Below are 53,578 nucleotides of genomic sequence, written 5' to 3'. Positions count from 1 at the left end.
AGACGAAACGGCGATGACGAAGTTTCGTTTGGCGATGTCGATACCTGCACAGTTGTATTGGGTACTCATCATAAACCTGCCTTGCATTCGGTTGTATTGTCTGGCAACTGTCCGGTTGTGTCGATGGGTTGCCCTGCCCTCCCTGTGCTACGCAACGGTTGTCTGCCTTGGGTGGGCGCGGGTGGCGGCCGGGCGGTTTGTTGCTATGATACGGTGATTCCAATATACAAGCGGTGGGCTTCAGCCCGCCAACTCCCACCATCTTCATCCTAAAATCCCGTCATTTCCGCGAAAGTGGGAATCCGATTTGTTCGGTTTCAGTTTTTTTGAGATTTTGGGTAACTTTTAAACCGTCCTTACCGCCTACGCGGGAATGACGAGATTTCAGGTTTCTGTTTTTGATTTTCTGTTTTTGCGGGAATAATGAGATTTAAAGATTAAACCCTGTTACTAATAGACAAAGTGGCAATTCATCTATAAAAAATATTGTTATAAGTAATGGACATTTAGATATTAAGGATTAACTATGAAAATGATATTAAAAAAATATATTCATTAGATATAGATGGACCTTTGAACACATATTCGCCTAATGAACCAAATAACTTTTTTCTATCTGTGAAATTATTAGTTGGAGATGATTATGGCAGTGGGGCGGCTGATTTATTCGATATGAATATTTGCACACCAAAATGGTTATTAGAGAACTGTTCAGGCAATTTATTTCCTAGAGGTTTTTTAATTATGGAAAGTTATAATTTTAATATTTTATTAGATTGCATAAATAAATTATTATCCGAAATTGAAGCCGATAATTGGGAGGTTCTAGCTGAAAAATTTAATAAATTTGCAATTTGGGAATTTGATAATTATATGATTAAAGAGCAAGATAATTAGTGTAGCCACAATATAGAGACAATACATTAAATGAGTTAGATAAAGGATTCAATGCCAGACAAAGTGCAGGAGGAAATTTATAGATTTCTGTTTTTGATTTTATAGATTTCTGTTTTTGATTTTCTGTTTTTGCGGGAATAACGAATTTCAAAGTTACGGTGTTATTAAAAGGTTGTGTTTTAGTAATCTGTTGATTTCAATTATTTACAAGGGAAAAAACAATTATTTTTTCGGTTAGGAAGAAACCTATCCTGTTGAATACATTGAAACCAAATACGCCTATCAACAATATATTAAAATACAGCCTATTAAAAAACAGAAATCTCTCCACCACCATTCCTACCTTCGCAAAATAGCGCAAAATGCCGTCTGAAACCCGTGTTCCCGGGTTTCAGACGGCATTGCGCCATGCGGATTATTTTTTCAGTTCGGACAGGATGTCATCCACGGTTTTCTTCGCGTCGCCGAAACACATCACGCTGTTTTCGTTGAAGAACAGCGGGTTTTGTACGCCTGCGTAGCCGGTGTTCATCGAGCGTTTGAAGACGACGACTTCTTTTGCCTTCCATACTTCCAAAACCGGCATACCCGCAATCGGGCTGTTCGGGTCGGTTTGGGCGGCGGGGTTGACGGTGTCGTTTGCGCCGATGACTAAAACCACATCGGTTTCGGGGAAGTCGTCGTTGATTTCGTCCATTTCCAAAACGATGTCGTAGGGGACTTTGGCTTCGGCGAGCAGTACGTTCATATGACCGGGCAGGCGGCCGGCGACGGGGTGGATGCCGAAGCGTACTTCGGTGCCGTTTTTACGCAAAAGCTCGGTGATTTCGGCAACGGGGTATTGCGCCTGTGCGACTGCCATACCGTAGCCCGGGGTGATGATGACGCTGTTTGCGCCTTTCAGCATTTCGGCAACATCGGCAGCTTTGACTTCTCGGTATTCGCCGACTTCTTGACTGGCAGAAGATGCCGCGCCGCTGTCGCTGCCGAAACCGCCGGCAATCACGGAAACAAACGACCGATTCATGGCTTTGCACATAATGTAGGATAGAATTGCGCCGCTTGAGCCGACCAGTGCGCCGGTGACGATGAGCAGGTCGTTGGAGAGCATGAAGCCTGCCGCTGCGGCCGCCCAGCCGGAGTAGGAGTTGAGCATAGATACGACCACGGGCATATCCGCGCCGCCGATGGAGGCGACCAAGTGCCAGCCGAATGCGAGGGCAATCAGGGTCATTATCAGTAGGATGAAGCCGCTGCCGCCAATGCCGACAAATACGAGCAGCAACACAAACGATACGCCAAGTGCCAGTGCGTTGAGCTTGTGTTTGGCGGGCAGTTGCAGCGGGCTGCTGCTGATTTTGCCGTTGAGCTTGCCGAATGCGACCAGCGAGCCGGTAAAGGTTACCGCGCCGATGAAAATGCCCAAATACACTTCGACCAAGTGGATGGTGTGCATATCGTGTGCAACGTTGCCCGGCTCGATATAGCTGTTGAAGCCGACCAAAACGGCTGCCAAGCCGACGAAGCTGTGCAAGAGCGCAATCAGTTCGGGCATTTCGGTCATTTCTACTTTTTTGGCTTTGTAGATGCCGATTGCCGCACCGATGAGCATGGCGATGATGATCCAGCCCAAGCCGTGGGTATTGTCGGAAAAGACCGTTACGAAGAGGGCGACCGCCATACCGGCGATGCCGGAATAACAGCCCTGTTTGGCGGTTTCCTGTTTGGACAGCCCCGCCAGTGAGAAGATGAATAAAATTGCGGCAACGATATACGCCGCTGTTACGAGTCCTGAAGACATAGAAATTCTCCGATTTTCGATAATTTGTTTCCGATGCCGTCTGAACTGTTCAGACGGCATCTGTTTCAAGCAGCCGCGACAAACAGCCCGACGGTGCAGACAAATCCGCCCGTCCACATCAGTGAGCGCAAGGTTGCTTTGTCTGCGATGTAGCACCAGATAAAGGCGAGGCGGAACAGGATGAACAGGCCGGCAAGCGTGTTGACGGCCGATTGCGCCGCATTGCCGGTTGCGTGTGCCGTCAAAACGGCGGCGGCAAACGGTGCAAAGGCTTCAAAACCGTTTTGCTGCGCGGCGTGGGCACGGGCGGCTGCGCCTTGCGTGTGCGCCAGAAAACCGCGAGGATTGTGGTTGTCTTTAAACCGGAATCCGCCCGCTTTTTTGGCATACGCCGCACAAAAAAGCGGCAATAGGCAGGCAATCAGAATGCACCAATAGGCGAAAGTCATGGCTTACCCTTTCTTAAACATATTCAACATCCGGCGCGTTACGAAGAAGCCGCCGAAGATGTTGATGCTGGCAATTAGGATGGCGATGAACGCAAGCAGGGTCACGAAACCGTTGCCTTGACTGATTTGCAGTAGCGCGCCGACGACGATGATGCCGGAAATGGCGTTGGTTACCGACATCAGCGGGGTATGCAGCGAGTGGCTGACGTTCCAAACGACGTAGTAGCCGATGACGCAGGCGAGGACGAACACGATAAAGTGGTTCAAAAATGCTGCGGGCGCGACCGCGCCGACCCACAGTACCAATACGGCGGCGATGACGGCGGGCGCAAGTTTTTTCCACAGGGGAACGGGTTTCGGCTCGGGCTTGGCGGCAGGCGCGGCTTTTTCAGACGACGTTTGCTGCGGCTGGGCGGAAACCTGAATCGGCGGAGGCGGGAAGGTGATTTCGCCGTCGCGGGTAACAGTCATATTTCGGATAATCACGTCTTCAAAATCCAGCGTGATTTCGCCGTCTTTGTTCGGGCTTAACAGCTTGGTCAGGTTGACCAAGTTGGTGGCGTAAAGCTGGGAAGACTGTCCGGCAAGGCGGTTTGCCATGTCGGTGTAGCCGATGATTTTCACGCCGTTGTCGGTTACGAACAATTCGCCCGGTTTGGTCAGTTCGCAGTTGCCGCCCGTCGCCGCCGCCAAATCGACGATGACGGAGCCGGATTTCATGCTTTCCACCATTTCTTTGGTAATCAGCTTGGGCGCAGGTTTGCCCGGAATGGCGGCGGTGGTGATGATGATGTCCACCTCTTTCGCCTGCTCGGCAAAGAGCTTCATCTCGGCGGCGATAAATTCGTCGCTCATCACTTTAGCGTAGCCGTCGCCGCTGCCGCCCGATTCTTGCGGGAAGTCGAGTTTCAGGAATTTACCGCCCATCGATTCAATTTGTTCCGCCACTTCCAAGCGGGTATCGAACGCGCGCACCACTGCGCCGAGCGAGTTTGCCGTACCGATTGCCGCCAAACCCGCCACACCTGCACCGATCACCAAAACCTGCGCGGGCGGCACTTTGCCGGCGGCAGTGATTTGACCGGTGAAGAAACGGCCGAAGGCGTTGGCGGCTTCAATCACGGCGCGGTAGCCGCTGATGTTTGCCATCGAGGACAAAGCGTCCAAAGCCTGCGCGCGGGAAATACGGGGCACCATGTCCATCGCCAGCGCATTCACTTTCTTGGCGCGCAAGGCTTCCACCAAAGCCTCGTTTTGGCGCGGCCACAGGAAGCTGACGATGGTCTGCCCTTCTTTGAGCAGCGGCAGCTCGCCTTCGGACGGCGCGTTGACCTTATAAATCAAAGGGCAGGCCCAAACCGTCGCTTTGTCGGCAACGGTCGCGCCTGCTGTTTGGTAAGCGGCATCGTCCAAACTCGCCGCCAAACCTGCGCCGCTTTCGACAACGGTTTCAAAGCCCAGTTTGCTCAACAGGGCAACGGTGGCAGGCGTACAGGCGACGCGGGTTTCGCCGGATAATGACTCGCGTGGGATACCGATTTTCATCTCTGAATCCTTTTTTAGGTTGTCTGTATATAAATGTTAATATATTCCATATAATCCCCTTATAGCGAATTTTCAGTGGACTGGCAATAGGCAAGCCGACAATTCGGCATTTCCTTCCTGTATTGCCTTACACATACTGCCGTCTGCGTTTGAAATCATTTCCGAAAATACGGCTTGGGTGCCGTAACATTTTTCACTGTTTCACTATATAATCCGCATTTTTTGAGCCACCGCCATGCCGCACGCCCTCGTCCTCCAATTCCCCTCCGCCGAAGCCCTGCCTTCCGCCCTCCTCTCCCGCCTGCCCGAACCTGATTACGCCGATGGAAAACGTATGCGTTTTATCGTTGAAGAAGGGTTTTCTTTAAACGGGGCAGACGCGGCGTTGCTGGACAGCCGTCAAATCGACCATGCCGTATTGCCCGATAGGGCGTTCGGCGAACTCAGGCTGATTGTCAGCGATATGGATTCGACGCTGATTACCATTGAATGCGTCGATGAAATTGCGGCGGGCGTCGGCTTGAAAGACCGCGTGGCGGAAATTACCGAACGCTCGATGCGCGGCGAATTGGATTTCGAGCAGTCTTTGCGCAGCCGCGTCGCCCTGTTGGCGGGATTGGACGAGCGGGTTTTGGCGGAGGTTTATGAAAACGTTTTGCGGCTCTCGCCCGGCGCGGAATTTTTGCTGGACGAATGTAAGGCGCACGGCGTGAAATTCATGCTGGTGTCGGGCGGATTCACGTTTTTCACCGAAAGGCTGCAACAACGCCTCGGCTTCGAATACCAACACGCCAATGTTTTGGAAATTGAAAACGGCAAGCTGACGGGTCGTCTGAAAGGCAGAATCATCGACGCGCAGGCAAAGGCGGATTTATTGCGCGAATACCGCGACCGCCTCGGATTGCAGCCGCATCAGGTGTTGGCGATGGGCGACGGTGCGAACGATATTCCGATGCTCAAAGAAGCGGGCATAGGCGTGGCTTACCGCGCCAAACCGAAAGCGCGGGCAGCCGCCGATGCCTGTATCAACTTCGGCGGTTTGGAGCGTGTACGCGGCCTGTTCGGATAGGCGGATAGGAAACGGATGCCGTCTGAAAGGTTTTCAGACGGCATTTGAACGGCAGGAACGACAGTGGGACGCAGAAAACTTTGGTTTGCCCTGGCAGCAGCGGGCGTTATCGGCGGTTTGGTCGGCATTGTACTGACGGAACTGATGCACTTCATACAACATACAGCATACGGTTATGGCGCGGACGGCGTGTACACTTCGTTCCGCGAAGGCGTGGCACAGGCTTCCGGTATGCGGCGCGTTGCCGTGCTGACGCTGTGCGGCGCGGTCGCAGGCGGCGGCTGGTGGCTGCTCAAACGTTTCGGCAAGCCGCAAATCGGAATCAAGGCGGCATTGAAACAGCCGTTGCAGGGGCTGCCGTTTCTGACGACGGTTTTTCATGTTCTGCTGCAAATCATAACGGTCGGACTCGGTTCGCCGCTCGGACGGGAAGTCGCCCCGCGCGAAATGACCGCCGCGTTTGCTTCGTCAGGCGGCAAACGCTTGGGTTTGGACAAAGGCGAAATGCGCCTCTTGATTGCGTGCGCTTCGGGTGCGGGCTTGGCGGCGGTGTATAACGTGCCGTTCGCCTCCACGCTGTTTATCCTCGAAGCCATGTTGGGCGTGTGGACGCAGCAAGCCGTCGCCGCTGCATTGCTGACTTCCGTCATCGCCACCGCCGTCGCACGCATCGGCTTAGGCGACGTGCAGCAATATCATCCGGCCAACCTTTCCATCAACACATCATTACTTTGGTTTTCCGCCGTCATCGGTCCGATACTGGGCGCAACCGCCGTTTTTTTCCAGCGTACCGCCCAAAAATTCCCCTTCATCAAGCGCGACAATATCAAAATCATTCCCTTGGCAGTCTGCATGTTTGCGCTCATCGGCGTGATTGCCGTTTGGTTTCCCGAAATTTTGGGCAACGGCAAAGCAGGCAACCAACTGACTTTTGGCGGTTTGACCGGCTGGCAATACAGCCTTGAGTTGACCGCCGTCAAATGGCTGGTCATCTTGATGGCACTTGCCGCCGGTGCATACGGCGGACTGATTACGCCGTCTATGATGCTCGGCAGCACCATTTCTTTTGCAGCCGCCGCCGCGTGGAACAGCGTCTTCCCCGAAATACCGTCTGAAAGCGCGGCAGTCGTCGGAGCGGCGGTGTTTCTCGGCGTATCGCTCAAAATGCCGCTGACCGCCATTGTGTTCGTATTGGAACTGACCTACGCGCCGCTGTCCCTGCTGCTGCCTTTGTGCATCGGCATGGCGGGGGCATTGGGAACATCGGGAAAAATGGGCTTCAAATGAATGCCGACAAATGCCGTCTGAAAGGTTTTCAGACGGCATTTGTTTGTAAATTGTCAACAATATCTGCAAAAACCTACTGCCAAAAAACTGAAAATAGCGGATAATACCGCCCCGAAAAAGTTCCCCCTTTCCCCATCCAACTGTCAGAAAAGGAAGCCCCAATGTCCGTCATCAAACGCGCCCTGATCAGCCTGTCCGACAAGGCAGGCGCGGTCGAATTTGCCCAAACCCTGACCAAGCTCGGTGTCGAAATCCTCTCCACCGGTGGCACGGCGAAGCTGCTTGCCGATGCAGGCGTTCCCGTGATTGAAGTTGCCGACTATACCGGTTTTCCCGAAATGCTCGATGGCCGCGTGAAAACCCTGCATCCGAAAATCCACGGCGGTATCCTCGGCCGTCGCGATTTGGACGAACACGTTGCCAAGATGGAAGAACACGGCATCGGCAACATCGACCTTGTGTGCGTCAACCTCTACCCCTTCGCCGCCACCATCGCCAAACCAAACTGCACGTTGGAAGACGCGATTGAAAACATCGACATCGGCGGCCCGACCATGGTGCGTTCCGCCGCGAAAAACTGGAAACACGTCGCCATCGTTACTGACACAGCCGATTTCCCGGCCATCGCCGCCGAACTCGAAGCCAACAACGGCGCATTGAGCGACAAAACCCGTTTCAACCTCTCACGCAAAGCATTCAGCCATACCGCCCAATACGACGGCATGATTTCCAACTACCTGACCTCGCTTTCAGACGATGTCTTGAGCGGCACGCCCGAAATCGGCGAATTTCCAAGCCAGTTCAATCAAAGCTGGATTAAAGTGCAAGATATGCGCTACGGCGAAAATCCGCACCAACGCGCCGCGTTCTACCGCGATATTGACCCCGCCGCAGGCAGCCTTTCCGCCTACAAACAACTGCAAGGCAAAGAATTGTCTTACAACAACATCGCCGATGCCGATGCCGCTTGGGAAGCCGTCAAATCCTTTGACGCGCCCGCCTGCGTGATCGTGAAACACGCCAATCCGTGCGGCGTCGCCATCGCCTCCAATACCTTGGATGCCTACAAACTCGCCTACGCTACCGACACCACCAGCGCGTTCGGCGGCATCATCGCCTTTAACCGCGAAGTGGACGGCGAAACCGTGAAACAAATTACCGACAACCAATTTATGGAAGTCTTGATGGCGCCGAAGTTCACCGCCGAAGCCCTCGAAATCGCCGCCGCCAAGAAAAACGTGCGCGTATTGGAAGTACCGCTTGAGGCAGGCGCAAACCGCTTCGAACTCAAACGCGTCGGCGGCGGACTATTGGTACAAACCCCCGACATCCACCGCCTTAACCGCGCCGATTTGAAAGTCGTTTCCAAACGCCAACCGACCGAGCAGGAATGGAATGATTTGCTGTTTGTGTGGAATGTGGCGAAATTTGTGAAATCGAACGCCATCGTGTTCGGCAAAGGCGGTCAAACCTACGGCATCGGCGCAGGCCAAATGAGCCGCGTGGACAGCACCCGCATCGCCGCCCGCAAAGCGCAAGATGCAGGTTTAGACTTAAACGGCGCGTGTGCCGCCTCCGATGCCTTCTTCCCATTCCGCGACGGCGTAGATGTCATTGCCGAGCAGGGCATCAAAGCCATCATCCATCCGGCAGGTTCGATGCGCGACCAAGAAGTCTTTGACGCAGCGGACGAACACGGCATTGCGATGGTCGTAACCGGCGTGCGCCACTTCCGCCATTAATGCAGATAAACAAGGCAATGCCGTCTGAAGGGCTTTCAGACGGCATTTTGTTTGATGTTCCGAACAGACAATCCGCCTGAAACAAAATGTGCGGCAGCATTTCGAACTTCCGTAAACGGCAAAACACCCGATACGTTCGGACGGTTTATGCTTCAGACGGCATCGGTTTCCCTACAAACCGAACACCGCCGTATCGCCGCAACCTCGGCGCACCAGTTCCGTGCCGTCGGTCATATCGACGACGGTGGTCGGCTCGGTTCCGCACCAGCCGCCATCAATCACCAAATCGACGGCGTGTTCCAAGCGGTCGCGGATTTCATAAGGGTCGGTCAGCGGTTCGCCATCTTCGGGCAACATCAGGGTGCAGCTTAAAAGCGGCTCGCCCAACTCCTCCAACAGGGCTTGTGCAATGGCATTATCGGGAATACGCAGCCCGATGGTTTTGCGTTTCGGGTGCAGCGTGCGCGCCGGCACATCCTTCGTCGCCTGTAAAATAAAAGTATAAGGCCCGGGTGTGGCGGCCTTAAGCTGACGAAACTGTACGTTGTCGATTTTGGCATATGTACCCAACTCGCTCAAATCGGCACAGACCAGTGTCAGATGGTGTTTCTGATCGATTTTGCGGATGGAGAGTATGCGTTCCATCGCCGCCTTATCGCCAAGTTTGCAACCCAAGGCGTAACACGAATCGGTCGGATAAACGACCACGCCGCCTTTATTGACAATTTCGACCGCCTGCTTGATGAGGCGTTCTTGGGGGTTGTCGGGATGAACGGCGAAAAACTGTGCCATGGTTTGTTTCCTTATCGTCATGTTTTCCGTATTGTACGCCCAAACGCCAAACAAAATGCCGTCTGAAAACCTTTCAGACGGCATTTTTGCGGACTCGTCCCCTTTTTTGGCTACAAGATGCCGGCAAGTTCGGCAGTATCGCAGGCAATCATCAGCTCTTCATTGGTTGGCACAACCAAAACAGCCGGGGAAGAACCTGTCGGGCTGATAATGCCCGAATTGCCGTAGCGTTTTTCCATATTGGCTTTGGTGTCGATGTGCAGACCCAAGAAATCAAGATAGGAAACGGTTTTGGCACGGATGTTACGCGAGTTTTCGCCAATACCGCCGGTAAACACGAGCGCGTCAACGCCGCCACAAGCCACAGCCATCGAAGCAATATATTTGGCAAGGCGGTAAGTCATTACTTCCAGAGCCAAACGTGCGCCTTCATGGCCTTCATCCGCAGCGATTTCCAAAGAACGGCAGTCGTTGGAGAGTTCGGAAATACCGAGCAAGCCTGATTTTTTGTTCAGCATTTCATCAACTTGTGCAATATCTAAACCGGCGTGAGAAGTCAGATAGCTGTATACGCCCGGGTCGATGTCGCCGCAACGTGTACCCATTACCAAACCTTCGATCGGCGTGAAGCCCATACTGGTGTCAACGGATTTGCCGTTTTTGATGGCGGTAATGGATGCACCGTTGCCTAAGTGGGCAATAATCATGCGGATGTCTTCCAACGGTTTGCCCAAAATCCGCGCGGCTTCAGGGGCAACGTAACGCATACTGGTACCGTGGAAACCGTAGCGGCGGAAAGCGTATTTTTTACGCAATTCGCGCGGAACGGCATAAGTGTAGGCACGTTCGGGCATAGTTTGGTGGAACGAAGTATCCATCACGCCGACATTGGGCAGACCGGGGAAATGTTCCTGCGCAGCGAGGATGCCGCTGATGTTGGCGGGGTTGTGCAGCGGGGCGAGCGGGATGCAGGCATTGAGTTCGTCCATTACGGCTTGGTCGATGAGGACGGACTCGTGATATTTTTCGCCGCCGTGGGCGATGCGGTGACCGATGGCTTTGATGCGGTCGTGCAGGCCGTGTTTTTCCAGTTCGTTCAACAGCATACCCACCGCACCGGCGTGGCAGTTGCGGCCGGTCAGGGGAACTTGGCGTTTGTTGCCGTCTTTGCTGAAGGTGATGACGGCTTCGGGCGTACCCAAACGTTCGCCGAGACAGCTGAGGACGACGCTGCCGCTTTTGCGGTCGATAACGGCGCCTTTGAGCGAGGAGCTGCCGCAATTCAGGACGAGGATGAGTTGGTCGGACATGATGTTTCTCCTTGTAGTTTGTGGTTGTTTTTTTGGTGTGGGGTCGTCTGAAAAAGGATGGGCGTTGGGCGGGGTGTGTTTCAGACGGCCTCTTTGGGCAAAGCTTATGCCGCATTTTCTATCGTCATTCCCATCCCCGCCTACGCGAGGACAGGCTGTGGCAGGAATCCAAAATGTAGAACCCACGAAACCTGTTTTCCCCTGCCAATCCTCCATATTGACAGGTCTGGATTCCCGCCTGCGCGGGAATGACGGTGATACGGGAAGCTGTCTTTTATCGAATTTTTCGTATTTTTCCTTGTAGTTTGCCGCCTTCCGCCACAGGGCAAGGGAAGGGAATGGTCAGTGATTTGATGTTTACTTTTGTTTTTCAGACGACCTTTTTATGGCTCGCGGGCAAAGCCCGCGCTACATCGGTTCAAAAACAATTATCGGGAACGCACACCCGCCCTTCCATAATCACGCGCGCGCTGCGGCTCATGAGGGCTTTTTTCACCGCCCAAATGCCGTCCGAACACTCTGCCGCCGCGCCGACGCGCAATGTGCCGGAAGGATGACCGAAGCGCACTTCGTTGCGCGTTCCGCCGCCTGCGGCGAGGTTGACCAACGTGCCGGGGACGGCGGCGGCGGCGGCGATGGCGACCGAGGCTGTGCCCATCATGGCATGGTGCAGTTTGCCCATGCTCAGGGCGCGTACCAGCAAATCGATGTCGGCGGCGTTCACGGTTTTGCCGCTGGAGGCGGTGTAATCGGCGGCGGGCGCGACGAAGGCGACTTTCGGCGTGTGCGCGCGGGCGGCGGCTTCGGATACGTCGTTAATCAAGCCCATTTTCAGCGCACCGTAAGCGCGGATTTTCTCAAATTTTTCCAGCGCGGCGGCATCGTTGTTGATGTCGTCCTGCAACTCTTTGCCCGTGTAGCCCAGGTCGGCGGCGTTCAGGAAAACAGTCGGGATACCCGCGTTGATGAGCGTGGCTTTCAAACGACCTATACCCGGAACGTCCAGCTCGTCCACCAAATTACCGGTCGGAAACATACTGCCTTCGCCGTCGGCTGGGTCGAGGAATTCGATTTGCACTTCGGCGGCGGGAAAGGTAACGCCGTCCAGATCGAAATCGCCCGTTTCCAACACTGCGCCGTTTTGCATCGGCACATGGGCAATAATGGTTTTGCCGATGTTTTTCTGCCAGATTTTGACCGTACAGATACCGTCTGAAGGGATTTTGCCTTTATCGACCAAGCCCTGCTCGATGGCGAATGCACCCACGGCGGCGGTGAGGTTGCCGCAGTTGCCGCTCCAATCGACGAAAGGCTTGTCGATGGAAACTTGTCCGAAAAGGTAATCGACATCGTGGTCGGCACGTTCGGACTTGTCCAAAATCACCGCCTTGCTGGTGGACGAACTGGCGTTGCCCAAACCGTCTATCTGCTTGCCGTAGGGGTCGGGGCTGCCGAGTACGCGCAACAGGATTTTGTCGCGCGCGCTGCCCGCTTCCCGCGCCGCCTTGGGCAGGTCGGAACGTTTGAAAAACACGCCTTTTGATGTACCGCCGCGGTAGTAAACGGCGGGAATTTTGATTTGCGGCATTTTTGGGTTCTCCTTATGTAGCGTGGGCTCTGCCCACGATTTTTACCGTGTCAATTTAGCCTTTATCTCGTGGGCAAAGCCCACGCTACACCCACTTCCAGAAGTACATTAGGCTACCACTCCGACCAAAGCCGTTTGATTCCGCAAAATGTCGGGGTTCACCCCAATCTACGGCTGCTGTGTTGTGATACGGCAGACTATTAAACCCCGTCATTCCCGCGCAGGCGGGAATCCAGACTTATCCGCACAGAAACTCATCGGATAAAAAGGTTTCCTCAATTCCACGTTCTGGATTCCCGCCTGCGCGGGAATGACGATTTACAGTAGATGCCTGCTATATCGGGAATTACGTGAATGAGCAAAATGTTGAACCCGACCCACGCTACTTCTGCTTTTCAGACGACCTCTACGCCGCGTTCCCTTCCAAAAAATCCTGTGCAAACCGTTGCAGCACGCCGCCGGCTTCGTACACCAGCACTTCTTCAGCGGTATCGAGGCGGCAGGTCACGGGGACTTCGACGGTTTCGCCGTTTTTGCGGTGGATGACGAGGGTCAGGTCGCCGCGCGGTTTGCGTTCGCCGACCACATCGTAGGTTTCCGTGCCGTCCAGTTGCAGGGTGTGGCGGTTGGTGCCGAGTTTGAATTGCAGCGGCAAGACGCCCATGCCGATGAGGTTGGTGCGGTGGATGCGCTCGAAACCTTCGGCTGCGATGGCTTCCACGCCCGCCAGCCGCACGCCTTTCGCCGCCCAGTCGCGGCTGGAGCCCTGTCCGTAGTCCGCGCCGGCGATGATGATGAGCGGCTGTTTGCGGTTCATATAGGTTTCGATGGCTTCCCACATGCGCATGGTTTCGCCTTCGGGTTCGACGCGGGCGAGCGAGCCTTGGCGCACGCTGCCGTCTTCGTTTTTCACCATCTCGTTAAACAATTTGGGATTGGCGAAGGTGGCGCGTTGGGCGGTGAGGTGGTCGCCGCGGTGGGTGGCGTAGGAATTGAAGTCTTCTTCCGGCAAACCCATTTTTGCCAGATATTCGCCCGCAGCACTCGCCGCCAGAATCGCGTTGGAAGGCGAAATGTGGTCGGTGGTGATGTTGTCGGGCAAAATCGCCAGCGGTCGCATACCTCTTAATGTGCGTTCCCCTGCCAATGCGCCTTCCCAGTAAGGTGGGCGGCGGATATAGGTGGACATCGGACGCCAATCGTACAGTGGGCTTGGGGCTTTTTGCGCTTTACCGGTGTCGAACATCGGTACATACACGTCGCGGAATTGCTGCGGTTTCACATATTCGGCAACGACGGCATCGATTTCTTCATCGGTCGGCCAGATGTCTTTCAGGCGGATTTCGCGGCCGTCTGCAACGCCGAGTACGTCGTTTTCAATATCGAAACGGATGCTGCCTGCCAGCGCGTAGGCAACGACCAACGGGGGCGAAGCGAGGAAAGCCTGTTTCGCATACGGATGGATACGGCCGTCGAAGTTGCGGTTGCCTGACAATACGGCGGTGGCGTACAAATCGCGGTCGATGATTTCTTTCTGGATTTTCGGGTCGAGCGCGCCGCTCATGCCGTTGCAGGTGGTGCAGGCGAAGGCGACGATACCGAAGCCGAGTTTTTCCATTTCAGGCAACAGGCCTGCTTCTTTCAAATAGATTTCCGCCACTTTCGAGCCGGGGGCGAACGAGGTTTTGACCCACGGTTTGCGTTTCAGCCCGAAGCGGTTGGCATTGCGCGCCAAAAGTGCAGCGGCGACGACGTTGCGCGGGTTGGAGGTGTTGGTGCAACTGGTAATCGCGGCGATAATGACCGCGCCGTCGGGCATTTGGCCGTCTGAAGGCTCTTCGTAAGGTTTAGCCAAGCCTTTGCCGGCCAAATCGGCGGTCGCGAAACGGGCATGCGGGTTACTTGGGCCTGCCATGTTGCGTGTTACGCTGCTCAAATCAAATTTCAAAACACGAGGATAAACGGCGGTTTTCAAGGCATCTGCCCACAAGCCTGCGGTTTTGGCATAGTTTTCCACCAATTTCACTTGCGCGTCGTCGCGGCCGGTCAGTTTCAAATAATCAATGGTTTGCTCATCAATAGCGAACATCGCGGCAGTCGCGCCGAACTCAGGGGTCATGTTGGAAATGGTGGCACGGTCGCCGATAGACAGGCTTCTTGCGCCTTCGCCGAAGAATTCGACAAATGCGCCAACCACGCGCTCTTTACGCAAGAATTCGGTCAGCGCCAACACGATGTCGGTGGCAGTAATGCCCGGCTGACGTTTGCCGGTCAGCTCCACGCCGACAATATCGGGTAGGCGCATCATGGACGCGCGTCCCAGCATTACGGTTTCCGCTTCCAATCCGCCCACGCCCACGGAAATCACGCCCAATGAATCGACGTGCGGCGTATGTGAGTCAGTACCGACGCAGGTATCGGGGAAAGCCACGCCGTTTTTGACTTGGACGACGGGCGACATTTTTTCCAGATTGATTTGGTGCATGATGCCGTTGCCCGCCGGAATCACGTCCACATTTTCAAATGCGGTTTTTGTCCAGTTGATAAAGTGGAAACGGTCTTCGTTACGTCTGTCTTCGATTTCGCGGTTTTTGCGGAAGGCATCAGGATCGTAACCGCCGCATTCAACGGCCAAAGAGTGGTCGACAATGAGCTGGGTTTGCACCACCGGATTCACTTTGGCAGGATCGCCGCCCTTCTCCGCAATCGCATCGCGCAGGCCCGCCAAATCCACCAACGCGGTCTGCCCCAGAATATCGTGGCACACCACCCGCGCCGGATACCAAGGAAAGTCGATTTCCTGTTTTCCCTCAATCAGCTGACCCAGCCAGCTTTGCAGCGTCGGCAAATCGACTTTGTCCGCGCGGTTGACCAAATTCTCCGCCAAAATGCGGCTCGTGTAAGGCAGCTTGTCGTAAGAGCCGGGCTTGATGTCCTCACACGCCGCACGCGCGTCGTAGTATTCCAAATCCGTACCGGGCAGCGGTTTGCGGTAACGTTGGTTGGCAGCCATGTCGGTTCTCCTAAATCTATTATTTTTTTGGTTTTGGGGTTTCAGACGACGTTTGTTGAAGAGGTCGTCTGAAATCTTGGGAAATAAAAATTATTCAATTCGCTTCAACAATGGTCGATACAGCCCATTGATAGACACAATACCGGCAATAATCAGAATGGCGCCGACAAAGAAGCGTCCTTCCGGTATTTCATTCAAAAACAACCAAGCCAGTACGGCAGCAAACAATGGCTCGGCCAATTCAGTTACCTGTACCTTCGCAGCACTCAAATAATCCAATGCTTTAGTTGTACAATAAAATCCTAAAATCGTCGGCAATAAAGACAATGCCAAGAGTGGCGGAATAAAAGACCATTGCCAATGTATATCCTCAATACCTTCCAATGAAGGGATAAACAAAAAAATACTTCCAAAAAACATCAATATCCGTGTCAAATAAATACCGCCGTTTAGGCCGAATTTCTTAATCAAAACGGAAAAACAACCGTAGCCCGAGCCCGCCAGTGCGGCATTCAGAATCAACCCTAAACTTCCTTCTCCAGTCCAAGAAATCATTGCGATCCCCAATACTGCCAAACCCACACCGACGACTGAAGAAATGCAAATACGTTCATCTAACAGTATGCTGTCCAATATCAAGGCAGATACGGCAGCCGATGCCATTAATACAACTACTACATTCGCAGCATTGCCATATTGATAAGCTGTGGTTTCAAAGAAAAACAACGTATAAATTCCGAAAAAAGCACAAATTGCTACTTTTAACAGCAACGGCAAAATTGCCTCTTTCTTTCTTGAAATATCCGCAATCTGTCTGGTAAAACCGGTACGGCAAAGCAAAATGCTGATAAACACGAAACCTGTCAAAGTTTTCAAAAATGCAATATGCTGAACAGACAAGCCCTGCTCCATCAATATCTTGCTGAATATGCCGATGGTTGCATTCAGAAGGGCCGCAGAAACTGCCAAGAATATTCCCATCAGTAAATCACGCAGCTTCATATTTACTCCATAATACTTTCCACATAGGTGCATTATTGTTTTTCGAAAAGAAAATCCCTCCAAAATCTTTATTTACCTCTTGATAATCAAAATCTTTCATTAATATCTTATGTGCTTTTTCCAAATTCCAAAATGGAATGGCTGGAAATAAATGATGTATTAGATGATAATTTTCTCCATGTATCCCCGTGAAAAAATGCTCTATTGCATGACTAAACCTATTTCTTGACGCTTCTAAATTATTTTTGGCAGTTTGTATCATTGGATAATGCTCGGACAACTCAATAAACCAAGTTATCATCTGGAATGCAGTTAAATATGGTAATAACCAATAAATTACATAAAATTTATACCCTACAAAATATGTACCGATAACAAATAGAATTAATTGAGAAAGAAGTAGCTTAAACAACTCTGTTCTTGTAATATCCGAAAATAATCTATTTTTAATTAAATATTTAAAATTCCTAAATAATTTCAAACATAAAATTTGAGAGACACAAAATCTCCAGAAAAATTCAATTCTTGAATATGTCTGAAAAATACCTGAGTCTTTATAATACTTATAATCAGGATCCGAATCAGTCCCTAACTTTGGATGATGATTCTTCACATGAGAAACACAATAACTATTCCAACTTTGAAAAATTAAATATCCAGAAAAATATGTACCTAAAATTTGTCCAAACTTCTTATTTTTAGTTAAGGCAGAATGAGAGGCTTCATGTAAAATTGTTGCCAACGCCCTTTGCCTGCTTCCTATTAATAAAATCGTTAAAGGGAGAAACCAATATGACTGCTCAGATAAAAATATAGAAAAAATTATTATTAAATAATCATATAATATAGCAAGTACAGCATGCCAATTATCGTATCTATATAATTCTTTAATTTTTAAAAGAATTTCTTTATCAAATTTCTTATGGTACATATCCCACAATTCTCCGTATTAGTTATAATATCGGCTTCATCTCCATTATGCTGACGAACATTCTTTCATAGCATATTTTGGCAGAACCGTGAAAAAAGTTGCCGCGCTGCCTCCGCCATTCCCGCCGCGACCTGTCCTCGCTTAGGCGGGGGTGGGAATGACGGCAGACGTTGCGGCTGGTTTTTCAGACAACCTTCTCTCTCGCATCTTTCAACAGGCCGTCTGAAAAGCGGAACCGTAGGCGGGTTTCAGTTTTCCGCAGGCAAAGCCCGCGCTACACGTCGTCTGAAATCCGATTGGTGGTCTCCTACGGTTGTGTTCCGTCTCAGCGTTCTTCAATCTCCACAAACGCCAAATCTTCAGGGCCTGTGTAGTTCGCGCTCGGACGGATGATTTTGCCGTCTTTGCGTTGCTCGAGAACGTGTGCGCTCCAACCGGTTGTACGGGAAATCACGAACAGCGGTGTGAACATAGCGGTCGGTACGCCCAATTTTTGGTAGGAAACGGCAGAGAACCAGTCCAGATTCGGGAACATTTTTTTCTCTTCCCACATCACGCTTTCCAAACGTTCGGCAATGTCAAAGAGGCGCATATCGCCGGTTTCTTTGCTCAAACCGCGTGCCACTTCTTTAATGACAACGTTGCGAGGGTCGGAAATGGTGTACACCGGATGACCGAAACCGATCACGATTTCTTTGCGGCCGATGCGTTCGCGGATGTCTGCTTCGGCTTCGTCGGCATTGCGGTAGCGTTTTTGAATATCGTAAGCCACTTCGTTCGCACCGCCGTGTTTCGGACCTTTCAACGCGCCGATTGCACCGGTAATGCTGGAGTACATATCAGAGCCTGTACCGGCAATCACGCGGGCGGTAAAGGTAGAAGCGTTGAACTCGTGTTCCGCATACAGAATCAGTGAAACGTGCATGGCTTTGATGTGTGATTCGCTTGGGCGTTTGCCGTGCAACAGGTGCAGGAAATGACCGCCGATAGTCTCTTCTTCGCTTTCAACTTCAATGCGTTTGCCGTTGTGCGAATATTGATACCAGTACAAGAGGATGCTGCCGAGGCTGGCGATCAGTTTGTCGGCGATGTCGCGCGCTTCACTTTCCGGATGGCCTTCACGTTCAGGATGAACGCAGCCCAGCATGGATACGCCGGTACGCATCACATCCATCGGATGGGTATGTGCAGGCAGGCTTTCCAAAACTTTAATCACACGGATAGGCAGGCCGCGCATGGATTTGAGCTTGGTTTTATAAGCGGCCAGCTCGAATTTGTTGGGCAGATGACCGTGAATCAGCAGGTGGGCGACTTCTTCAAACTCGCATTTTTGTGCCAAATCCAAGATGTCGTAACCGCGATAGCTCAAATCGTTGCCGGTACGGCCAACGGTACACAATTCGGTATTACCGGCCGCAACGCCAGAAAGCGCAACGGATTTTTTAGGTTTGAAAGTCGGGGTTTGAGTAGTTTCAGTCATGGTATTTCTCCTTTGTATTTTTGTGGGTTTTATTTTTCAGACGGCCGATGCGGATTTGTTGAAAGGCCGTCTGAAAGCGGTTACTTATTTTTGAAACAATTTATCCAGTTTTTGCTCGAAGGCATGATAGTTCAGATGCTCGTACAGCTCGGCACGGGTTTGCATAGTGTCAACCACTGCGGCCTGAGTGCCATCGCGCATAATCGCTTCATAAACATTCAAAGCGGCTTTACTTGCTGCGCGGAACGATGACAGCGGATACAGCACCAGCGACACACCGTTTTCAGCCAGCTCGCTTTGGGTATAAAGCGGAGTGGAACCAAACTCGGTAATGTTGGCCAATACAGGAACTTTCACTGCATCTGCAAATTGGCGGTACATTTTCAAATCGGTCATGGCTTCAGGGAAAATCATGTCTGCACCGGCTTCGACACAAGCCTGAGCGCGTTCGATAGCGGCATCCAAACCTTCTACCGCCAGCGCATCGGTACGCGCCATAATCACAAAGTTCTCATCAACGCGGGCATCTACGGCAGCTTTGATACGGTCGACCATTTCATCTTTAGAAACGATGGCTTTGTTCGGACGGTGGCCGCAGCGTTTTTGCGCTACCTGATCTTCGATGTGAACCGCTGCCACACCGGCGCGTTCAAAGTTGCGAATGGTACGGGCAATATTGAATGCACCGCCCCAACCCACATCGATGTCCACCAGCAAAGGCGTATCCACGTTATCCGTAATGCGCCGCGCGTCGATCAGCACATCTTCCATTGTGGTAATGCCCAAATCAGGGATACCGCAAGAGCAGGCTGCCACGCCGCCGCCAGACAGATAGATGGCTTTGAAACCGCTTTGAGTAGCCAATCGTGCAAAGTAAGTATTGACGCAACCGACGACGGCAAGAGGATTCGATTCTTTCACTGCTTGGCGGAAACGTGCTCCGGCAGAGTGTTGACTCATCATATTTCTCCTTTATAGACTTTTTTTCAGTATGGACAGGCTTCCATCACATTCGGACGGCAAAACACAGCCATCCGACGCGTCGGGCATCCCAATCCAATCATGAAAAATATATGGGAACAATTATCTTATTGATATTTCGAACGAATTAAAGAAAAACAGCAGACCGTTCGGAATTATGCGGCAAAACCGCAGACAAGAAGAAAACAAGGGGATTATTCAGAAAAAGGGAAAACATCTGAATTGGTTTCATAGTAATGTTCCTTTGTAGTATTATGTAGTTTTATTTTTCGGTAATCTAAAACATAAGACTGGAAATGTCAAACATTTTTAAGGAGACTCATTACATAATTTTAATATTTTATTTTAACACTATGATTTAAATGAATTAATTTTAACTTATTTGTTTCCGATAAAATTATCAGGAAATCAAGAAAATTTTCAATAATCAAAATCCTGAAAACTTATAAAATATTTTATACATAAAAACAATATATTATTTTCAAGTAATCTGATGTAGTTTATTATATATTTGATTTTTATATAATTTAATAAAAATTAAATATACCAGCAAACAAAATGCCGTCTGAAAACCTTTCAGACGGCATTTTTAATATCGAATCAATCAGCCCAAATACCAGAATTTCAATGCCCACAATACGGCAACAACCCATACCATAGGCGGTACGTCTTTGGTGCGGCGGCACAAAAGTTTGACCACGGCATAGCTGATGAAGCCGAAGGCGATGCCGTCTGCAATCGAATAGGTAAACGGCATGAAGACAATGGTCAGGAATGCGGGCGCGGCTTCAGTCATATCGTCCCAATCAATGTCCCTCGCGCTGCGGAGCATCTGCGTGCCGACGTAAAGCAGGGCGGGCGCGGTAGCAAAAGCGGGAACACTTTTCGCCAATGGTGAGAACATCAGACACGCCAGCATCAATACGCCGACGGTAACCGCCGTCAGACCGGTCCGTCCGCCTGCCGATACGCCCGCCGCGCTTTCCACATAAGGCGTGGTTGAAGAAGTACCCAAAGCCGCACCCGCCACAATGGCGGTAGAGTCTGCAAGCAGTGCGCGTTTCAGGCGGGGCAGCTTACCGTCCACCAGTAGTCCGGCACGGTGGGATATGCCGACCAGCGTTCCGGTACTGTCAAACAGATCGACCAAGAAGAAGACGAAAATCACACTGACCATGCTGACGGTAAACAGGCCTTTAAAATCCATCTGCATAAAGGTCGGCGCAATGCCCGGCACTTCGCCGACCACGCCGTGAAACTCGTTCAAACCCATCAGGCTGGCAATGACGGTAATCGTCAGAATGGTGATGATGATTGCGCCTTGAACGCGGAAATGCCCCAATACGACCACCATAGCAAAACCGAACAACGCCAACAGTGCGCTGGGCTGATGAATATCGCCCAAACCGACCAAGGTTGCCGGATTGGCAACGATAATGCCTGCGCCTTTCAGAGAAATCAATGCCAAGAACAGACCTATACCGGCAGCAATCGACATTTTCAAACCCATAGGCAGTGCGTTGACCAGCATTTCCCTGACTTTAAAAAAGCTGAACAGGATGAAAATCAGACCGGAGATGAACACCGCACCCAAAGCCACCTGCCAAGGCACACCCATGCCTTTAACCACAGCGAAAGTGAAATAGGCATTCAGCCCCATCCCCGGTGCGAGTGCAATCGGATAGTTGCCGACAAAACCCATAACAAAACAGCCGATGGCAGACGCGATACAGGTGGCGACGAATACCGCCCCCATATCCATGCCGGTCTCGCCCAAAATCAACGGGTTGACGATAACGATGTAACACATCGTCAAAAATGTCGTCAAACCCGCCATCAATTCGGTACGGACCGTTGTACCGTTTGCCCGAAGATTGAAAATCCTGTCCAACAGTGTTTGTTTTGAAGTGTCCATATCTGAAAGTCTGTCTCAAGTGGAAAAATCTGAATCCGCCGACCGCAAACCGTACGGAATTGCAACATCTTGAAAAACATACCTCCCAAACCGGACAAACCGGTTCGGGAGGCAATGGGTTTACGGCACACGGAGCATTATTTGTCTGAATTGTACTGACGGCGCAAAATCGCAGGGATTTCAAAGTCGTCAAGTACGGACTGATTGTCGAAATCCGCTGCTGTCAGATTCATGGTGCGGATACCGCGATTGGTGCGGATCATACCTTCGACATTGTGGCTTTGCTCCTGTTTGGACGGGGCAACCGGTTCTACCTCCCTTGCCGGAGCAGGATCGACCGCGCCTTTTTCTTTCAGACCGGTAGCGATAATGGTAATCCGAATGGCATCTTCGCTCATGGTCTCGTCTTCAGCAGCACCGAATTTGCATTCCAAATCGGGATGCGCGCTTTGGTTGACGATTTTCATGACTTCAGACAACTCGGACATTTTCAGGCAACCCGGAGCAGTCGTAATATTGACCAGCACACCGCGCGCACCATCCAAAGTTACATCGTCCAGCAGCGGACTGGAAATGGCTTGATCGGTCGCCATACGCGCACGGTCGATACCTTGGGCATAACCCGAACCCATCATAGCGATACCGCGATTGCTCATCACGGTTTTCACGTCGGCAAAGTCGAGGTTGATGATTTCGCTCGGACAGGTAACGACTTCGGAAATGCCGGCAACCGCATCGCGCAATACATTGTCGGCGGCGCGGAAGGCTTCACGCATTGTTACGTCTTCACCCAATGCGGTCATCAGTTTGTCGTTCGGGATGATGATCAGCGAATCGACGTGTTCTTTCAACTGTTCCAACCCTGCTTGTGCCACATGGACGCGTTTGCCTTCATAAGAAAACGGACGGGTAACTACGGCAACGGTCAGAATGCCCAAAGACTTGGCAATCTCAGCAACAACCGGCGCGGAACCGGTGCCGGTACCGCCGCCCATACCGGTCGTAATAAAGAGCATGTTTGCACCGCGAATGGCTTCTTCAATGGCCTCCCGGTCTTCCTGGGCTGCCGCACGGCCGATATCGGGATTCGCGCCCGCACCCAAACCTCGTGTCAGATTCGTGCCCAACTGGATTCTTTTTGCCGCATGGTTTTTTGCCAGAGACTGCGCATCCGTATTGGCACTGATAAACTCCACACCGCGCACATTGTTGGCAACCATGTTATTGATTGCATTGCAACCGCCGCCGCCCAAGCCGATTACTTTAATTACCGCAGGGCTGACTGCCGATTCTGCCACGTCGTAAACAAATTCCATTCAAAAACTCCTGCTCGCCCCGTTCAGAGGACGGTTTAAATAAATTATTATTTATTATATAAGAAGTATCTTGCTGCTGGCAAAATACTTCTCACCTGTCAAACGGCAATCCACCTGTTCAGAGGTTGTTTTCAATCCACCGCTTCAATCTTGCCAACAAACCGCCGCCCCCTTCCCTCTCTTGCACTGCACCGTTTTCCGGCTGCGGCAAGTTTCCTTCCAGCTTGCGTGCTGCATGAAGCAGACCGATAGCGGTAGAAAAGCGCGGTGTGCGGACACGGTCGGACAAACCGCCCATTTCTTGGGGCGCACCGGTGCGTACAGGCAGATCGAAGATTTTTTCGGCAAATTCCACAATCCCGGTCATCATGGACACACCGCCGGTCAGAACGATACCCGCATTCAGCACTTCTTTGGGGAAACCCGATTTTTGCAGCTCGCCCAGCACTACGCCAAAAATCTCCTGAATGCGTGCGCTGATGATTGCTGCCAAAACCTTACTGGAAACCTGACGCGATGTCCGGTCACCCACGCCCGGAACTTCAATCATCTCACCCAAGCCTTCCGTATCGCATGATGCCACGCCATAATGGATTTTAATGTACTCGGCAGCATCGAGAGGTGTTCTCAACGATTTGGACAAATCTTTGGTAATCAGATTACCACCGGCCGGAATGACGGACGTATGGCGGATGGCGCCGTTCATATAAACGGCAATATCGGTCGTTCCGCCACCAATGTCGATGACGCATACGCCGAGGTCTTTTTCATCTTCAGTCAGCACCGCCTGCCCGCTTGCCAACGGCTGAAGCATGATTTGATCGCTTTTCAAGCCGCACCGCTCGATACATTTTTGGACATTCTGCACTGCCGTACTTGCACCGGTAATGATGTGCACCCGCGTATCCAGACGCACACCGCTCATACCGATGGGCTCCCTCACGCCAAGTTGGGTGTCGATAATGTAGTCTTGAACCACGGCATCGAGAATTTTTTGATCGGGCGGGATATTGATTGCCTTTGCCGTTTCAATGGCGCGGTCGATGTCTGCCTGCGTTACTTCCCCGTCTTTGATTTTAACCACACCTTGCGAATTGAGGCTGCGGATGTGGTTGCCTGCGATACCTGTGGTAACGTGGGTAATTTTGGTATCCGCCATCAGCTCGGCATCATTGACCGCCTGCCTGATGGCTTGGACGGTGGCATCGATATTGGTTACCATGCCCGCGCGCAAGCCCCGTGAAGGAGCCTGCCCCAAACCGACGATGTTGATTTTGTCGTCATCTTGAACTTCCCCGATCAGTGCGAGGACTTTAGACGTACCGATATCCAGTACGCTGATATATCTTTTCTGCTGTTCCATTGTTCGTCTGCTCTTAAAACTGATTGAAATTTGCGCCGCACCGTTTCAGACGGCACGGCCGTAATCTGTCCGATACCTGTCCCCACTATTCTTCGGTTTCTTTTTCGGGTAAACCGTCGGAAGCATAGCGGACTGAAAATCCGTCCTTATACCTCATATCCACATAGGATAACCGATTTTTATTTTTACGCAACAAATGCTGCCACGCCTCGGTAAAAAGCCGGAGACGTTTTATATCATTTTCCCGACCAAGCCTGACAGTGATATTGTTGTCCAACACAATAATCCACGCCGAACGCGCCGTATAGGTTATTTCTTTGATACCCAAACCCTGCTTTGCCAAAATTGCCGAAAATTCGCCGTAACGGCGGAGTATATCGGCAGACGTTCCTTCCACCCCTCTAAATACCGGCATGCCCGGTCTGTTTAGACGAGCCTTAAAAACATTACCCTCGCTATCCACCAAGGCACTGTCTCCCCAATGCGCAACCGGCTTACGTTCTGTCAAAACAATCTCGACCGTATCAGGAAACCTGCGGCGCACCATGGCAGAAGCAATCCACGGATATCGGCGGTAGGCCTCCTGTACTCCGTTGATATCCGCCCTCAATATATTTCCATGAATATATTTTTTCGCCAAAACGCCCAATTCTTTTTGATTGGAATAAACCAAATCACCCTTTAATGATACCTGCTTAACAGGAAGATAATTTGAATTATAAAACCAAACGAATCCCGACAAAGCCAGCAACACCGCCACAATAACAAGCAGCCAGCGCGTCAGCCGTCCCATTGCTTCAGCATTATCCCACATGTGCGGTCTTCAGAATTTCAATACATAAATCGGCAAAATCCACGCCTGTCCGGGCGGCGGATTTCGGTACTAAACTGTGGCTCGTCATACCGGGCAACGTATTGATTTCCAATAGGTACAGCTTACCGTCGGTATCTCTGAGGAAATCGACACGCACGCAGCCTTCTGCCCCGATTGCCTGAGCCCCGCGGACTGCCAGAGAACGCATCAGGTTTTCTTCAGCCTCGCTCAAGTCTTCGGACGGACATTGATAAACAGTGTCGTCGCGGTTGTATTTGGCTTCGTAATCGTAAAACTCGGTCGCGGGGATGATGTGTATGCTGGGCAGGCCTTTGCCGTTCAACACAGGGCAGGAATATTCGCCGCCGCCGATAAACCGTTCGGCAATGATTTCGCCTTGAAGGTGCTTCAATTCTTCGTACACGCTTTTCAGACGGCCTTTTTCTTTCACTTTCACCACGCCAACGCTGCTGCCTTCGGCTGCCGGTTTAACAAACATGGGCAAACCGAGCTGCTGCTCGACAGCATCAAAATCGGAGTCTTCGTGTAAGACGGCGAACTCAGGAACAGGCAGCCCCAAGGCTTGCCAAATCAGCTTGCAGCGGTATTTGTCCATGCCGATGGCGGAAGCGGCGACACCGCTGCCGGTATAAGGAATGCCCAACAATTCCAACGCGCCCTGAACAGCACCGTCTTCGCCGTAAGTACCGTGAAGGATGTTGAATGCCGTCTGAAAACCTTGTGCCTTCAATTCAGACAATGGGGTTTCCTTGGGATCGAAGGCGTGTGCATCTATGCCTTTGCTTTTTAAGGCGTTCAAAATGGCGGTACCGCTGTCCAGCGAGATTTCTCGTTCGCTGGAAAAACCGCCCATCAATACGGCCACTTTGCCAAAATTCTGCATTGTTTTTGTTCTTTCCTGATTGCTTTATGCTTGTTGTCAGAGGTCGTCTGAAACCTGATTTGCGGTTTCAGACGACCTTTATATGATGTTCCGTCTGTCAGGCGGGTGTGCCTCAAATCTGTTTCGACAACTCCAGCAGCGCGGAGGGGACGCGGTTGATGCTGCCTGCACCCATGTTCAATACGATGTCGCCGTCCTGCAAAACGTTCAACAGCATTTCGGGCAGGTCGGCAACGTTTTCACAGTAAATCGGTTCAAGTTTGCCCAATACGCGGATGGCGCGTGCCAAGGCGCGGGAATCGGCTGCGGCAATCGGCTCTTCACCGGCGGCATAGACTTCGGTCAACACCAGCGCATCAACGGTATTGAGGACTTTGGTAAAGTCTTCAAACAAATCGCGCGTGCGGGTATAGCGGTGCGGTTGGAAGGCGAGCACCAGGCGTTTGTCGGGATACGCGCCGCGTGCGGCGGCGAGGGTTGCCGCCATTTCGACGGGGTGGTGTCCGTAGTCGTCCACCAAGAGCGCGGTCCCGCCGTTTGGCAACTTGATGTCGCCGTATTTTTGGAAGCGGCGGCCGACACCCTCAAAGTCAAGCAGCCCTTTTTGGATCGCTTCAACCGATGCGCCAACTTCCAGCGCCACGCCGATGGCTGCCAATGCGTTCAGCACGTTGTGTCTGCCGGGCATATTCAGCACGACTTCAAACGACCCCTGCTCATGTCCTTTCATTTGAACATGGACGGTAAATTTCATTTGCGCGCCGACGTTTTCGATGTCGGTGGCGTAGATGTCGGCGGTATCGTCCAAACCGTAAGTAGCATAAGGTTTGCTCACTTTGGGCAAAATCGCGCGGACGTGTTCGCTGTCAATACACAAAAAAGCTTTGCCGTAGAAGGGCATACGGTGGATAAAATCAACAAACGCCTGATGCAGTTTTTCGACGCTGTGCCCGTAGGTATCCATATGGTCTTCATCGATATTGGTCACGACGGACATAATCGGGGTCAGATGCAGGAAAGAGGCATCGGATTCGTCGGCTTCGGCAACGATGTATTCGCCTTTGCCCAAGCGGGCATTAGTACCTGCGGCGTTGAGTTTGCCGCCGATAACGAAAGTGGGGTCGAGTCCTGCCGCACCGAGGATGGAGGCGGTCAGGCTGGTGGTCGTGGTTTTGCCGTGCGTGCCGGCAATGGCGATGCCGTCGCGGAAGCGCATCAGCTCCGCCAACATCAGGGCGCGCGGAATAACGGGAATTTGCTGCTCCAACGCAGCAACGACTTCGGGATTTTCTTTTTTGACGGCGGTAGAGGTAACGACGACATCCGCACCGTTAACGTGTTCTGCGGTATGGCCGGGATAAACTTGAATGCCCAGGCTGCTCAAATGCTCGGTAGCAGCATTTCGCGCCTGATCCGAACCGGAAACTTTAAAGCCCAAATTGTGCAAGACTTCGGCGATGCCGCTCATACCGGCTCCGCCGATACCGACAAAATGGATGTTGCTTACTCGATTTTTCATCATAACGTTGCGTTCCGGTGGATTTTCGATGCGTAAAGGCGTTATTTTAAAGGGCTGACCGTTTGCGCGCCATAGTTTTCTGACAAATATATAGCGGATTGAAATAAAAAACATCCATGCCGTCTGAACGGCTTTTCAGACGGCATGGTTCGGCAGTTTACGCCGCACACGCAATCGCGGCTTCGGCAACGTCGTCCGCGCTGTGCGGCAGTGCCAATGTACGGGCGTTTTCTGCCCATTTGAGGCATTTTTCGCGGTTCAGGCTGCCGAGGATTTCGGCGAGTTTTTCCGCTGTCAATTGGGTTTGCGGCAACAGCAATCCCGCCTCCGCCTGCACCATAAAACGCGCGTTGGCGGTTTGATGGTCATCAACGGCGTGAGGATACGGCACTAACAACGCGCCCAACCCTGCCGCAGTTAACTCGGCAATCGTCAGCGCGCCGGCACGGCAAATCACCAAATCGGCATCGCGGTAGGCGGATACCATATCGGTAATAAATTCCACGCATTCGGCCTTCACGCCCAGCGCGTCGTAATCCGCCTGCAAGCTGCCCAGCTTGCCCCGTCCCGATTGGTGGTACATCTGCGGACGCGCATTGTCGGGCAGCAAAGCCAATGCCTGCGGTACGGTTTTGTTCAAAACGTCTGCACCCAAACTGCCGCCGACCACCAAAATTTTCAGACGGCCTTCACGCCCTTGGAAGCGTTCGGCAGGCACGGGCAGGTTGCTAATATCGGCGCGGACGGGGTTACCGACCAAACCGCCTTCGTGGCTGAACGCTTTCGGAAAAGCGTACAACACCCGCTTTGCCCAGCGCGACAAGTGGCGGTTGGACAAACCAGCTACGGCGTTTTGCTCGTGAATCACAATCGGCACGCCCAAGAGCTTCGCCGCCAAACCGCCGGGGAAGGTAACGAAGCCACCGAAGCCGATGACGCACTCGACACGGTGTTTGCGGATAATCCGCTGCGCCTCGCGGACGGTTTGATACAAAGTAAACGGCAGCATTAGCTTGCGTTTGATGCCGTTGCCGCGTACGCCCTTAATCGCCAGCGTTTCAAGCGGAATATCGTATTGCGGCACGATACGCTCTTCCATCGAATCCTTACTGCCCAGCCAAATCACATGATGGCCGCGCGCGCGCAACGAATCCGCCACCGCCAGCGCAGGGAAAATATGACCACCGGTACCGCCCGCCATCAGCATGAAGGTTTTACCGCCCATGATTTACTCCTCTTGGTAACCGCGCATTTTCCGGCGGTTTTCATAATCGATGCGCAACAGCAGCATAATACTGAAAAACATTACCCCCACTGCCGAACCGCCGTAAGAAATCAGCGGCAGCGTCAGACCTTTGGTCGGCAACGCGCCGATATTCACGCCGATATTGAAGAAACTTTGGATACCGATCCAAATACCGATACCCGAAGCGATATAGGCATTGAAGGTCAACCCCAAATCACGCGCCTGTTTACCAATGGAAAACGCGCGTATGACCAGCCAACCATAACAGAACACCAGCACACACATACCGAAGAAACCAAATTCTTCGGCAATAATGGCGAAAATAAAATCGGTATGCGCTTCCGGCAGAAACCCGCGTTTGCTCAAACTTGCCCCCAAACCCATACCGAACCAGTCGCCTCGCCCGATCGCCATCAGCGACTGGGTAAGCTGATAGCCTGTGTTCTGTTTGTCCTGCCAAGGGTCGAGAAAGGTCAGCACCCTTTGCATACGGTAAGGGGCGGCGGCAATCATCAGCACCATCCCGCTCAAAACACTGCCTACCAGAATGAAAAAATATTTCCACGGCAAACCCGCAAGGAACAGCAACCCGACAGTAATGACGGTAATCACGACAAACGAACCGAAATCCGGCTGGAACATCACCAGCGTCAAGCCGAAGGCCACCAGCATGATAGGCAGGATAATCGACCGGAAGCGGTTATACATTTCTTTGGTTTCGCGGCGCGCCTGAGGATTGGTGAAAGACATAGCCAGATTGGCCGTCCCCCGCCAAATCGACCGCCAGCCGAGGTGCTCCATACTGCGCAACACTTCTTCACGGCGGGTAAACAGGCTGGCCAGATACAAGATGACCGCCAACTTAAATAACTCGGTCGGTTGGAAATTGACTATCACCAAGGGAATCCAACGTTTCGCACCATTGACTTCATTGCCGACAAGCAGTACAGCAACCAACAACATAACCGAACTGGCGAATATCCACGGCACCAGCCACCGCCACGTTTTCATCTTCAAAAGGCTAAAGCAACCGCATAAGAACGCACTGCCTGCTACATACGCCGCCTGTTTGCCGACATAGCCGAATTGGCTGCCGCCTTCGCGTACCGCCGAATCCACCGAAGCCGAATAAATCATCAGCAGGCTGAATACCGTCATCAACACCAACATCCACAAAAGCGGCGTGTCGAATTTCCTGCCGTCGCGCACAATCTGCCTGTCGAGCAGCAGAGTGTGGATACCGCTCCCCACCTTTACCAATATGTCCGAAATCTTCAAAAAAACCACCTGTCATTCTGTTTGCATCTGCCGCGAAGGGCAAAAATTTCAGACGGCAGATAATGCCGTCCGAACATGCGATACATCCCCAATTAATATTCTAAATCTTTCCTTCCCGCCCAACAATGACGGCGTTTGCGTTTCAGACGGCATCACAAAACCTTGAACGCCTCGATAAACACTTCCGAACGGTGCGCGTAGCCTTTGAACATATCAAAGCTCGCGCAGGCGGGGCTGAGCAGCACAATATCGCCCGCTTCGGCTTGGGAGTATGCCGTCTGAACGGCTTCTTCCAAAGTGGCGCAGTCGGTCATATTCAGACCGCAGCCGTCCAAATCGCGGCGGATTTGCGGCGCATCGACGCCGATCAGGAACACGCCTTTCGCCTTGCCGGCAAGCGCGTCGCGCAGGGGCGTGAAGTCCTGCCCTTTGCCCATGCCGCCCAAAATCACGAAGAGCGGATTTTGCAAACCGGCAATCGCGGCGGCGGTCGCACCGACGTTCGTGCCTTTGCTGTCGTCGATGAATACCACGCCGTTTTTCTCGCCGATTTTTTCCACGCGGTGCGGCAGGCCTTGGAAGGTTTTAACGTGTTCCAGCAATGCTTCGCGCGGCAAACCGACGGCCTCGCACAAAGCCACGGCAGCCATAACGTTGGCGGCGTTGTGTAAGCCTTGCAGCGGGATGTCTTGCGTGGCAATCAAATCTTCATCGCCTTGTTTCAGTTGGCCTGTCTCGCGTTCCAACCAAAAATCGGCTTCGTGTTCCAACGAAAACCATTTCACATCGCGCCCGGCGCGCTTCATCGCGCGGCAGAACGCATCGTCCGCATTCAAAACCTGCACGCCATCGCCACGGAAAATCTTGTCCTTGGTATGCGCGTAGTCGAGCAAGTCGTCGTAGCGGTCGAGATGGTCTTCGGAAATGTTCAGTACCGTCGCCGCAGTCGGGCGCAGGCTTTCGGTGTTTTCCAGTTGGAAGCTGGAAAGCTCCAACACCCACACGTCCGCCTTTTTGCCTTCGCGCTGCAATTCCGCCTCCAAAACCGGCGTGCCGATATTGCCCGCGATGACGGTATCCAGCCCGCACTTGATGCAGAGATAGCCGACCAGGCTCGTTACCGTGGTTTTGCCGTTGCTGCCGGTAATCGCAATCACCTTGTCGCCGCGGCGGTTCACAATGTCCGCCAACAATTCGATGTCGCCCAACACGCGCCCGCCGCTTTGCTTGAACGCCTCAATATCCGGCTGACGCTCGCTGATGCCGGGACTGAGCGCCAGAATATCGAAACCGTTGTCCAACGCATCTTTCAGACGACCCGTGTAAAACACCAGCCCGTCAAACATCTTACCGATTTGCGACACGCGTTCAGCTTTCAGCTCCGCATCATAAGCAGCTACCTCCGCGCCGGTTTTGCGCAGGTAGGCAATCATGGAAATACCCGTGCCGCCTAGTCCGGCGACGAGGATTTTTTTGTTTTCAAGCGTCATTTTGGTTTTGTCCTAAAACAAATCATATTGTGCAGGGGGGGAGATGTCCGCTCCTGCTCAAGCCGCTTTCAGACGGCATCGCGAGCTGTTCAATAACCCGCCTTCAGGCGTTGGTAATTGTCGCAGCCTTTTTGGTATCCGTTTTGACACGCTTTGCCAAGCCATTCTTGAGCGAGCGCAAGGTCTTGGCGCACGCCGTGCCCTTTGTAATACATTATGCCCAAATAAAATTGGGCTTCGTCAACCCCTTGTTCTGCCGCATTGCGAAACCACTGCACTGCCTGTTTATAATCCTGACGAACTCCTTCGCCTTTGTAATACATCTCACCCAAATTATTTTGGGCTTCTGCCTTCCCTTGCTCCGCAGCCCTACGATACCACTGCACTGCCTGTGCATAATCTTGACGAACTCCATGCCCATTAGCATACATCAGACCCAAATTATTTTGGGCATCGGCATACCCTTGTTCTGCAGCCCTACGATACCACTGTACTGCCTGTGCATAGTCTTGACGGACGCCTTCGCCTTCGTAATACATCACACCCAAACCGAATTGGGCAGTGGCAACCCCTTGTTCTGCAGCCTTGCGAAACCACAGCACTGCCTGTGCATCGTCTTGACGGACTCCTTGCCCGTTGGCATACATCAAGCCCAAATTAAATTGGGCTTTAGCATTCCCTTGCTCTGCAGACTTACGAAACCACTGCGCTGCCTGTGCATCGTCTTGACGGACTCCTTGCCCGTTAGCATACATCAGACCTAAATTAAATTGGGCTTTAGCATTCCCTTGCTCTGCAGACTTACGAAACCACTGCGTTGCCTGTGCATCGTCTTGACGGACTCCTTGCCCTTGTGCATACATATTACCCAAATTATATTGGGCATCGGCATTCCCTTGCTCCGCAGCTTGAAGCGTTTCCCGAAAATCCGATACGCCATCCGCCCACACCGCTTGGTTCAAGCCCAAGGCAATCAGGGCGGCTGCAAGCCATTTGACTGTCTGTTTCATGTTTTCTCTCCTATTTCGGTGAGGGGCGGTTTTTCAGCTGCCGTTAACGATAGGACGGGACAGATTGCCGCCGCAGGCGCGTTCAAATGCCGTCTGAAAGGCGTTCAGACGGCATAGGTTCAGCGGATTTTGAGGGTACTCAAGCCGATTAACACTAAGACGATGGTGATAATCCAAAAGCGGACGACGACTTGGGTTTCTTTCCAGCCTTTTTGTTCATAGTGGTGATGAATCGGCGCCATCAGGAAGATGCGTTTTTTGGTTTTCTTATACCAGCCGACCTGAAGCATAACGGACACGGCTTCTACGACGAACAGACCGCCCATAATGACGAGGACAAACTCTTGGCGGACGATGACGGCGACGGTACCGAGTGCCGCGCCCAATGCTAATGCGCCGACATCGCCCATAAAGACTTGCGCGGGATAGGCGTTGAACCACAAAAATCCGAGGCACGCGCCGCACATGGCGGTGCAGAATATAGCGACTTCGTTCGCGCCGGCGACATAGGGAAGCTGGAGGTATTGGGAAAATTGGTAGTGTCCGCTGACGTAGGCGAAAATGGCGAGCCCGGCGGCAACGAGGACGACGGGGAAGGCGGCAAGGCCGTCCAAGCCGTCGGTGAGGTTGACGGCGTTGGATGTGCCGACGATGGTCAGGTAAGACAACACCAAAAAGCCGACCACGCCCAGCGGCAGGGCGATTTGTTTGAAGAACGGGACAATCAAAATATTGTTGGCGGAATTGGCGGCAAGGTAAAACAATGCCAAACCGGCGATAATGGCAACGCTTGACTGCCACACCATTTTGAATTTGGCGGACACGCCGTTGGGGTCTTTATAGACGACTTTGCGCCAGTCGTCGTAAAAACCGAGCGCACCGGTGGCAAGCAGTACGCCCAAGAGAATCCAGATATACGGGTTCGCCCAGTTGCCCCACAATAAAGTCGACACGGTAATGGCGGTCAAAATCAGCGAACCGCCCATCGTCGGCGTGCCGTTTTTGACGAGGTGGGTTTGCGGGCCGTCGGTACGCACTGCCTGCCCGCATTTGAGCGCGGTCAGCCTGCGTATCGTCCACGGGCCGAACATCAGGGAAAACGCCAAGGCGGTCAACGCCGCCATGACGGCGCGGAATGTGGTGTATTGAAAAATATTCAGGCCGGTTAACCAGTTGCTGAAATGTGCGAGCCATAAAAACATGGGGCTTCCTTTTTTTGTTTTGTCGTTATAGTGGATTAACAAAAACCGGTACGGCGTTGCCTCGCCTTAGCTCAAAGAGAACGATTCTCTAAGGTGCTCAAGCACCAAGTGAATCGGTTCCGTACTATCTGTACTGTCTGCGGCTTCGCCGCCTTGTCCTGATTTTTGTTAATCCACTATACATCGGGCTTGCGCCCGTTTGAGGTTGGCTTGCCGCCCGGCAAGGTTTCAGACGGCGTGTGGCGATTATCGGGCAGAGACTTTCTCAATCACGCAAATCGGGTAACTCCCCGGATTTTTGCCGCCGCCCAAGTCTAAACATAAATCTTCATAAAGATACGCCTGCGTCCGCATTCCGGCATAAAACGCGCCGACCAGTGCGGCAATCAGCAATAAGGCTTTAAAAAAACGTCGGCTTTTCATTTTCACTTATCCTCCAATGCCTCGACCACTTCTTCCATCTGCATAAAGCGCGAACCTTTCACCAACACGGTGGCGCGTTCGGGCAAATCGTGGCGCAACACTTGAATCAACGGGTCTTTGGCGGCGAACCACAAACCGTCTGCACCAAATGTTTCCGCCGCTTCGACGCTGTTGTCGCCGACAAAATAAGCCGCTTCGATGCCTTGGTCGCGGGCATACGCGCCGACTTCGGCGTGCATGGCGGCTGCTTCGTCCTCGCCCAGTTCGCCCATATCGCCCATCACGAAAATACGCGGCGCAGGCATACGCGCCAACACGTCAATCGCGGCTTTCATACTGTCGGGATTCGCATTGTAGGTATCATCAATCAGGGTCGCGCCTTTGATGCCGGATTTGACGTTCAGACGGCCTTTGATATTGCTGAAACCTTTCAAACCTTCCGCCACATCGTTCAAACCCAAACCCGCAGCCAAAGCCAGCGCGGCGGCAGCGGCGGCGTTGTGGACATTGTGGCGGCCGGGAACAGGCAGCACCACGGCTGCGCGTTCGTCGCCGCACACCAAATCAAATTCGCACGACAAAGGTTTCAGCACGATATTTTCCGCATGGACATCGCCGCTATCGATGCCAAAAGTGCGCGTATTCAAATTAAGCGTTGCCGTTTTGAACACGGCCATATTGGCATCTTCTTGAGGAATCAGTGCCATGCCGTCTGAACATAAGCCTTGATAAATCTCGCTTTTCGCTTTGGCAATATCGCCCACTCCGTCGAAACCGCAACCGACATGAGCGCGCAGGGCGTTGTTGACCAAGGCGGCATCAGGTTTGGCAATTTGCGTCAAAACCGCCAGTTCGCCGAAATGGTTCATGCCCATTTCGATGACTGCATAGCGGTGTTTTTCGTTTAATTTCAACAAAGTCAGCGGCAGCCCAATATGGTTGTTGAAATTACCCATAGTCGCCAACACGGCATCATCGCCGAAACGGCGGCGCAATACCGCAGCCAGCATTTCCTTCACCGTCGTCTTGCCGCCCGAACCGGTAATGCCGAACACAAACGGGTTCACATTTTCACGCCAAGCCTTTGCCAGTGTTTGCAATTCGGCAAGCGTGTCATCGACTTTCAAAGCGCCTTTCAAAGACGCGCAATCTTCCCGCGAAACCACAACCGCCGCCGCACCCGCAGCCAATACGTCTTCGACAAAATCATGCGCGTCAAACCGCTCGCCCGCCAATGCGAAAAACACATCGCCCGCGCGTATGTCGCGGCTGTCGGTTACGATGCGCGACACGGGTTTGTTTTCAGACGGCATCGGAAGCTTGAGAGCTTGGCAGATGAAGTTTAAATCTAGTGGTTTCATGATTTCTTCCGTTTGTTTTTTCAGATGGTTTTAATTAAGACCGCCTGAACATTTTTGATATGCCCTATCCCAGCTCTGCCAATGCTTTTTCTGCGATTTCAAAATCGGAAAAATGGTGCTTCACGCCCTGTACATCCTGATAGTTCTCATGCCCTTTTCCGGCAATCAGAATAATGTCGTTTGCGGCGGCACGTCCGACTGCGTAACGGATGGCGGCGGCGCGGTCGGCTTCGACACATTCGGGCGCGGGAACGGCAGGCAGGATGTCGTTGATGATGTCTTGCGGATTTTCCAAGCGCGGGTTGTCGCTGGTAACGACGACTTTATCCGCCCCCTGTACGGCCGCCGCGCCCATCAACGGGCGTTTGCCGCGGTCGCGGTTGCCGCCGCAGCCGAATACGCACCACAAAGCCGCGCCCTGCGGTTTGATTTCCTGCAAGGTGGAGAGTGCTTTTTCCAATGCGTCGGGCGTGTGGGCGTAATCGACGACGACCAAGGGCTTGCCGCTGTTCATGATGCAGTCCATACGTCCCGAAGCAGGGCGGATTTTTGCCAGCACATCCAATACTTTATCAAGCGGATAGCCGTTGGCGCACAGCAAGGCGATGCAGGCGGCGAGGTTTTGCGCGTTGAACCGTCCGAGCAGGCGCGTGCGACAGCGTCCTTCGCCCCACGGGGTTTGGAATACGGCTGCTATGCCGTCTGAAGAAGCGGTGAAATGAACAATGCGGATGTCGGCGTGTTCGCTGAAGCCGTAACTGTAAACGGCTAAATCGGGACAGTCTTTTTTCAGACGGCATACGAGTTCCGCGCCGTATCCGTCATCGGTATTGATGACTGCGTGTTTCAAGCCTTGCCAGTAAAACAGGCGCGACTTGATAGCGCCGTAGGCTTCCATCGTGCCGTGGTAGTCGAGGTGGTCTCGGGTGAGGTTGGTAAAGATTGCGCTGCGGAATGGCACACCGTTGACGCGCGACTGGTCAAGCCCGTGGCTGGAGACTTCCATCGCGGCGGCTGTTGCACCTTGCCGGCGGAAACGGTAGAGCAGGGTTTGGACATCGACGGGGGCGGGGGTGGTGTGCGTGGTTTCTTCCAATGCACCCCAAAAGCCGTTGCCGACCGTGCCGATAATGGCGGTTTTTTCGCCCAACAAATCGGCGGCCTGCGCCAGCCATTGTGTGATAGAGGTTTTGCCGTTGGTTCCGGTTACGCCCCAAACTTTAAGGCCGCCTGAAACGTTGCCGTAAACTTGCGCCGCCAACATACCGGCACGGTGTTTCAAATCCTTAATCCCTTGATTGGGGACTTTCCATTCGGGATTCCACGCGAATTTACCGTCGTCGTCCCAAAAAACAAAAGCCGCGCCGTTGGCAATGGCTGCGGGGATATAACTGCGGCCGTCGGTATATTCGCCCTGACAGGCAACGAAAATATCACCTTGTTTAATTTGACGGCTGTCTGAATGCAACAAACGCCCTGCTGCGTTTGCACACAGCAGAGGCGGAATGTTGGTTTCAGCTAAAGGGGTTAACTTGCTGAACATAAAATAATCTCGTTGATACTCGGATTAAGACGGTGTTTTGACGGCTGCAACATTGGTCAGAGGCTTGGTCGGAGAAACGCCCAAGATGTTCAGGCTGCCACCCATGACTTGTTTGAAGACCGGACCTGTCACTACGCCGCCGTAGTAACCGTTTGCAGTCGGTTCGTCGATGGTTACCGCCACAATCACACGGGGATTTTTGGCAGGTGCAAAACCGATGAAAGTGGCAACGTGTTTGTAATCGACGTAACGCCCGTTGACCAACTTACGCGCCGTACCGGTTTTTGCGCCGACGTCGAAACCATCTACCGCACCCGCCGTACCCGTACCGCCGGGTTCGGTTACAGAAACCATCAACTCACGCACCTGACGTGCGGTCGATGCTTTAAATATACGTTTGCCTTGCGGCGCAACCGCCTGCTTCTCAAAGCTGACCGGCAACAAAACACCGTCATGTGTCAACACGGTATAGGCCCGTGCCAATTGCAGCAGGCTCAACTGAAGACCATAACCGAAAGACATGGTTGCCTGTTCGATAGGCCGCCATTTTTGCCAATTACGCAACGCGCCCGCACTTTCTCCCGGAAAACCGGAATGCATACGCACACCGATGCCCAATTCATGATACAAATCATACATTTCTTTCGAACTGAATCGTGCAGACAGTTTGCTTGTACCGACATTGGAAGATTTCTGCATGATACCGCGCACATCCAAAGAAGGATAAACATGGGTATCGCGCACCTGAGCCGGACCAATTTTATAAGGCTGCGTATTCAACCTCTCGTTCAAATTGGTTTTCTCCGCATCCAGTGCTTTCGCAATGACAAAGGGCTTTATTGCCGAACCGGGCTCGATCATGTCGGTAACGGCACGGTTACGCCTCTGTTCGCTGTCTGCCTGACCGGGTTTGTTGGGCTCATAGGCAGGCGTATTGACCAAGGCGAGGATTTCCCCAGTACGGGCATCCAACACTACCACTGTTCCGGCTTTTGCCTGATGGTATTCGACCGCCTTATTCAACTCTTCATAAGCCAAAGTCTGAATCCTCTGATCCAGAGAAAGAATAATGTCTTTGCCGTTTTGCGGGGCTTTATTACGCGGAGAATCCAAACTGTCCACAATATTGCCTTCCCGATCCCGCAATACGACTTCCGCACCTTCTCCAGCATGCAAACTGTCTTCAAGCGAAAGTTCCAAACCTTCCTGACCTTTGCCGTCAATATCGGTAAATCCGATGACATGTGCAAAAAGGTTACCCATCGGGTAATGGCGTTTTAATTCCTTTTGAAATGCAAAATGTTTCAAACCTAAGGCTTCCACCTCTTCGGCAAGCTTGTGGTCGAGCTGACGCTTGATCCAGATAAACGATTTGTTTTTCTGATCAAGTTTGCTCCTTAAAACATCGACCGGAACATCGATAAGCTCGGAAAGATGTTCCAATTGCGCCGCAGTCGGCATCTCCTCCATATCTTTGGGAACGGCATACAGAGATTCTGTAGGTGCACTCAATGCCAAAACCGCACCGTTCCTGTCCTCAATCGTACCGCGTGTAGCCGGCAACACCTGAGTCCGTACAATCTGGTTATCACCCTGATCTTTTAAGAAGTTATACGTTACTGTTTGAAGATACAAGCCACGAACTATCAAACCGGCAAACAAAACCGCCATCGCCAGCAAGACGAAACTAATCCGCCCGTCACTGGTCAACGGTTTTTTAACCTGCTCTTCCTTAGAAAGCATCCGGGGCTTATATTCGCTCTTAATCAACATGTTACTTCTCGTTATTTTATGTTACCGCCCTACTGCCGGAACCTGATTCCAGCAGATAGGTTACTTCTATTTTTGATGTTCCACCATAAAGGTATTACCTGAAACCGGCGGACGGAGATTTTGTTTTTCTGCCGCCGACCTAATCGCTTCATGATTCGCCAACCGCGCCTGTTGCAGCCTTAGTTGCGCATAGTTCTGCTCCAAAGCGATTTCCTGCTTTTTCGCCTTATACAAAGCCGTAAAGTTAAGCCTGTACTGGTTTTGCTGAATCACTACGGAAAAAGCCGAAATACAAACCGCAATCAGAAGAAGAAAATTCAATTTATTCATTGTTATTCAGATGTTTTCTCTGTTATCGTCCCGGTATCGGGCCGGTAGTCCGTTCCGCCACACGCAAAACCGCACTTCTCGCCCTCGGATTAGCAACCGTCTCTTCCTCGCAGGGCTTAACGGCCTTACCTACAGCCTTCAGGGGTGGCTCTGGCAAATCAGCTTCCCTTACTGCAGCCCAACGCGGCAAGGGTGCGTGTTGGGAATATTTCCTGACAAACTGCTTCACAATCCGATCTTCCAAAGAATGGAACGCGATAACTGCCAAGCGTCCTCCCTCTTTAAGACGGCACATCACCTGCGGCAATACCGCCTCTACCTCTTCGAGTTCACGGTTAATAAAGATGCGGACCGCCTGGAAGGTACGTGTTGCAGGATCTTGCCCCCGCTCACGAGTACGGACGTTTTCCGCCGCAATCTTCGCCAACTTGCTGGTTGTATCAATGGGATTTTCTGTCCGTTGTGCAACAATGGCGCGCGCAATCTGACGGCTAAACCGCTCTTCACCATAATTCTTGATTACCTCGTGCAAATCCTGTTCCGACGCAACCGCTATCCACTCTGCGGCAGACATACCGCGCGTCGTATCCATACGCATATCCAAAGGGGCATCGAAACGGAAGCTGAAACCGCGGCTGCCGTCATCGATTTGCGGAGACGAAATCCCCAAATCAAACAGCGCACCGTCCACCTTGCCGATACCCAAATCATCCAATGCCGTCTGAAAAGAAGCAAAGCCTCCATGCACGACACTGACCCGTTTGTCCGAACGCGCCAGCTCTTCTGCCACAGCAATCGCCTGCGGGTCTTTATCGAAAACAATCAACCGCCCCGCATCGCCCAACCGCGACAAAATCAGCCGGGAATGCCCTCCCCTGCCGAACGTACCGTCCACATAAACACCGTCCTCGCGCACGGCAAGCGCATCTACAGCCTCATGCAGCAAAACCGTAATATGCCGGTAACTTTCTGTTTCACTCACAATTGCAAATCCGTCTGACTCAACTGGAAGGCAAGTTCGCCAGGATCGTCGTCCAAAGCCTGAACCATTTCGGCCTCCCACTGCTCACGACCCCAAAGCTCCAAACGGTTGGCCCGCCCGACCAGAACAACTTCACGGTCAAAAACCACCCTCTTCCTCAGCCCGGCAGGAACCAATACCCGACCGGCACTATCCCATTCCAAAATTTCCGCGTTATGCAGCAGAAGATTTTGAAACCGTCGTAAAACAGGGTTATCCGCCACTTTTAAGTTCAAAAGTTGCGCCGCGACCTTTTCCCACTCTGCAACAGGATACATCAACAGCTTATGCTTCGACTCAAGCGTTACTACCACGGCAGGCGTATAGAGGCGCGACAGAATATCGCGGAATTTGGCAGGAACCGCCAACCGCCCTTTACTGTCGATACTCAATTCATGTGCGCCGCCGAACATAGATGTCCCAAGTTGAAGTTAAAATTAAATAAGGGCAAAGAAGACACTTTGACCCACATTCTCCCACTAATCGACACTATAAGAAATTTTAAACACTCGGTCAAATCAAGACAGAAAACTTCATTAACATATCTGAAATTTTAAACTCCTTTAAAAACAATAAGATAAAAAAACACCAATAACAGGAAGTTGTACACAGTATAGAGTAACCAAAGAAATAAATTACTATATAATAGAAATTTAATAAATTAACTACAATATATAGTATTAAAATAAAACCATGACAGTAACCGTACCAACGTGTACCATGTACGGAAATTCAATAAATTTACAAAAGATAACACTTATCATGACCCTCCCCCTACCCTACCCTGCCGCGCAACAATCCTCAGCCAACCTTCAAACCCTCCTTGTCGAAGAAATCAAAAAGTATGGAAATTGGATTCCATTTTCACGTTTTATGGAGCTGGTTTTATATGCCCCTCAATACGGCTATTACACCGGAGGCAGCCATAAAATCGGTAACAACGGAGATTTTATTACCTCCCCGACCCTTACCCCCCTGTTTGCCCGCACACTGGCGCGCCAACTTCAAGAACTCCTACCCCAAACCGCAGGCAATATCTATGAATTCGGTGCAGGGACCGGTCAACTCGCCGCCGATTTGTTAAACAACCTTTCAGACGGCATTAACCGTTACTACATTATTGAAATATCGCCGGAACTGGCTGCTCGTCAGAAAGACCTGATTCAGACCCTCGCACCTCAAGCCGCCCAAAAAATTGTCCATTTATCTGCACTTCCGGAAACATTTGACGGCATCATCATCGGTAACGAAGTACTCGATGCCATGCCTGTCGAAATCATCCGTAAAGATGAAGGCGGCTCATTCGAGCATGTCGGCGTTTGCCTGGATAATGACCGTTTTACCTATTCGGCACGACCGCTGCACGACTTGCAGCTATCTGCCTTGGCTTCCCTCTACTTCCCAAAAATAAGTTCCCCCTACACCAGCGAACTACATCCGCAACAATATGCCTTTATCCGCACCCTTGCCTCAAGACTCGAACACGGCTGCATGATATTCATCGACTACGGTTTTGATGCAGCGCAGTATTACCACCCTCAACGCAATCAAGGTACTCTGATCGGACACTACCGACATCACGTTATCCACAATCCTTTTGACTTCATCGGATTGGCCGATCTGACCGCACATGTCAACTTTACCGACATTGCACAAGCAGGGACGGATGCCGGATTAGATTTGATAGGTTACCTTCCCCAATCCCATTTCTTATTGAACCTGGGCATTACCGAGCTATTGGCACAGACGGGGAAAACGGATTCGGCAGCCTATATCCGTGAAGCCGCCGCTGTTCAAAAACTAATCAACCAACATGAAATGGGAGAGTTGTTTAAAGTCATCGCATTCGGTAAAAATATCAATATCGATTGGACAGGATTTTGTTTTGGCGACATCTGCCACAAACTCTAATCCTTATGCCGTCTGAATCTGCTTCAGACGGCATAAACTTTTTAACATTTAAAAACAGGAAACTAATTCAAAATTAAAAAATACGGCTTGTCAAAAAAACAAAAAAACATATAATAGCAACTTCACGAAACGGCGAATTAGCTCAGTCGGTTAGAGCAGAGGAATCATAATCCTTGTGTCCGGGGTTCGAGTCCCTGATTCGCCACCAGATTTTCGGGGGTATAGCTCAGTTGGTAGAGCGCTTGCATGGCATGCAAGAGGTCAGCGGTTCGATCCCGCTTACCTCCACCAGATAAAAAAGCACAGACCGTAAAAGGTATGTGCTTTTTTATTGCCTGATTGCCGGAAAACAAAGAACAAACCACTGCCTTCAAAACAGATAATCGACTTTAAACCTATTGCCCCGCCCGTCCTGATTTTATCAGTCCGCCAGACAAACCCGACCCGAATAATGTCTTCAGGCCGGGTTTACGGTTTCATTCCCAACTTATCCAGCCCGACAGCCACAATATAATGATGGCAATACCGAAAACAATACGGTAATAGGCAAACGGGATATAGTTTTTCTTGGAAACAAACTTCAGCAATGCTTTTACAGCCACCAAACCGGAAACAAAAGCGGCAATAAAGCCTATCAGAATCAAACCGACATCATGCAGGGTGAAAAATCGGTAATGTTTCAGGACATCATAAGCCGTTGCTGCAACCATCATCGGAACGGCCAAGAAAAATGAAAACTCCGTTGCCGTTTTCCGCTCGATTCCCCAAAGCATCCCGCCCATAATCGTACTGCCCGAACGGGACGTACCCGGAACCAGTGCAAACACTTGGGCAACGCCGATCATCAACGCATCAATCGGACGCAATGCATCGACATCGGCAATTTTAGGCTCTGCCCGGCTTTGGCGTTTCTCCACCCACAAAATAAAAAAACCGCCCAAAACCAGCATGACCGCCACACTCAAAGGATTGAACAGATGTTCTTTAATCTGTTTGCCGAACAACAGCCCCATCACGGCGGCAGGTATAAAAGCAATGGCAAGATTGAGGACGAAGCGGTTGGCTTTCCGGTCTTTTCCCAAACCGTGCAACACATTGTTGAAACGCTGCCGGTATTCAAACACTACCGCCAAAACCGCACCGAGCTGGATGGCAATTTCAAAAACCTTGTGATTGCTGTGAAAATCAATCAGATTGCCGAACACAATCAAATGTCCGGTGCTGGAAATCGGTAAAAATTCGGTAAAACCTTCTACCAAGCCCATCATCAGGGCTTTCAGGACAATCAGAAAATCCATTGCTTGTGCTTCTTTCGGATACGGGAGTTCGGCTATTTCTGTACAGCAGGGGTCTGACGCTTGCGTTCTTCCCTGACTTTGGCAACCAATTCTTTAATCGTATGAACGCCGCCGTCAAAGCCGTTATTGAAGATGACGCGGTATTTTCCGCCGACAACAACGGTCGGCGTGTTGTCAATACCGTATTGTTCCGTCAGTTTCTGCATTTTTAATGCGGCGGCGGCAGCTTCGGGGGAATCATAGGCGCGCATCAGTTTTTTGCCGTCAAAGCCTTTTTGTGACAAAGCCCATTTTTCGGCAACCGCCCTGTTTTCCAAGCGGATTTTTTGTTCGTAAACTGCTTTAAACACGGCAGGGTTTGCCTGATATTTCAAACCCGACAAATTGACGGCGGCCGCCATTCTGGCCAATCCGAGCATTTCAGGTCGCCAGACCACGTGCTCCGTCCTTAAATAGGCATCAGACGGCAATGCCTTGCCCAATTTCAATAACAAAGGATCGAAATGATGACAATGTACGCAGAAATAGCCGAAAAATTCCAAAACCTCAATTTTGCCCGACTGTTCTTGAGGAATGGGTTTATCCAACACAAGATAGTCTTCCCCTTCCGTCAGGGCATATGCCTGTGCGGACAACACTGCCGAAAGCAGCAGCGGCAACAGATGTTTGAGCTTCATAATTATTTGCCTTCAATCGCACGGATCAGGCTGGCGACCCCGTGCTTTTTCAACTCGTCCTGCATTTTTTTCACCGCATCGGCAGACATATTGCCGCTTTGCACGCGGTAAAGCGTTTTACTTCCTGCCTGATAGCCGACCACTTTGGAAGATATGCCCAAGATTGCCAGTTTGGCACGCTGCCCTTCCGCGCTCCGGCGGTCGGCATACGCGCCCATTTGCAGATAATGCGTTGTTTCCGCCTTGTCGGACGTTTTCATTTTCTGCACTTCTTTGGCGGCGGCACTGCGCGCTTTTTCGATGCTGCCGCTGTTGAGGATTTGTTCAGGGGTCGGTTTGGGTGCAACTTTTTCCTTCGCCGCCTTTTTCTCTTCTTTTGAAGCTTTTTTCTCTGTTTCTTTAGACGGTTTTACCGCTTGTTTTTTAACCGTTTCGGCATCTTTCTTCTGCGCTTTTTCCCCGACGGTTTGTTCACGTTCTTCCGTCAGTGCTTTCTTACGCACTGCCTGCCCGTCCGACTTTTCCCGCTCCGGCTCGCCCGCCTTTTCCTCAACCTCGTCGGCTTTGTCGGCAACGGGCTGCTTGTCGGCAGTTTTTTCCGCATCCGACTGCTCTGACTCTTTCGCAGCATCCGGTTCGGACAAGGCGTTTTGATCGGTCGGTTCAGATCGGATGTCTTCCTTAGGCTGGTTTTTCGGTTTCAGGATTTCCGTTTCTGCAGACTGCTTCGACGGAGCCGGGATTTTGAACGCATTTTGACCGCTCTGGTTCAGATAAAACAAAATACCGGCAATAATGACTGTTGCCAGTATCAGACCGAAGAAGAAACCGGACAGACCTTTTCCGGATTGAGAAAATTTGTTCATAAACATACCTTAATGTATTTCAGACGGCATTGACACCGTTTGCGTACGGGCAGATATTCTAACAATATTGCCATATTTGAGCAAAATCTGACCCGACACCCTTTCACAAAGCACGACGGAAGCCCACGGCTTTCATAACATGGCTTCTGCCGACTTCTTCGTCGCCTGCCAAATCCGCCAACGTACGCGCCACGCGCATGATGCGGTGGAAGCTGCGGGCGGAGAGGGAGAGTTTTTCCAACAGGCTGCCCAAGGCTTCCTGCGCTTCTTTTTGGATGCGGGCGGACGTGTCGAGTTCACTGACGCTCAAGGCGGCATTCACTTTGCCTTGCCGCGCGTATTGTTTGTCGCGGGCGGCAATCACGCGCGCCAACACGACGGCACTGCTTTCCCCTGCTTCCTGCTGCATCAGTTCGGCGGCGGACAGGCTGGGGACTTCGATGATCAAATCGATGCGGTCGAGCAGCGGACCGGAAATCTTGCTGCGGTAACGCGCGACGCTTTCGGGCGTGCAGCGGCAGGGTTTGACAGGATGCCCGAGATAACCGCACGGACAAGGGTTCATGGCGGCGACAAGCTGGAATTTCGCCGGATAGACGGCTTGACGCGCCGCGCGGGAAATGTGGATTTCACCGTTTTCCAAAGGTTCGCGCAAAACTTCCAAAACTTTGCGGTCAAACTCGGGCAGCTCGTCCAAAAACAAAACGCCGTGATGCGCCAATGAAATTTCGCCCGGACGCGGATCAGAACCGCCGCCGACCATAGCCGCCGAACTCGCGCTGTGGTGCGGGCTGCGGAAGGGGCGGTGGTTGTCGAGCTGCTGTTGATGGTTGGGCAGGAGCGAACGCAATGCCCACACTTCGACCAATTCGTCTTCGGTCAAAGGCGGCAGGATGCCGGGCAGCCGTTGGGAAAGCATGGATTTGCCCGTTCCCGGCGGACCCATCATCAAAAGGCTGTGTCCGCCTGCGGCGGCAATTTCCAAAGCGAGGCGCGCGGTATGCTGACCCTTGACATCGACGAGGTCGGGCAATTTGGTGTTTTCAAACGGCATCTGAGGAACTTGGCATTCGGTTTGCGCCAAAGGTTCGATACCGTTCAAATGAGCGGCGACTTCGCCCAAAGAGCGCGCGCCGTAAACGGTAATGCCGCGCATCACGGCGGCTTGTCCTGCGTTTTCTTCAGGCAAAACAAATGCACGTTTTGCCTGCATACCCTGCCACGCCATCGCCAACGCGCCGCGCACGGGGCGCAACAACCCCGACAGTGCCAATTCCCCCGCAAACTCGTATTCCGCCAGCTTTTCGGGCACAACCTGCCCAGATGCGGCAAGGATGCCGATTGCAATCGGCAGGTCGAAACGTCCCGATTCTTTGGGCAGGTCGGCGGGGGCGAGGTTGACGGTGATTTTTTTGGCCGGGAACTCGAAACCGCTTTGGATGATGGCGGCGCGGACGCGGTCGCGGCTTTCCTTTACTTCCGTATCGGGCAGTCCGACGATGTTGAAATGCGGCAGGCCGTTGGCAAGGTGGGCTTCCACTTCGACCAACGGCGCATTCATACCGCTCAAGGCGCGGCTGTAAACCAAGGCAAGCGACATATTTCAGACGGCCTTATTCGCCGGCTGCGGTTTGCTGCCTGATTTCGGCGACGGCTTCTTCGGCAGCGGCTTCAGCCGCTTCCAATGCTGCCCGTTCGGGATTTTGCGCGGCTTCGAGTTTCGCCAGACGCGCTTCCAAAGCCGCCAGTTTGGTACGGGTTTTAATCAAAACCTGCTGCTGGATGTCGAATTCTTCGCGCGTAACCAAATCCATACGGTTGAACGCGCCGCCCAGCATCGCCTTAATATTTTTTTCCACATCTTTGGCAGGGCTGTTGGCGATGGTTTCGCTGATTTTCGAGCCGACTTCTTCAAAAAGCTGCTTGCCGAACATTATCTGTATCCTTCCTGAACATATCAAATTCAAGCGGCTATTGTATAAGGAAAAATGCCGTCTGAAAACGGGCGGTGGATAATCGTCAAAACATACCGCCCCCCTTTGCGGTTGCTAAATTACACTTCAAGACACCTGCCGTCTGAAAACGGATTTCATATTCCGCGCAACGCCCGATTACAAGACACTACAAAACAATATGCTGTTTTAAATGATTTTTCCGATGCGCATCGTTTCAAACTCGGCTTTTTAAGCCATTAAGTGCTTTGCAAACAAAAAAATTTGGGTTATGCTGAACCAAATTATTTACAATTTCATGTGATTTCATTACATATCTTATTGTGATTGAAGATAATTTATCCGAATCCCCTTTCGGGTGTCCGGATTTTCAGTTGTACTTTTATTAGAAAAACATTTCAGGCGCAAGTTGCTTGCAATTTCAAAGCCTGTAATTCTGAAGTTTTAGACGAGGAATAGCACATGAATCCCATGTACATCACTTTTGCAATCTATCTGGTTGCAGTCCTTCTCATCGGGCTTGCCGCTTATTTTTCCACGCGCAATTTCGACGATTATATTTTGGGCGGCCGCAGCCTGGGTCCGTTCGTTACGGCGATGTCGGCGGGCGCGTCCGATATGTCCGGCTGGCTTTTGATGGGGCTGCCGGGCGCGATTTACCTGAGCGGTTTGAACGAAGCCTGGATTGCCATCGGCCTCTTGGTCGGCGCGTATTTCAACTGGCTCTTGGTGGCGGGCCGCCTGCGCGTGCATACCGAATATGCCAACAATGCGCTGACGCTGCCGGATTATTTCTTCCACCGCTTCGGCGCGGGCGGACACTTGATGAAAGTGGTTTCCGCATTGATTATCCTGTTTTTCTTCACGATTTATTGCGCCTCGGGCATTGTGGCGGGCGCAACCCTGTTCCAAAGCCTGTTTGAAGGTATGACTTACAATCAGGCAATGTGGCTGGGCGCGGGTGCGACCATCGCCTATACCTTCTTGGGCGGCTTCTTGGCGGTAAGCTGGACGGATACGCTGCAAGCATCTTTGATGATTTTCGCCCTGATTTTAACGCCGGTGATGGTCTATCTGGGCTTGGGCGGCGCGGAACAAATGTCTGCCGCGATTCAAAGCGTCGCCGCAGGCACGGGCAAAGAATACGGCAGCCTGTTTGCCGGTACGACCGTCATCGGCATCATTTCCACCGCCGCATGGGGCTTGGGCTATTTCGGACAGCCGCACATTTTGGCGCGCTTTATGGCCGCCGAAAGCGCGAAATCGCTGGTATCCGCACGCCGCATCGGTATGACTTGGATGGCGTTGTGCCTTGCGGGCGCGGTAGCGGTCGGTTATTTCGGCATTGCGTATTTCGGTGCAAACCCCGACAAAGTTTCTTCTATGAGCGGCAACCACGAACGCATCTTCATCGCGCTTTCCACCCTGCTGTTCAACCCTTGGATCGCCGGTATTATTTTGAGCGCGATTTTGGCGGCGGTGATGTCCACCCTGTCCTGCCAGCTTTTGGTTTGCTCCAGCGCGATTACCGAAGACTTCTACAAAGGCTTTTTGCGTAAAAACGCGCAACAGTCGGAACTGGTATGGGTCGGCCGGCTGATGGTCTTGGCGATTGCCGTGATTTCCATCCTGATTGCTTCCGATCCGAACAGCAAAGTATTGGGACTGGTGTCTTACGCGTGGGCAGGTTTCGGTGCGGCGTTCGGCCCGATTGTGATTCTGTCCGTATTGTGGAAACGCATCACTGCCTACGGCGCGTTGTCGGGTATGGTTGCAGGTGCGTTAACCGTTGTTGTGTGGGCGGAATGGGTGAAAAAACCGGCTCAAGCGGCAGGAGAAAGCGGCCTGTTGACGATGTACGAAATCGTGCCGGGCTTTATTGTTTGCTTGATCGTTGCCGTGTTGGTTTCCCTGTTCAACAAAGAACCTTCGCGCGAAATCCAAGAACGCTTTGAAAAAGCCGACGCAGATTACCGCGCCGCCCGATAAACCCCTTTCAGACGGCACGGCATCCCGGTTCGTGCCGTCTGAACCCGTTTCCGGGTCAAACACAAATAAACCTTGCCTGCATACAGGCCTTATTTGTGTTTTACCCGTTTCATTTTCAAAGAAACGGAAGCACCTACCCTGCCCGCATTTGAAGCCTTGTATTTCATCTGTGGATTTATTACGATATTACCGTATTCAGGCCGCACCGATGCCGTCTGAACCCCCCGAAAAACTTTGGAGAATCCAAAAAATGTTTCATTTTGCATTTCCGGCACAAACTGCCCTGCGCCAAGCGATAACCGATGCCTACCGCCGTAATGAAATCGAAGCCGTACAGGATATGTTGCAACGTGCACAGATGAGCGACGAAGAGCGCAACTCCGCCTCCGAACTTGCCCGCCGTTTGGTTACTCAAGTCCGCGCCGGCCGCACCAAAGCCGGCGGCGTAGATGCGCTGATGCACGAGTTTTCACTCTCCAGTGAAGAAGGCATCGCGCTGATGTGTCTGGCAGAAGCCCTGCTGCGTATCCCCGACAACGCCACGCGCGACCGCCTGATTGCCGACAAGATTTCAGACGGCAACTGGAAAAGCCATTTGAACAACAGCCCTTCCCTCTTCGTCAACGCCGCCGCCTGGGGTCTGCTGATTACCGGCAAACTGACCGCCACAAACGACAAACAAATGAGTTCCGCACTCAGCCGCCTGATCAGCAAAGGCGGCGCACCGCTCATCCGCCAAGGCGTGAATTACGCAATGCGCCTGTTGGGCAAACAGTTCGTCACCGGACAAACCATTGAAGAAGCCCTGCAAAACGGCAAAGAACGCGAAAAAATGGGCTACCGCTTCTCCTTCGATATGTTGGGCGAAGCCGCCTACACCCAAGCCGATGCCGACCGCTACTACCGCGACTATGTCGAAGCCATCCACGCCATCGGCAAAGATGCCGCAGGCCAAGGCGTTTACGAAGGCAACGGCATTTCCGTCAAACTCTCCGCCATCCATCCGCGCTACTCGCGCGCCCAACACGGCCGCGTGATGGGAGAACTGTTGCCGCGCCTGAAAGAATTGTTCCTTTTGGGTAAAAAATACGATATCGGTATCAATATCGATGCCGAAGAAGCCAACCGCTTGGAGCTGTCTTTGGATTTGATGGAGGCACTCGTTTCCGACCCCGATTTGGCAGGCTACAAAGGCATCGGTTTCGTTGTCCAAGCCTACCAAAAACGCTGCCCCTTCGTCATCGACTACCTGATCGACCTTGCCCGCCGCAACAACCAAAAACTGATGATCCGCCTCGTCAAAGGCGCGTATTGGGACAGCGAAATCAAATGGGCGCAAGTGGACGGCTTGAACGGCTATCCGACCTACACCCGCAAAGTGCATACCGACATTTCCTACCTCGCCTGCGCGCGCAAACTGCTTTCCGCGCAAGATGCCGTGTTCCCGCAATTCGCCACCCACAACGCTTACACCTTGGGCGCAATCTACCAAATGGGCAAAGGCAAAGACTTTGAACACCAATGCCTGCACGGCATGGGCGAAACCCTGTACGACCAAGTGGTCGGCCCGCAAAACTTAGGCCGCCGCGTGCGCGTGTACGCCCCGGTCGGTACGCACGAAACCCTGCTCGCCTACTTGGTGCGCCGCCTGTTGGAAAACGGCGCGAACTCGTCTTTCGTCAACCAAATCGTTGATGAAAACATCAGCATCGACCGCCTGATTAAAAGCCCGTTCGACACCATCGCCGAACAGGGCATCCACCTGCACAACGCCCTGCCGCTGCCGCGCGATTTGTACGGCAAATGCCGTCTGAACTCGCAAGGCGTGGACTTGAGCAACGAAAACGTATTGCAGCAGCTTCAAGAACAGATGAACAAAGCCGCCGCGCAAGACTTCCACGCCGCATCCATCGTCAACGGCAAAGCCCGCGATGTCGGCGAAGCGCAACCGATTAAAAACCCTGCCGACCACGGCGATGTTGTCGGTACGGTCAGCTTTGCCGATGCCGCGCTTGCCCAAGAAGCGGTTGGCGCAGCCGTTGCCGCGTTCCCCGAATGGAGTGCGACACCTGCCGCCGAGCGCGCCGCCTGCCTGCGCCGTTTCGCCGACCTGCTCGAACAGCACACCCCCGCGCTGATGATGCTTGCCGTGCGCGAAGCAGGCAAAACGCTGAACAACGCCATTGCCGAAGTGCGCGAAGCCGTCGATTTCTGCCGCTACTACGCAAACGAAGCCGAACACACCCTGCCTCAAGACGCAAAAGCCGTCGGCGCGATTGTCGCCATCAGCCCGTGGAACTTCCCGCTCGCCATCTTTACCGGCGAAGTCGTTTCCGCATTGGCGGCAGGCAACACCGTCATCGCCAAACCTGCCGAACAAACCAGCCTGATTGCCGGTTACGCCGTTTCCCTGATGCACGAAGCGGGTATCCCGACTTCCGCCTTGCAACTTGTCCTCGGCGCAGGCGATGTCGGCGCGGCGCTGACAGGCGATCCACGCATCGGCGGCGTGATTTTCACAGGCTCGACCGAAGTGGCGCGCCTGATTAACAAAGCCCTTGCCAAACGCGGCGACAATCCCGTCCTGATTGCCGAAACCGGCGGACAAAACGCCATGATTGTCGATTCCACCGCACTTGCCGAACAAGTCTGCGCCGACGTATTGAACTCCGCCTTCGACAGCGCAGGACAACGCTGCTCCGCCCTTCGCATCCTTTGCGTTCAAGAAGATGTCGCCGACAAGATGCTCGCCATCATCAAAGGCGCGATGGACGAATTGGTCGTCGGCAAACCCGTTCAGCTCACTACCGACGTAGGTCCCGTCATCGATGCCGAAGCGCAGCAAAACCTGTTGAACCACATCAACAAAATGAAAGGCGTTGCCAAGTCCTACCACGAAGTCAAAACCGCCGCCGATGTCGATTCCGAAAAATCCACGTTCGTTCGCCCCATCCTGTTTGAGCTGAACAACCTCAACGAACTGCAACGCGAAGTCTTCGGCCCCGTCCTGCACGTCGTCCGCTACCGCGCCGACGAACTCGACAGCGTCATCGACCAAATCAACAGCAAAGGCTACGCCCTGACCCACGGCGTACACAGCCGCATCGAAGGCACGGTACGCCACATCCGCAGCCGCATCGAAGCCGGCAACGTTTACGTCAACCGCAACATCGTCGGCGCAGTCGTCGGCGTACAGCCTTTCGGCGGACACGGTCTGTCCGGCACAGGCCCCAAAGCAGGCGGTTCGTTCTACCTGCAAAAACTGACCCGCATCCCCGAATGGGTTGCCCCGACCCTGAGCCAAATCGGACAGGCGGACGAAGCCGCGCTCAAACGCCTCGAAACACTGGTTCACAAACTGCCGTTCAACGCCGAAGAGAAAAAAGCCGCAGCGGCCGCTTTGGGACACGCCCGCATCCGCACCCTGCGCCGTGCCGAAACCGTCCTTACCGGCCCGACCGGCGAGCGCAACAGCATCTCATGGCACGCGCCCAAACGCGTTTGGATACACGGCGGCAGCACGGTTCAAGCCTTTGCCGCACTGACCGAACTTGCCGCCTCCGGCGTACAGGCAGTGGTCGAACCCGACAGCCCCTTGGCTTCCTACACCGCCGACCTGGAAGGCCTGCTGCTGGTCAACGGCAAACCCGAAACCGCCGGCATCAGCCACGTTGCCGCCCTGTCTCCTTTGGACAGCGCGCGCAAACAGGAACTTGCCGCCCACGACGGCGCACTCATCCGCGTCCTCCCTTCGGAAAACGGACTCGACATCCTGCAAGTGTTTGAAGAAATCTCTTGCAGCGTCAACACCACAGCCGCCGGCGGCAACGCCAGCCTGATGGCGGTCGCCGACTGATTTTGCCAAAACCGCCCGAGCGCGGCCCGTGAACAAATGCCGTCTGAAAACCTTTCAGACGGCATTTTTATAGTGGATTAACAAAAATCAGGACAAGGCGACGAAGCCGCAGACAGTACAAATAGTACGGAACCGATTCACTTGGTGCTTCAGCACCTTAGAAAATCGTTCTCTTTGAGCTGAGGCGAGGCAACGCCGTACCGGTTTTTGTTAATCCACTATATTTCGTCATTCGCACAACTTAACGTTGATTACCTGCACAAGCCCAAATCGCATCACCATCACGTTTTTTGCTTCGTTATTCCAACTTCTTTTATTCCATCGCTCCTACGAAAACAGAAAACCAAAATAGAAACCCAAATCCCGTCATTCCCGCGCAGGCGGGAATCCAGTCCGTTCGGTTTCAGTTGTTTCTGATAAATCTTGCAGCGTTGGGTTTTTAGATTCCCGCAACTTTTCGTCATTCCCGTGAAAACGGGAATCTAGAGCGTAGGGTTGAAGAAACTGTTTTATCCGATAAGTTTCTGTGCGGACAGGTCTGGATTCCCGCCTGCGCGGGAATGACGGGTTTCAAGATTACGGTGTTGTCGGGAATGACGGTTCGGGCATTTCCCTGCGCCCGCCCCGCGCCTGT

42 protein-coding genes and 2 tRNA genes are annotated in these 53,578 nt (G+C 52.4%); 10 read left to right on the top strand and 34 right to left on the bottom strand.

Annotation, left to right across the window (positions count from 1 at the left end; all coding sequences use genetic code 11):
- Positions 1-510: 510 nt before the first annotated feature.
- Positions 511-897: an Imm8 family immunity protein gene (locus DBY86_RS10545; protein ID WP_107819933.1), complete on the top strand. Its 387-nt coding sequence runs from the start codon at positions 511-513 to the stop codon at positions 895-897.
- A gap of 415 nt (positions 898-1,312) precedes the next feature.
- On the opposite strand, the gene pntB is transcribed toward DBY86_RS10545, so the two are convergent.
- The 3 genes from pntB to DBY86_RS10525 all read right to left on the bottom strand — a co-directional run bounded on the left by pntB (position 1,313) and on the right by DBY86_RS10525 (position 4,692).
- The gene (gene pntB, locus DBY86_RS10535) at positions 1,313-2,698 is read right to left on the bottom strand and encodes a Re/Si-specific NAD(P)(+) transhydrogenase subunit beta (protein WP_107819932.1); all 1,386 of its coding nucleotides are present in this window, start codon (positions 2,696-2,698) and stop codon (positions 1,313-1,315) included.
- 65 nt (positions 2,699-2,763) lie between these two features.
- Positions 2,764-3,147 carry an MAPEG family protein gene (locus DBY86_RS10530; RefSeq protein ID WP_107819931.1) on the bottom strand — a complete coding sequence of 128 codons (384 nt, stop codon included), beginning with the start codon at positions 3,145-3,147 and terminating at the stop codon, positions 2,764-2,766.
- 3 nt (positions 3,148-3,150) lie between these two features.
- Positions 3,151-4,692: a Re/Si-specific NAD(P)(+) transhydrogenase subunit alpha gene (locus DBY86_RS10525; RefSeq protein ID WP_107819930.1), complete on the bottom strand. Its 1,542-nt coding sequence runs from the start codon at positions 4,690-4,692 to the stop codon at positions 3,151-3,153.
- A 235-nt stretch (positions 4,693-4,927) separates the two neighbouring features.
- Here DBY86_RS10525 and serB point away from each other — a divergent pair, with 235 nt between their 5' ends.
- The 3 genes from serB (at position 4,928) to purH (ending at position 8,790) form a co-directional block, all read left to right on the top strand.
- Complete coding sequence (gene serB, locus DBY86_RS10520) at positions 4,928-5,761, top strand: phosphoserine phosphatase SerB (protein WP_107819929.1); 834 nt, start codon at positions 4,928-4,930, stop codon at positions 5,759-5,761.
- Positions 5,762-5,824: 63 nt separating this feature from the next.
- Complete coding sequence (locus DBY86_RS10515; protein ID WP_199901094.1) at positions 5,825-7,048, top strand: chloride channel protein; 1,224 nt, start codon at positions 5,825-5,827, stop codon at positions 7,046-7,048.
- Positions 7,049-7,209: 161 nt separating this feature from the next.
- Positions 7,210-8,790, top strand: coding sequence for a bifunctional phosphoribosylaminoimidazolecarboxamide formyltransferase/IMP cyclohydrolase (purH, locus tag DBY86_RS10510; protein ID WP_107819928.1), 1,581 nt, complete (start codon positions 7,210-7,212; stop codon positions 8,788-8,790).
- 171 nt (positions 8,791-8,961) lie between these two features.
- On the opposite strand, the gene DBY86_RS10505 is transcribed toward purH, so the two are convergent.
- From DBY86_RS10505 to mraZ, 26 genes are all read right to left on the bottom strand, one after another.
- Positions 8,962-9,582, bottom strand: a complete 621-nt coding sequence (locus DBY86_RS10505; protein WP_107819937.1) for an L-threonylcarbamoyladenylate synthase — start codon at positions 9,580-9,582, stop codon at positions 8,962-8,964.
- A 110-nt stretch (positions 9,583-9,692) separates the two neighbouring features.
- On the bottom strand, positions 9,693-10,892 hold the full coding sequence (locus tag DBY86_RS10500) for an acetate kinase (RefSeq protein WP_107819927.1): 1,200 nt from the start codon (positions 10,890-10,892) through the stop codon (positions 9,693-9,695).
- 418 nt (positions 10,893-11,310) lie between these two features.
- A complete protein-coding gene (gene prpF, locus DBY86_RS10490) occupies positions 11,311-12,480 on the bottom strand; it encodes a 2-methylaconitate cis-trans isomerase PrpF (protein ID WP_107819925.1) in 1,170 nt (389 codons plus the stop codon).
- 406 nt (positions 12,481-12,886) lie between these two features.
- On the bottom strand, positions 12,887-15,493 hold the full coding sequence (gene acnD / locus DBY86_RS10485; protein WP_107819924.1) for a Fe/S-dependent 2-methylisocitrate dehydratase AcnD: 2,607 nt from the start codon (positions 15,491-15,493) through the stop codon (positions 12,887-12,889).
- Positions 15,494-15,583: 90 nt separating this feature from the next.
- On the bottom strand, positions 15,584-16,495 hold the full coding sequence (locus DBY86_RS10480) for a DMT family transporter (protein ID WP_002212508.1): 912 nt from the start codon (positions 16,493-16,495) through the stop codon (positions 15,584-15,586).
- Positions 16,482-17,426, bottom strand: coding sequence for a guanitoxin biosynthesis L-arginine gamma (S) hydroxylase (gene gntB / locus DBY86_RS10475; protein WP_002237694.1), 945 nt, complete (start codon positions 17,424-17,426; stop codon positions 16,482-16,484). Before gntB ends, DBY86_RS10480 begins: the two co-directional genes overlap by 14 nt.
- 325 nt (positions 17,427-17,751) lie before the next feature.
- On the bottom strand, positions 17,752-18,906 hold the full coding sequence (prpC, locus tag DBY86_RS10470) for a bifunctional 2-methylcitrate synthase/citrate synthase (RefSeq protein WP_107819923.1): 1,155 nt from the start codon (positions 18,904-18,906) through the stop codon (positions 17,752-17,754).
- A gap of 84 nt (positions 18,907-18,990) precedes the next feature.
- Positions 18,991-19,866, bottom strand: coding sequence for a methylisocitrate lyase (gene prpB, locus DBY86_RS10465; protein WP_199901095.1), 876 nt, complete (start codon positions 19,864-19,866; stop codon positions 18,991-18,993).
- A 625-nt stretch (positions 19,867-20,491) separates the two neighbouring features.
- A complete protein-coding gene (locus DBY86_RS10455; RefSeq protein ID WP_107819920.1) occupies positions 20,492-21,802 on the bottom strand; it encodes an NCS2 family permease in 1,311 nt (436 codons plus the stop codon).
- A 137-nt stretch (positions 21,803-21,939) separates the two neighbouring features.
- Positions 21,940-23,118: a cell division protein FtsZ gene (gene ftsZ / locus DBY86_RS10450; protein WP_107819919.1), complete on the bottom strand. Its 1,179-nt coding sequence runs from the start codon at positions 23,116-23,118 to the stop codon at positions 21,940-21,942.
- 118 nt (positions 23,119-23,236) lie between these two features.
- Complete coding sequence (ftsA, locus tag DBY86_RS10445; protein WP_107819918.1) at positions 23,237-24,481, bottom strand: cell division protein FtsA; 1,245 nt, start codon at positions 24,479-24,481, stop codon at positions 23,237-23,239.
- A gap of 85 nt (positions 24,482-24,566) precedes the next feature.
- Positions 24,567-25,295 carry a cell division protein FtsQ/DivIB gene (locus DBY86_RS10440; protein WP_107819917.1) on the bottom strand — a complete coding sequence of 243 codons (729 nt, stop codon included), beginning with the start codon at positions 25,293-25,295 and terminating at the stop codon, positions 24,567-24,569.
- Positions 25,285-26,199 (bottom strand): D-alanine--D-alanine ligase, encoded by a 915-nt coding sequence (locus tag DBY86_RS10435; RefSeq protein WP_107819916.1) that lies wholly within the window; start codon positions 26,197-26,199, stop codon positions 25,285-25,287. The genes DBY86_RS10440 and DBY86_RS10435 overlap by 11 nt, the downstream gene beginning before the upstream one ends.
- A 112-nt stretch (positions 26,200-26,311) precedes the next feature.
- The gene (gene murC, locus DBY86_RS10430) at positions 26,312-27,721 is read right to left on the bottom strand and encodes a UDP-N-acetylmuramate--L-alanine ligase (RefSeq protein ID WP_199901093.1); all 1,410 of its coding nucleotides are present in this window, start codon (positions 27,719-27,721) and stop codon (positions 26,312-26,314) included.
- Between the two features lie 154 nt (positions 27,722-27,875).
- Complete coding sequence (gene murG / locus DBY86_RS10425; RefSeq protein WP_107819914.1) at positions 27,876-28,943, bottom strand: undecaprenyldiphospho-muramoylpentapeptide beta-N-acetylglucosaminyltransferase; 1,068 nt, start codon at positions 28,941-28,943, stop codon at positions 27,876-27,878.
- A gap of 3 nt (positions 28,944-28,946) precedes the next feature.
- Positions 28,947-30,251 carry a peptidoglycan glycosyltransferase FtsW gene (locus DBY86_RS10420; RefSeq protein WP_159068585.1) on the bottom strand — a complete coding sequence of 435 codons (1,305 nt, stop codon included), beginning with the start codon at positions 30,249-30,251 and terminating at the stop codon, positions 28,947-28,949.
- A gap of 143 nt (positions 30,252-30,394) precedes the next feature.
- Positions 30,395-31,732, bottom strand: a complete 1,338-nt coding sequence (gene murD, locus DBY86_RS10410) for a UDP-N-acetylmuramoyl-L-alanine--D-glutamate ligase (RefSeq protein WP_107819913.1) — start codon at positions 31,730-31,732, stop codon at positions 30,395-30,397.
- 89 nt (positions 31,733-31,821) lie between these two features.
- Positions 31,822-32,742, bottom strand: a complete 921-nt coding sequence (locus tag DBY86_RS10405; protein WP_107819912.1) for a tetratricopeptide repeat protein — start codon at positions 32,740-32,742, stop codon at positions 31,822-31,824.
- Positions 32,743-32,861: 119 nt separating this feature from the next.
- Positions 32,862-33,944, bottom strand: coding sequence for a phospho-N-acetylmuramoyl-pentapeptide-transferase (gene mraY / locus DBY86_RS10400; RefSeq protein WP_002232826.1), 1,083 nt, complete (start codon positions 33,942-33,944; stop codon positions 32,862-32,864).
- 246 nt (positions 33,945-34,190) lie between these two features.
- Positions 34,191-34,367: a hypothetical protein gene (locus tag DBY86_RS10390; RefSeq protein WP_107819910.1), complete on the bottom strand. Its 177-nt coding sequence runs from the start codon at positions 34,365-34,367 to the stop codon at positions 34,191-34,193.
- Between the two features lie 2 nt (positions 34,368-34,369).
- Positions 34,370-35,728, bottom strand: a complete 1,359-nt coding sequence (locus DBY86_RS10385) for a UDP-N-acetylmuramoyl-tripeptide--D-alanyl-D-alanine ligase (protein ID WP_107819909.1) — start codon at positions 35,726-35,728, stop codon at positions 34,370-34,372.
- Between the two features lie 64 nt (positions 35,729-35,792).
- Positions 35,793-37,271, bottom strand: a complete 1,479-nt coding sequence (locus DBY86_RS10380) for a UDP-N-acetylmuramoyl-L-alanyl-D-glutamate--2,6-diaminopimelate ligase (protein ID WP_107819908.1) — start codon at positions 37,269-37,271, stop codon at positions 35,793-35,795.
- A 24-nt stretch (positions 37,272-37,295) separates the two neighbouring features.
- On the bottom strand, positions 37,296-39,044 hold the full coding sequence (penA, locus tag DBY86_RS10375) for a peptidoglycan D,D-transpeptidase PBP2 (protein WP_107819907.1): 1,749 nt from the start codon (positions 39,042-39,044) through the stop codon (positions 37,296-37,298).
- Between the two features lie 66 nt (positions 39,045-39,110).
- The gene (gene ftsL, locus DBY86_RS10370) at positions 39,111-39,374 is read right to left on the bottom strand and encodes a cell division protein FtsL (protein ID WP_003676740.1); all 264 of its coding nucleotides are present in this window, start codon (positions 39,372-39,374) and stop codon (positions 39,111-39,113) included.
- A gap of 22 nt (positions 39,375-39,396) precedes the next feature.
- Positions 39,397-40,356, bottom strand: a complete 960-nt coding sequence (rsmH, locus tag DBY86_RS10365) for a 16S rRNA (cytosine(1402)-N(4))-methyltransferase RsmH (protein ID WP_107819906.1) — start codon at positions 40,354-40,356, stop codon at positions 39,397-39,399.
- Complete coding sequence (mraZ, locus tag DBY86_RS10360; RefSeq protein ID WP_003676745.1) at positions 40,353-40,808, bottom strand: division/cell wall cluster transcriptional repressor MraZ; 456 nt, start codon at positions 40,806-40,808, stop codon at positions 40,353-40,355. Before mraZ ends, rsmH begins: the two co-directional genes overlap by 4 nt.
- 349 nt (positions 40,809-41,157) lie before the next feature.
- On the opposite strand from mraZ, the gene DBY86_RS10355 reads away from it, so the two are divergent.
- The 3 genes from DBY86_RS10355 (at position 41,158) to DBY86_RS10345 (ending at position 42,597) form a co-directional block, all read left to right on the top strand.
- Positions 41,158-42,306: a class I SAM-dependent methyltransferase gene (locus tag DBY86_RS10355; RefSeq protein WP_199901092.1), complete on the top strand. Its 1,149-nt coding sequence runs from the start codon at positions 41,158-41,160 to the stop codon at positions 42,304-42,306.
- Between the two features lie 131 nt (positions 42,307-42,437).
- Positions 42,438-42,514 (top strand) — tRNA-Met (locus DBY86_RS10350).
- Positions 42,515-42,521: 7 nt separating this feature from the next.
- Positions 42,522-42,597, top strand: a tRNA-Ala gene (locus DBY86_RS10345).
- A 185-nt stretch (positions 42,598-42,782) separates the two neighbouring features.
- On the opposite strand, the gene DBY86_RS10340 is transcribed toward DBY86_RS10345, so the two are convergent.
- The 5 genes from DBY86_RS10340 to DBY86_RS10320 all read right to left on the bottom strand — a co-directional run bounded on the left by DBY86_RS10340 (position 42,783) and on the right by DBY86_RS10320 (position 47,081).
- Positions 42,783-43,604 (bottom strand): undecaprenyl-diphosphate phosphatase, encoded by an 822-nt coding sequence (locus DBY86_RS10340; RefSeq protein ID WP_107819904.1) that lies wholly within the window; start codon positions 43,602-43,604, stop codon positions 42,783-42,785.
- 32 nt (positions 43,605-43,636) lie between these two features.
- Positions 43,637-44,281 carry a thiol:disulfide interchange protein DsbA/DsbL gene (locus tag DBY86_RS10335; RefSeq protein WP_107819903.1) on the bottom strand — a complete coding sequence of 215 codons (645 nt, stop codon included), beginning with the start codon at positions 44,279-44,281 and terminating at the stop codon, positions 43,637-43,639.
- A 2-nt stretch (positions 44,282-44,283) separates the two neighbouring features.
- A complete protein-coding gene (ftsN, locus tag DBY86_RS10330) occupies positions 44,284-45,147 on the bottom strand; it encodes a cell division protein FtsN (protein WP_192883300.1) in 864 nt (287 codons plus the stop codon).
- Between the two features lie 103 nt (positions 45,148-45,250).
- Positions 45,251-46,747: a YifB family Mg chelatase-like AAA ATPase gene (locus DBY86_RS10325; RefSeq protein WP_107819901.1), complete on the bottom strand. Its 1,497-nt coding sequence runs from the start codon at positions 46,745-46,747 to the stop codon at positions 45,251-45,253.
- A gap of 13 nt (positions 46,748-46,760) precedes the next feature.
- Positions 46,761-47,081 (bottom strand): accessory factor UbiK family protein, encoded by a 321-nt coding sequence (locus DBY86_RS10320; RefSeq protein WP_003750274.1) that lies wholly within the window; start codon positions 47,079-47,081, stop codon positions 46,761-46,763.
- 54 nt (positions 47,082-47,135) lie between these two features.
- On the opposite strand from DBY86_RS10320, the gene DBY86_RS10315 reads away from it, so the two are divergent.
- From DBY86_RS10315 to putA, 3 genes are all read left to right on the top strand, one after another.
- The gene (locus DBY86_RS10315; RefSeq protein WP_107819900.1) at positions 47,136-47,342 is read left to right on the top strand and encodes a hypothetical protein; all 207 of its coding nucleotides are present in this window, start codon (positions 47,136-47,138) and stop codon (positions 47,340-47,342) included.
- A 219-nt stretch (positions 47,343-47,561) separates the two neighbouring features.
- On the top strand, positions 47,562-49,088 hold the full coding sequence (gene putP, locus DBY86_RS10310) for a sodium/proline symporter PutP (RefSeq protein WP_107819899.1): 1,527 nt from the start codon (positions 47,562-47,564) through the stop codon (positions 49,086-49,088).
- Positions 49,089-49,338: 250 nt separating this feature from the next.
- Positions 49,339-52,944, top strand: a complete 3,606-nt coding sequence (gene putA, locus DBY86_RS10300; RefSeq protein WP_107819934.1) for a bifunctional proline dehydrogenase/L-glutamate gamma-semialdehyde dehydrogenase PutA — start codon at positions 49,339-49,341, stop codon at positions 52,942-52,944.
- The last annotated feature ends 634 nt before the right edge of the window (positions 52,945-53,578 follow it).

It is taken from the genome of Neisseria bergeri, assembly GCA_003044455.1.
GTDB classification, from domain to species: domain Bacteria; phylum Pseudomonadota; class Gammaproteobacteria; order Burkholderiales; family Neisseriaceae; genus Neisseria; species Neisseria bergeri.
Note: the sequence above shows the minus strand (reverse complement) of the source record. Positions and strands in the feature narration are given on the sequence as shown.

Excerpts from the sequence above, each read along its gene's own strand:
- DBY86_RS10530 (WP_107819931.1), bottom strand. The coding sequence starts at position 3,147 with ATGACTTTCGCCTATTGGTGCATTCTGATTGCCTGCCTATTGCCGCTT.
- acnD (WP_107819924.1), bottom strand. The coding sequence starts at position 15,493 with ATGGCTGCCAACCAACGTTACCGCAAACCGCTGCCCGGTACGGATTTG.
- murC (WP_199901093.1), bottom strand. The coding sequence starts at position 27,721 with ATGATGAAAAATCGAGTAAGCAACATCCATTTTGTCGGTATCGGCGGA.
- DBY86_RS10440 (WP_107819917.1), bottom strand. The coding sequence starts at position 25,295 with ATGTGGGATAATGCTGAAGCAATGGGACGGCTGACGCGCTGGCTGCTT.
- DBY86_RS10340 (WP_107819904.1), bottom strand. The coding sequence starts at position 43,604 with ATGGATTTTCTGATTGTCCTGAAAGCCCTGATGATGGGCTTGGTAGAA.
- prpB (WP_199901095.1), bottom strand. The coding sequence starts at position 19,866 with ATGAGTCAACACTCTGCCGGAGCACGTTTCCGCCAAGCAGTGAAAGAA.
- ftsN (WP_192883300.1), bottom strand. The coding sequence starts at position 45,147 with ATGAACAAATTTTCTCAATCCGGAAAAGGTCTGTCCGGTTTCTTCTTC.
- DBY86_RS10390 (WP_107819910.1), bottom strand. The coding sequence starts at position 34,367 with ATGAAAAGCCGACGTTTTTTTAAAGCCTTATTGCTGATTGCCGCACTG.
- serB (WP_107819929.1), top strand. The coding sequence starts at position 4,928 with ATGCCGCACGCCCTCGTCCTCCAATTCCCCTCCGCCGAAGCCCTGCCT.
- DBY86_RS10505 (WP_107819937.1), bottom strand. The coding sequence starts at position 9,582 with ATGGCACAGTTTTTCGCCGTTCATCCCGACAACCCCCAAGAACGCCTC.
- ftsA (WP_107819918.1), bottom strand. The coding sequence starts at position 24,481 with ATGGAACAGCAGAAAAGATATATCAGCGTACTGGATATCGGTACGTCT.
- DBY86_RS10435 (WP_107819916.1), bottom strand. The coding sequence starts at position 26,199 with ATGCAGAATTTTGGCAAAGTGGCCGTATTGATGGGCGGTTTTTCCAGC.
- purH (WP_107819928.1), top strand. The coding sequence starts at position 7,210 with ATGTCCGTCATCAAACGCGCCCTGATCAGCCTGTCCGACAAGGCAGGC.
- DBY86_RS10325 (WP_107819901.1), bottom strand. The coding sequence starts at position 46,747 with ATGTCGCTTGCCTTGGTTTACAGCCGCGCCTTGAGCGGTATGAATGCG.
- DBY86_RS10405 (WP_107819912.1), bottom strand. The coding sequence starts at position 32,742 with ATGAAACAGACAGTCAAATGGCTTGCAGCCGCCCTGATTGCCTTGGGC.
- putP (WP_107819899.1), top strand. The coding sequence starts at position 47,562 with ATGAATCCCATGTACATCACTTTTGCAATCTATCTGGTTGCAGTCCTT.
- DBY86_RS10385 (WP_107819909.1), bottom strand. The coding sequence starts at position 35,728 with ATGAAACCACTAGATTTAAACTTCATCTGCCAAGCTCTCAAGCTTCCG.
- DBY86_RS10320 (WP_003750274.1), bottom strand. The coding sequence starts at position 47,081 with ATGTTCGGCAAGCAGCTTTTTGAAGAAGTCGGCTCGAAAATCAGCGAA.
- DBY86_RS10455 (WP_107819920.1), bottom strand. The coding sequence starts at position 21,802 with ATGGACACTTCAAAACAAACACTGTTGGACAGGATTTTCAATCTTCGG.
- DBY86_RS10315 (WP_107819900.1), top strand. The coding sequence starts at position 47,136 with ATGCCGTCTGAAAACGGGCGGTGGATAATCGTCAAAACATACCGCCCC.
- murG (WP_107819914.1), bottom strand. The coding sequence starts at position 28,943 with ATGGGCGGTAAAACCTTCATGCTGATGGCGGGCGGTACCGGTGGTCAT.
- DBY86_RS10525 (WP_107819930.1), bottom strand. The coding sequence starts at position 4,692 with ATGAAAATCGGTATCCCACGCGAGTCATTATCCGGCGAAACCCGCGTC.
- prpF (WP_107819925.1), bottom strand. The coding sequence starts at position 12,480 with ATGCCGCAAATCAAAATTCCCGCCGTTTACTACCGCGGCGGTACATCA.
- mraZ (WP_003676745.1), bottom strand. The coding sequence starts at position 40,808 with ATGTTCGGCGGCGCACATGAATTGAGTATCGACAGTAAAGGGCGGTTG.
- DBY86_RS10355 (WP_199901092.1), top strand. The coding sequence starts at position 41,158 with ATGACCCTCCCCCTACCCTACCCTGCCGCGCAACAATCCTCAGCCAAC.
- ftsZ (WP_107819919.1), bottom strand. The coding sequence starts at position 23,118 with ATGGAATTTGTTTACGACGTGGCAGAATCGGCAGTCAGCCCTGCGGTA.
- prpC (WP_107819923.1), bottom strand. The coding sequence starts at position 18,906 with ATGACTGAAACTACTCAAACCCCGACTTTCAAACCTAAAAAATCCGTT.
- pntB (WP_107819932.1), bottom strand. The coding sequence starts at position 2,698 with ATGTCTTCAGGACTCGTAACAGCGGCGTATATCGTTGCCGCAATTTTA.
- murD (WP_107819913.1), bottom strand. The coding sequence starts at position 31,732 with ATGACGCTTGAAAACAAAAAAATCCTCGTCGCCGGACTAGGCGGCACG.
- penA (WP_107819907.1), bottom strand. The coding sequence starts at position 39,044 with ATGTTGATTAAGAGCGAATATAAGCCCCGGATGCTTTCTAAGGAAGAG.
- DBY86_RS10500 (WP_107819927.1), bottom strand. The coding sequence starts at position 10,892 with ATGTCCGACCAACTCATCCTCGTCCTGAATTGCGGCAGCTCCTCGCTC.
- DBY86_RS10335 (WP_107819903.1), bottom strand. The coding sequence starts at position 44,281 with ATGAAGCTCAAACATCTGTTGCCGCTGCTGCTTTCGGCAGTGTTGTCC.
- ftsL (WP_003676740.1), bottom strand. The coding sequence starts at position 39,374 with ATGAATAAATTGAATTTTCTTCTTCTGATTGCGGTTTGTATTTCGGCT.
- gntB (WP_002237694.1), bottom strand. The coding sequence starts at position 17,426 with ATGTACCATAAGAAATTTGATAAAGAAATTCTTTTAAAAATTAAAGAA.
- putA (WP_107819934.1), top strand. The coding sequence starts at position 49,339 with ATGTTTCATTTTGCATTTCCGGCACAAACTGCCCTGCGCCAAGCGATA.
- mraY (WP_002232826.1), bottom strand. The coding sequence starts at position 33,944 with ATGTTTTTATGGCTCGCACATTTCAGCAACTGGTTAACCGGCCTGAAT.
- DBY86_RS10380 (WP_107819908.1), bottom strand. The coding sequence starts at position 37,271 with ATGTTCAGCAAGTTAACCCCTTTAGCTGAAACCAACATTCCGCCTCTG.
- DBY86_RS10480 (WP_002212508.1), bottom strand. The coding sequence starts at position 16,495 with ATGAAGCTGCGTGATTTACTGATGGGAATATTCTTGGCAGTTTCTGCG.